The organism is Marinobacter vulgaris (assembly GCF_003344045.1).
In the GTDB taxonomy this organism is placed as follows: domain Bacteria; phylum Pseudomonadota; class Gammaproteobacteria; order Pseudomonadales; family Oleiphilaceae; genus Marinobacter; species Marinobacter vulgaris.
Genome location: NZ_QFWX01000004.1, coordinates 343,718 through 401,388 on the forward strand (window position 1 = coordinate 343,718; position 57,671 = coordinate 401,388).

The window sequence follows — 57,671 nt, forward strand, 5'->3', positions numbered from 1 at the left end:
CACCGGAAATCTGTGCCGGGTACGCAAAGTAGAGGAAGGCACGGCCGGTGAGGGCCGGGTTGAGGAAGTTCTTGCCGGTACCGCCAAACACTTCTTTGCCGATAACCACACCAAAGGTGATGCCCAGCGCCACCTGCCAGAGGGGAATGGTTGGCGGACAGATCAGTGCAAAAAGCACGGAAGTCACAAAGAACCCTTCGTTCACCTCATGCCGGCGAACGGTCGCAAACAGCACTTCCCAGAAGCCACCGACCACGAAGGTGACAAAGTAAATGGGCACGAAGTAGGCCATGCCATAGACGAAGTTGTCCCAGACACTGGCGGCGTTGTTACCGGCCAGGGCGCTGATAAAGGCTGTGCGCAGCCCCCCGTCTCCCATCAGGGCATCCGGGTTTTCAGCCAGATAGCTGTTGGCCTGGAAACCGATATTCCACATACCGAAGAACATGGCGGGGAAGGTGCATAGCCACACCGTGATCATGATCCGCTTGAGATCAATGCCATCCCGCACATGTGAGGTGGTCGACGTTACACTCGCCGGCGAATAGAAAATGGTATCCACCGCCTCGTAAAGCGCATACCAGCGCTCGTACTTGCCACCTTTTTCGAAGTGGTGCTCGATACCATCGAGAAACTGTCGGATTGCCATCGTTTTAGCCCTCGATCTCGATTCGGGTCAGGTTCTCACGGAGAATCGGACCGTACTCGTATTTACCCGGGCACACGAAGGTGCACAATGCCAGATCTTCTTCATCCAGCTCCAGCGCACCCAGTTTTTGTGCCACTTCGGTGTCGCCGACAATCAACGACCGCAACAACTGAGTCGGCAGAATGTCCAGCGGCATGATCTTTTCGTAAACACCCACCGGCACCATCGCCCGCTCACTGCCGTTGGTCGTGGTTGTCATATTGAACCGCTTGCCGCCGACCAGCTTGGACAGATAGATGTTCATAACCGAGAACTTGTTAGCTCCCGGTGACAGCCAGCCCATAAACTCCCGCTTGTTGCCTTCCTCCAGAATCGATATCTGATTGGCAAAGCGACCGAGATAGGCACAGGGCCCGTCACCACGACGACCACCAAAAACCGAACCGGAAATTGTGCGAACCTCGCAGTCTGTCGCAACTTCGCCATCCAGAAGTTCGGTCAGACTGGCACCAATGCGGGTACGGATCAGGCGCGGCTTCAATGCTTTTGGGCCACCGACTGCAACTACCCTGTCGACGGGCAACTCACCGGTTTCGAACAGCCTGGCAATGTCGATTACGTCCTGATAGCCGATGCTCCAAACCACCTTGTCACCGGCAATAGGGTCAAGATAATGGATATGGGTGCCAACATTGCCTGCGGGATGAACGCCATCAAACTGCTGCACCTCTACCTGGTCGTCAGAAGGAACCGGCACATCGGAACCGGGCTTGCCGGTCACAAAGACCTTGCCATTCGTCAGTTTGGTGAGAATCTTCAGGCCCTGCTCAAAAGCAGCTCCGTTTTCACGGATGATGACCGTGGGGTCCGCCGCCAGCGGGTTGGTGTCCATCACCGAGACAAATATGGAATGCGGTGCCGAGTCAATCTCGGGTACCTTGCTGTAGGGTCGGGTCTTGAAGGTCGCCCATAAACCTGACTCAACCAGGTTGTCAACGACTTGCTGGCGCTCAAGGCCGGCGATATCGGAAGCGTTGAAGCGCGCAAACGTTTCAGCGTCGTCACCATCAATTTCGATGACAACCGACTGGAACACGCGGCGCTCACCGCGATTGATTTCCTTGACCACACCGGCTGCCGGTGAGGTGTAACGAACGCCTTCGGTCTTCTTGTCCGTAAACAGCAGCGTACCGCGCTTTACACGATCCCCTTCTTTCACAACCATTGTCGGCTTCATGCCGATGTAGTCAAAACCGATCAATGCCACGTGGCGAACGGGTTTGCCGTCAGTAATGGTCTGCTCAGGGGCGCCGCTGATGGGAAGATCCAGGCCTTTTTTGATCTTGATCATTAGCCTCATCCAATCATCAGAAACTGTTCGATGGATTTATAACGCCCGACGCTTGCGGCCCAGTTAACCGGCTACAGAGCGCGATGGGAAGCGGATGTCAGACGTACCCAAAATCGCGCCAATTATAGAGATTAAGGAATACTATTTCCACCAGAAACCCCAGGGAGTTTGTGTGCAAGCGTACAGACAGAATGATTTATAGACAGCCAAAAAGAAACCCCGACCGCAAAAACGATCGAGGTTTCCCTGTCATGCTTGACTTAGCGACCTTTGATCAGTCCCTGGCCCGCTTCGGGAAGATCGGGTAGGTCACCCCCGCCATCTGATTGACCACACGGACGACCTGGGCGCTGTAGCCCGCCTCATTGTCATACCACACGTATAGAATTAGACGCTTGCCATTGGCGATGGTTGCCTGGGCATCCACGATACCGGCATGACGCGATCCTACGAAGTCGGTAGAGACGACTTCCGGCGAATTAACGAAATCGATCTGCTTCTGCAACTCTGAGTGCAGCGCCATGTCGCGAAGGTACTCGTTGACCCCCTCGACGGTTACCTCTTTCTCAAGGTTGAGGTTCAGAATGGCCATGGACACGTTTGGTGTCGGCACACGAATTGCGTTCCCGGACAGTTTCCCCTTGAGCTCAGGCAGCGCCTTGGCAACGGCCTTGGCGGCCCCTGTTTCGGTAATTACCATGTTCAGAGGCGCACTGCGACCGCGGCGGCTGCCCTTGTGGTAGTTGTCGATCAGGTTCTGGTCGTTGGTGTAGGAATGAACCGTTTCAACATGACCGTCCTCGACACCGTATTCGTCCACAATCGCCTTCAGCACCGGGGTGATGGCGTTGGTGGTGCAGGACGCTGCGGAGAGGATACGATCCTCGTCGGTGATCCAGTCGTTATTGATGCCATGAACGATATTCTTGATGTCGCCCTTGCCTGGCGCGGTCAGCATGACCCGGCTGACGCCTTTAGATTTCAGATGCAGACCGAGCCCGGCCTCATCGCGCCAGATGCCGGTATTATCAATAACAATGGCATTGTTGATGCCGTATTGGGTGTAATCCACCTGATCCGGGCCGGGAGAATAAATCACCTTGATGAAATTGCCATTGGCAATCAGTGCGCAATTTTCTTCATCCACGGTGATGGTGCCGTTGAACGGGCCGTGAACGGAGTCGCGACGCAACAGGCTGGCGCGTTTCTGGAGGTCGTTTTCGGCACCTCCCTGACGGACAACGATGGCCCGCAGGCGAAGGTTGTTACCACCACCGGCCTTTTCAATAAGGATACGGGCCAGCAGGCGACCGATCCGGCCGAAACCATAAAGAACAATGTCTTTGGTGTCGTTTTCCGCGTCTTCTTCCGACTGCGTCTGGTACTGGCCCACAATCGGACCAATTTCCCGCTGCAGGAACTCTTCAAGGGAGCCGCCTTCTTCCTTGAATTTCACGGCGAGCTTGCCAATATCAACGTGGCCGCGCCCCAGATCCATTTTATCCATCGCCTGCAGGATGGGCAGGGTGTTGTGGACTGACAGCTCGCTGTCTTCTACCTGGCGCACAAAACGGTGTGCCCGAATGATACCGATAACCGACTGGTTAATGATGGACCGGCCGTAAACAGACGTAACCACGTTATTTTTACGGTAGAGGCGACCGATCAGCGGAATCATGGCTTCCGCGGTAGACTCTCTTTCCGTCCAGTTAGACAGGTGCTGATTGATCTGTTCGTGACTCACGCTTGAACCTCTGCAGTTGGAACCTGGAAAAATGGGCCCACATTATCCAACGTTATTACTCAGACAGCAAATGCGGCCCGGTGCCTCTTTGTAACTATGCGGTGCCTGCGTCATGACAGCGCAACGTCTGGCCGGTAGAATACCGGCCTCGCAGACACCCCAGCCGAAGACACTTCCCAGGAGAAAGACCCGACCCATGACCAAAGGTGCCCTCTATTCCGACAGACATCCCGCGCTGGTGGCGCCAGCCGCGCCGACCAAGGCCGGGGATCATCGCACCTGGGGGCAATTGCATGGCAGTAGTGACGCTCTGGCCATCTGCGAGAGCGCAAAAGCCCACCATGGCCTGACTTTGGTGGTAACACGCAGTACCGAAGAAGCCATCCGTCTTGAGCAGTCCATGCGCTTTTACCTTGGCCTGCCAACGGATGAAGATCAGCCGGCGATCACTCCTGACGGCCTTGAGCTGCTGTCGCTGCCTGACTGGGAAACCCTGCCCTACGATCTGTTTTCACCCCACCAGGACATCACCTCTCGCCGCATCCGGGCGCTGCACCGCCTGCCAGGCACCAGCCACGGCGTTCTGGTGGTGCCGGCCCGTACCCTGATGCACCGGCTGCCGCCGGTCAGTTACCTGCAGGGAAACACCTTGCTTCTGGAGGTTGGCCAGTCACTGGATATCGACAGTTGGCGCATGCAGCTGGAGTCCGCCGGCTACCGACACGCGGACAATGTTTATGAACACGGCGAATACGCGGTTCGCGGCGCCATTCTCGACATTTTTCCGATGGGAGCCACCCGGCCCTACCGGATTGATCTGTTCGATGATGAAATAGAAACGCTGCGCACCTTTGATCCGGAAACCCAACGTTCCATTGACCGGATCGAGAAAATCGAACTGCTGCCCGCCAATGAATTCCCCTGGCACAAGGAAGCCCGCTCCGGATTTCGCAATCGCTGGTTCGAGCAGTTTCCACACGCCGACAAGGACGCACCGATCTATCAGGACGTCAGCCACGGCATTACACCTCCCGGCATCGAATACTACCTGCCGCTGTTCTTCGAACAGACCGCAACCCTGTTCGACTACCTGCCGGGCGAGACCCTGGTCTTTACGGCGGCGGGCCTCAACGAATCGGCTGAACATTTCGACGCCGAGACCCGCGCCCGTTACGAGGAGCGCCGCCACGACCGAATGCGCCCCATCCTGCCGCCGTCGCAACTGTTCCTTCAGCAGGACGAGCTGTTCGGCCAGCTCAAACGCTTCCCGAGAGTAACGCTCGCCACAAACACCACGGATGCCGCCGGTGGCAGCAACTGCCCTACCGGGGTGCTGCCGGACGTAGCCATGGACGGTCGCGCAGCCGATCCCGCAGGCCGGCTCAAGCGTTTTGTCAGTGAGTTCCACGGCCGGATCCTGATCTGTGCCGAATCGTCCGGACGGCGTGAGGCCCTGATCGAAAACCTGGCGGACCATGGCCTCCCGCTGACCACAATGGACAGCTGGCAGGCCTTCGTGGGCAACCCGGAAGTCACTCTTGGCATTACCGTTGCTCCCATGGAGTACGGCCTACTGTTACCGCAACATCACATTGCCCTGATTACAGAAACCGTGCTTTTCGGCGAACGGGTGCTCCAGCGCCGCCGCCGGGAAAAGCCCACGGAAGCCGACGATGCCGGTTACCGGGACCTCTCGGAGCTGCGCATCGGCGCCCCGGTGGTCCACATTGATCATGGTGTCGGCCGCTATCAGGGCCTGGAAACCATCACCGTTGAGGGCGAGGCCAGCGAATTCCTGATGCTGGAATACGCCGGCGGCTCCAAGCTCTACGTGCCGGTATCCAGCCTGCACCTGATTTCCCGCTACACCGGCGCCGACACCGATCACGCGCCGCTGCACAAGCTGGGAACCGACCGCTGGAGCAATGCCAAACAGAAGGCACTGGAAAAAATCCGCGACACGGCGGCTGAATTGCTCGATGTCTATGCCCGCCGGGAAGCCCGCAAAGGCTTTTCGTTCGAAGACCCTCAGGAGGCCTACCGGGCGTTTGCCGCCGGCTTCCCCTTTGAGGAGACGCCGGATCAGCAGGCAGCCATCGAGGCGGTTTTCGAGGACATGGTCAGCGAGAAGCCCATGGACCGCCTGGTCTGCGGCGACGTCGGCTTCGGCAAGACCGAAGTGGCCATGCGGGCGGCCTTCATGGCCACCTACTCGGACAAACAGGTGGCGGTTCTGGTGCCCACGACCCTGTTGGCGCAGCAGCATTACGAATCCTTCCGCGACCGCTTTTCGGATACCGCAGTCAACGTGGAATTGCTCAGCCGCTTTCGCAGTGGCGGGCAAACCACCAAGGCGCTGGCAGCGATCGAAGCCGGCAAGGCCGACATTGTGATCGGTACCCACAAACTGCTGCAGAGTGACATCCGGTTCAAGAACCTGGGGCTGGTGATCATTGATGAGGAGCATCGCTTTGGCGTTCAGCAGAAGGAGCGCCTGAAAGCCCTGCGGGCCGAAGTCGACATGCTGAACCTGACCGCCACGCCGATTCCACGGACCCTCAATATGGCCATGGGACACCTCCGGGACCTGTCAATCATTGCCACCCCACCGGCCCGGCGCCTGTCGGTAAAGACCTTTGTGCGCCAGCGGGAAGAGGCCATGGTCAAGGAGGCCATCCTGCGGGAGGTGTTGCGGGGCGGCCAGGTGTATTTCCTGCACAACGACGTCGCCACCATTGAAAAAACCGCCGAGGATCTGCGTCGGCTGATTCCCGAAGCCCGGGTAGGCGTCGCGCACGGTCAGATGCGCGAGCGTGATCTGGAGCAGATCATGTCGGACTTCTACCACAAGCGCTTCAACGTCCTGGTCTGCACCACCATTATTGAAACCGGCATCGATATTCCCAGCGCCAACACCATCATCATCGAACGCGCAGACAAGTTCGGCCTTGCCCAGCTTCACCAGCTGCGGGGCCGCGTCGGCCGCTCACACCACCAGGCGTATGCCTACCTTCTGACGCCGCCGCCAAAATCCATTACCGCGGATGCCAAGAAACGCCTGGAAGCGATCTCCGAAGCGCAGGACCTGGGTGCCGGCTTCATGCTGGCCACCCATGATCTGGAGATCCGGGGCGCCGGGGAATTGCTGGGTGAGGAACAAAGCGGGCAGATCGAGAGCATCGGCTTCACCCTCTACATGCAGCTGCTGGATGAGGCCGTGCAGGCCATTCGCGAGGGACGTACCCCCAATGCCGAATTGCCGCTCAGTCATGGTACAGAGATGAATCTTCGCATACCCGCCCTGATTCCGGACGACTATCTGCCGGATGTCCACAACCGCCTGATGCTCTACAAGCGCATTGCCAGCGTCAGCGACAAGGACGGATTAAAAGAACTTCAGGTTGAGATGATCGACCGCTTCGGATTATTACCGGAACCGGCAAAGAACCTGATTCGCCAGTCCGAACTGAGAATCCGTGCCGAGGCCCTGGGTATCGTGAAAGTCGACGCAGGAAAGGAATGGGCAAGGCTTGAATTCGGCAGTTCCACCCCGGTAGACCCGCTGGTTCTGGTTAAGAAAGTGCAATCCGCGCCGAACCAGTATCGCCTGGAAGGAGCCAACAGTTTCCGTTTCCGGCTGAACGACACCTCGACCAGTGGTAAACTCGATGGCATTTCCGACATGCTGGGCCAACTTGCCTCATAACACGCCCGGCCCAGAGGCCCCTGATGAACAACAGGAACATTGGAGCAAAGCCCTTGCGAACGCCCGGTAACCTATTACTTGGAAAGTCCACTTTCATTTTTGCGCTTGCGTTAGCCCTGTCGCCCCTGGTGTCAGCGCAGCAGGCCCAGGAGCAGCCGTCAGAACAGGCTGCAACTGTGCAAGAGCAAACCAGCAACGGTGATACAGCCGGGCAGGACGCTCCCCGCGAAGACTACTACCGTGCAGAACTGGTTATCCTGGAACGCAAGGTCGAGCCGGACAGCATCAATGAGCGCATGGCCAGCCGTCTTCCTGAATCTCCCGACCCGGACATCACCGAAATTCTGCAGGCAGTGGGCGAAGATGGCACAGCGGAAACCACGCTGGATCTGGTTGCGCAGGAAGAGCTGCATCTCAATTCGGCAGCCAACCGGCTGGAGAACAGTGGCCGCTTCCGGATTCTGGCAGCCACCGGCTGGTACCAGTCCTTCCCCCCCGATTTCGAGGGTGAGCCGTTGCGGGTCGCCATTGGAGACTGGCTGGCCGACGCCGGGCACCGTGACGTTGAAGGTCATATTACCATTGACCGGCAACGCTACCTGCACGTGGATGTGCACCTCAATCACTGGCAACCCATGCCCGCGGAAGAAAAGCCGCAGGATCTGGCCGATAGCGGCCTGGACATCGATACGCCTTCCAACGCTTCAGGCGCTGAAGAAAGTGACACTGGCAATGGCCCTGCAACGGCGGACCAACCGGAGCAGGACATGGCTTCGGGCACGGAATGGCCAAAAGCGGAGCTGCTGACCTGGATACGCGAAACGCGCCGCATGCGCAGCGAGGAAGTCCATTTCCTGGACTCCCCCACCATTGGCGTGCTGGTATTCTTCAAGAAAATTGAGGAGTAAGAGCCCCCAGGTCGCTCATTGACACCTCAAGGATCCGCTTGATACCGGACATTCCCTGGTCGATGGCGGCCTCGATTTCAGCCATGGTGATGATGTGGTCCGATTTGCCAGCGGCGTGGTTCACCACCAACGCCAGGCAGACATAGTTCATCCCCAGTTCAGCCGCCAGCGCGGCTTCTGGCATGCCCGTCATTCCCACCAGGTCACACCCGTCCCGTTCCAGGCGCACTACCTCGGCCGCTGTTTCCAGTCTTGGCCCCTGGGTGGCCCCGTAGACACCAAAATCGGAAAATGCCAGGTTCTGGTCCCGTGCGGCCGCGATCAGTAGCTGACGGGCCGTTTCCGTGTATGGCCAGGTGAAGTCGATATGGGTGGTTTCATCCAGTTCGCCCTCAAAAAAGGTACTGGCCCTGCCCCAGGTGTAATCGATGATCTGATCCGGTATCACAATGTGCGCCGGCCCCATCTCCAGGTGGATGCCGCCCACGGCATTGACCCCAACCACGGTGCGAACACCGGCGTCATGAAGCGCCTGCAAATTGGCACGGTAGTTAACCTGATGGGGGGGAATGCGATGGGGGTTGCCATGACGGGACAGGAATACCACTGCCTGATCCCCCAGAAGCCCCTCCACCAACGCCGACGAGGGTTGACCCCAGGGTGTATCAACGGGCCGCTCTGTCTGTATCTGGAGGCCCGACAAAGTCGTGAGTCCAGTGCCACCAATAATACCAACCGGCGGATTATGTCCCGATATACTCATCATGAATTCCCCGTTGCTTCGGCGCTGCTACCCTGTGTTTCACTGGAGCTTGCACTGCCATCCACCGGCGCACGGCTGCTGCCAGGCTCAGCGCTGGAAGCCTCATCACCGTCAGCCTTGCCAGCCTGGTCACTGGCGAGGCGCACGCCCTCAGGCATATGAAGAGTGCGGGTGGGAAAGGCAACCTCGGCACCATAACCCTCGATAATGTCGGCGATTTTAAGCAGCACGTCCTGCTTGACCTCGTGGAAACGCACCCACTCTATGGTTTTGGTGAAGGTATAGATCATGATATCCAGGGAGGAGGCGTTGAAAGTGAGGAAGTTGACGATCAGGGTCTGATTCTGGTCAATATCTTCATGATTCTCCAGCATCGAGCGAATATCAGCGACGACCGTCGCCATCTGCCCCACATCGGCATAGCGGATTCCGATCGTCTCCGAAATTCGCCGGTTGAGCATGCGCGACGGATTCTCAACGGCAACCTGTGTAAAGACCGCATTGGGAACATAGAGCGGACGTTTATCAAATGTGCGGACCGTGGTCAGGCGCCAGCCGATGTGCTCGACAGTCCCTTCAATATTACGATCCGGAGAGCGAATCCAGTCGCCGACTTTAAAAGGCCGATCGAGATGGATAATGAATCCGCCAAAGAAATTGGCCAACAGGTCCTTCGCCGCGAAGCCGACCGCAATACCGCCGACACCACCAAAGGCCAGCACGCCGGAAATACTGTAACCCAGCGACTGGAGAGCAATCAGCACGGCGGTAATGATCACCACGGCCCGGGACAGCTTGCTTACTGCATTAACCGTGGTGTAGTCCATCGGACTTTTCATCTTCAGAGGCGACGTCAGTATTTCCTCACCCTGCTTGATAAACCTCAACACCGTCCAGACCAGCAACCACACGAAACCGATCTGCAGCAGGGTGTCGTTGACGGAAAAAACCTCGGCATCCGAGTACCGGTGAGCCACCTCCGCGGCCCAGTACACGCCCTGCAGCCAGACAAAGGCAACTACCGGCTTTCTCGCCGCGTGCAGCAATGCGTCGTCCCAGGCGTTGTCGGTTTTCTGGAAGTGCCGCTCAATGGCACCCACGATGAAACTGGCAACATAGGCAACCACAGCAGTGCCGAAAACCAGCGCAAACACCACAAGGCCAACCCGCCAGCCCTGTGACAGCAGGTTCCAGTTCTGAATCCAGTTATTCACGATGGCAGGCGTTTCTTCGATCATCGGTCTTCTCGGTCCCGTCAGTTCAATGATGAGCTTTGGCGAATCAACACCGGTATCCCGGGTTTCACCCGGTCGTACAAATCGATCACATCGGTGTTTCGCATGCGGATACAGCCATGGGAACGCGGAACCCCCATAGGCTCGGTATCCGGCGTGCCGTGAATGTATATGAAGCGGCGGAAACTATCGACCCCGGGGCCCCGGTTTTTACCGGACTCAAGACCACACAGCCAGAGGATGCGGGACAGTATCCAGTCCCTTTCGGGAAACGTCTGGGCAAGCTTTGCCGAATACACTTCTCCGGTTGGTCTGCGGGCGATAAAGACGGTGTTCTGGGTCTCACCGCCACCGATCATTGCACGGATATAATGACGCCCCCTGGGTGTACAGCCGCTGCTCTGGCGCTCGCCGGGGCCGTTAAGTGCCGTGGAGACGGGATAGAACATGGGGGATGAGGTGTCTTGCGGGAACAGCGTCAGTGTCTGTGTGACCAGGTCGATTTCAATTCGCGGCACTGCCTCTGGCATTGAGGGGAATTCAGAATCACTTGGCATGCGGCGTTGGGCTCCCGGCTGGCACATCAGTCCGGAAGCCTAACCGAGAGCATGGGACTCAGGCAACTGAGCTTTTATGGGCCGGGGGAACCAGCATGGCATCTTCGGCCTGCATCCCGGCGGCAAGGAATGGCACCAACCGTGCCGCAATTTCCTGAACGGTGGTCTCCACACCCAGCTTGTTCTGAAGAATGTCTCTCAGGGCGTCGCTGCTGGACATGGTGAAGGCGGTGGCACCGAGCATGAACTGAATCCGCCAGTAGCGATCCACCGACGACAGTTGCGGGGTGGCTTCTTTCAACAAACGCATGAAGCGACTGAACGGCTGGCTGTATTCCTGCTCGAGAAACTTGCGGAGGTGCCCCTGGGACTGGGTATAGGCCAGACCAAGCAATCGCATGAATATGGAAATGCCCTTCTCGTTGCGCTGAGGCATGCGCACAGCGCTTTCCGTCAGAGCCCAAAGGGTCTGATTCAGTGTGGGTGGTGCTCCATCACAGCGGGCCTCGAGTTCGTCAAACGCACTTTCCAGCGTTGCTGAAAAAGGCGTGAGAAAGCGAGCAAACACCGCATGAATCAGGGCGTTCTTGGAGCCAAAATGGTAATTGACAGCGGCAAGATTTACTTTAGCCTTACTGGTAATCATCCGAAGCGAGGTTTCAGAAAACCCCCGGTCAGCGAAAAGCTCTTCCGCTGCATCCAGGATTCGGTCAACCGTATCAGACTGAGCCATGTTATTATCAGTGCCTCTAGCAAACGTCTGTTTAAAACATACGTTTGAGCGGGAACCTTGTCAAGTTCTCTGCTCCGGCTCCGAAGCCACCGATTCCCAACCCTCATCAAGCGCCTTCTGATGCGCCTCAAAAAATGCCTGTTGAGCCCGGGAATAGGCTTTCTCAGCCTCCAGAAGATAAACAAGGTAAAGACGGACATGCTGCCGGCGCGTCATGTTCCGGGCCAGCACACGACGCTCAGACAGCGCCAGAAGCTCACTGAAACGGGTCGACCTGAGCGCCGGATTGAACTCGGCCATGCGCGCACACTGCCACAGCAGACCTTCCTTCCCCTCAAGATGTTCAATATGCTTTCGTGCGTCCCGCAGCAGCCGTCGGCGTCGAATGATCAGATCCATATAGGAGGAGCGCGAGGTATAGAGTCGTCTAACCCCGGGGACCCCCATCAGCAGAATAATGACAAACGCACCAAATCCGCCGCCGGCAATCCACGCGGGCACAAAGCCGGTCATCCCGCTCAGGAAGACAATCGCCGTCAACAGCGCACTGAACAGCCAGAGATCCCGACTTCTGCGCGCGGCGGCGAGGGTATAGTTGTCGGGCCAGTCCGGTAGTGCCAGCAGGTCAAAATCCAGCAGCAACACCCGGTCGCACTGCTTCAGCATCAGCCGCAGCTTGCGCTGACGGGATTCTGCCAGGGATTTTTCGATCTGCTGCGACTCCTCACTGGCGTCATCCTGCGTCCCGGGTTCGGCAGCAACCTCTTCATGGCCCGGTCCGGGAACGGATACCGCCTGCCCGGAGCCAGGCAGTGCCGAGTCTGTGGTTATTGCTCCCGCAGGCGCAGCCCGCTCTTCGACCGCCGGAGGCTGCGGATCCGCTGGTCGCCCTTGCCGCAACAAGGGCTCCTCCGGCGCCGTAGCCTGCCGGACTGTCGTCTCGTTCTGTGCCATCGCTGGTTATCCATCGGCTATAAACCGGGCCAACTTCCCCGAACCTTGCCCACTCCCGGTGTCTACTGTTGGCTATCGACCAGCCACCTGAATTCTTGAGCGCAGGCCGATGACGTTACCCTGCCAAACTCGGGTTGGCAGGGCCCCATGCTATCGCTATCCTTGCTGGTTCCAGTGTTGCCGGACCCGGCCACAAAAGTCGTTAGAGGGGCATGAATGTTTACAGGCATTGTTCAGGGTGTTGCCACCATTGACACACTTTCCGCGGAGCCGGGACTGACCAGCTTTGCGATCCGTTTTCCCGACCCGCAGGTTGACGGCGTTACCATTGGGGCGTCTGTCGCCATCGACGGCACCTGCCTGACCGTAACCCGCCAGGAGGGCGGCCTGCTTTACTTCGACGCCATGCAGGAAACCCTGCGGGCCACCACGCTTGGAGAACTTAAGGCCGGTGACCGGATAAACTTCGAAAGGGCCGCCAGGATCGGCGACGAGATTGGCGGGCATCTGCTGTCTGGCCACGTTCACACTACCGCAGACATCGTGGCAATTGACCGCCCCGAGAACAACTGCACCCTGGAGTTCGAAGTCCCGGAACCCTGGACCAGATACCTCTTTCCCAAGGGCTATATCGCCATCAACGGCTGCAGCCTGACCATCGGGGAGGTCTGGGACAACCGCTTTAACGTGTATCTGATTCCAGAAACCCTACGGGCGACCACATTTGGAGATGTGTCGGTTGGCGACCGGGTAAATATTGAAATCGACAGCCACACCCAGACCATCGTGGATACCCTGGCAAGAATGGGCTACGACCGCCCGGCCTCCTGAGTACCGGCTTCAAACACCACGAACCGGGGGTCGGCATCCAGTTGGCGGACCGTTGAAAAGAAGCGTTTCAGGCTGCGGTGGTATCCCAGGTGACGATTGCCCACCATCAGCATCCGCCCGCCCGGAACCAGGTGGCGGGCCACTTGCCGGAACAGACGCAACGCAATGTGATCCCCGACCACACCGCCCTCATGAAATGGCGGATTCAGGATTATCAGCTGGAAGCGGCCCGCCTCTTCGGGAATACCGTCACTGTGATAGAAATCCACTTCGGCCTCGGGGAAAGCATTCAGTGCATTGTTTCTGGCGCTGGCCACAGCCTGGCTGGAGACATCGGAGAATGTCACCGCCAGCTCGGGGTTTTCCGCCAGCGCCGCCAGGCCCAGCACACCATTGCCGCAGGCAAGATCCAGTACCCTGGCAGCGGGCTCCAGACCACCAGCCGTCCGCCTCACCAATGGCAGCAGCAGCCGGGTACCGATGTCCAGCCTATCCCGGGCAAACACCGCAGGCATGGCGTTAACGCTGTGCCCGGATTGCGGAAGCGGGTATCCCTTCCATAGCTCGGTCCAGTTTCTCAGGGTCGGGTCACCCGGTGCAGCGACAATCACCCTCGCCTTCTTGCGTGCCGGACAGACCTCCCGGGTGTGCACCAGATCTGCAAACACACCAGCGCTGCTGTCCGGCAAGTGCTTGATCATGCCCGCGGCAAGAAGCGTACCTTCGGGGGCAAGCACGCTATTTACCCAGCGCAACAGGCACGCCAGATAGTCCACCTGCCGCGGGATGCGCATGACCACCAGATCGAACGGGCCTTCCGGCGGCGCCAACCAGCTCAATGGCGCGGCAACGCTTTCTGCGGCGTGCGCATTCATCACCAGCGCTACGGCAAGCGAGCAACTGTCGGCAAAGGACACCGGGGCAAAAGCCGCAAGCCCGAGGGTCAGGGCGCCGAACTGGTCATCCACAACCAATACCCGGGGCGAGGATTCCGGGGCAAACCGGGCAAACGTCTGCGCCAGCAGTTGTTCGTCCGCCGCATCCCAGGCGCGCAGGTCGCGAGCTCCACCCGGACGCTTCAAGGGCAGAGAAACACCACTCACTTCCAGCACGTCGCTTGTCATTTCGGGCTTCCGCTTTTCAGGTTTGAAACAGCGGTCCATTTTAGGCTGATTATTCTAGAAATTAACCCTACTCTGGTCAGACGATTTCAGGTTGCTCCGTTTTTTTGGAAGACAACCTTCTTTGCCCCTCACCCCAGGGGCTTTTTTCGTCTCGGAGAGACAGTGTTTCTGCTGCCACCAGCGCTACGGTCAATGACGCCGGGCTGACCACACAGTAAAGCGCCTGTCCGCGGAAATCGCTTTAACCGGCCCCACATGACGGCGCATCAGCTCTTCATAGGGAAGAAAGCTGTTGGCTACCAGCCGCAACTCACCCCCCGGCTCCAGATGCTGCGCCACCTGCCGCAAAAACTGCTCCGTCATTGACGTGTCCGTCCGGATACCGGCGTGAAAGGGGGGGTTGCTCAACACCGTCGCGTATTTGCCCGCAACCTGGTCGAGGCCATCCGAGGCCGTAATGGCGCCGGTTACACCTGCGCGCTGATACGTGGAACGGGCGCAGATAACCGCCTGGGACTGAACATCAACGCCATCGACCTGAGCAGCCGCACCCCCTTGGGCCCTCTGGTAGAGTTGCAGCCAGGTTCCGATAACACCGGCGCCACAGGCGAAATCCAGCACCGGCCCCCTGCCCGGAGTTACCTCCGCAAGGGAGGCCAGTAGCATGGCGGTTCCGGCATCCAGCGCACCTGCACTGAAAATGCCGGGCAACCCGGCCACATCGAAACGGATTCCCTCACGTTCAACCGGATGCCACTCCAGCCACTCACGCACATTAAACCCTTCCGATGGCACCAGATTGTCAGCCTGCCAGACCTGGCAATGGCGCGCACTGTCCAGCTTGAAAGCCCCGGGAGCCAGAGCTTTAAGTTGTTTTACGGCCCCCGCTATACCTTCTTTTTTCTCGCCCACCAGAATCAGCCGCGCACCTTTTGCTGCCAGCCAGCGCGCCAGCTCCAGGCGCAACGTCAACTCGGCCCTCGCTTTGGGCAGGAACACCACTATTGTATCCACGCTGGCGGGCACCAATGCAGGATCGTCGTAACCGAACGCCGCTTGCCAGCCCTCCAGGGTATTCAGGCGCTGCCAGAAACCGAAATGCTCGGTAACCACAAGGCCTGACCCGGCAAGGGCTGGCATCAGGGAAAGTTCAGTAGGCCCCAGGACAGCAAGGCGTCCATGCAGAACTTCCTGGTTTTTCAACAACGCTTCATGGGAATTGGGGAATGCAGGCATGTGGTGCTGGTCCGGGCTGGATGTCAGGCGGAATACTCTAACCGCAATGAAGCCCGGAGTCTCGACCCGGGCCACTGAAAAAGTAATAACCGGAAAAGCGGATACTACTTTTTTTGGCGCCCTGACCGGACAGGCCGGAGCACCAGCTCATCCACGCTGTTCTGTTTGATACTTTCGCGGTCGGCTTCCGAGGCAATGGAAAGCCCCATATCCCGCAGAATACCGTCTGCCACGTCATAGACAAAGCCGTGGACGGTCAATGGCTGGGCTCGGCGCCAGGCTTCCTGAACAATGGTGTTCTGACATACATGGCCAACCTGCTCAACCACGTTAAGCTCGCACAACCGGTCGACGCGATCCTGATCCGATGCCAGCCCGTCGAGCACACGCTGATGCTTGTCACGAACATCCTGCACGTGCCGCAGCCAGTTTGATATCAGGCCAAAACCCTCATTGTGCAGGGCGGCCTTCACACCACCGCAGCCATAGTGGCCTACCACCAGAATGTGCTTGACCTTCAGCACGTCAATGGCGAACTGCAGCACCGAGAGACAGTTGAAATCCGTGTGCACCACCACGTTTGCAACGTTGCGGTGCACGAACAGCTCCCCGGGCATCAGATCCACAATCTGGTTCGCCGGCACCCGGCTGTCTGCGCACCCGATCCAGAGATATTCCGGGGCCTGCTGATTGGAAAGCCGGGTAAAAAAGTCCGGGTCCTGACTCTTGATGCTGTCGGCCCACGCCCTGTTTTTATCCAGCAATGTATCGAGCTGCCCCATCATACCTCCTGAGTGCAAATTAACGGTGGCGGAATTGAACGGCAATCACCGCCAGAAAGCAATACTCAAGTGGTCGGAGCGACCGGCTCATCGTACTGTTCATGCATCGTGGTCTGGGCCAGGTCCAGCAGCTCTCGCAGGGCCACCGAAAACATCGCGTATTCCGGTTCCCTGACGCTCTTGAGCTCGGTGAGCATGGACCTCCAGCGATTGATCATGGCCGTGTGCCGCTGCATCCAGTTTTCGACACAGCGATTAACATCCTCCGGTTTTTCAGCCAGCTTGAGCACGCCTGTAGTCAGCGCCCGCTGCTGCCAGTCCAGGTCCTCACGGAAGCTTTCCCGCGCCAGAGCCTGCCAATGGGAAGCTGGCACCAAATCGGCAATGGCATTGGCGAACCAGTTCAGGTCGAGCTTGTCACCAAGGTCATAATACAGATTGGCGACGGTTTTCAGAGGCATACCGGTGGCCTCCCTTGCCTCGATAATACCCAGAGACGAATACAGGTACTTGGTGCCGGAAACCACGGACGCCAGGTCTTCAGGCAATCCTGATCCGACCAGTTCATCATGGCGTTTTTTCCAGTCTGCACGGGCCTGTTCTCCCAGATAATCCGGCAGGTCCGCAGTGATCTTCCAGACACTGTCTGCGAACCTTTCCATATGGCTCTGGATACTGAGTTCGGCGCGACGGTTGCGAAGCAGCCAGCGAACTGCCCGGCGGATCAACCGCATCATGTCGCCCATGAGCTCCAGCTGCAGATTCGCGGGGATGAAGTAATCCAGGTATTCAATCTTGTCCCACCAGGTATCCAGCCGGAACACGTCTCGGGCAATGATCCACGCCAGGGAAATGGAGGCGGCGTCGGCACCGGTAGACTGCTTCAGCCTCTCGACAAAGGTAATCCCCATGTGATTGACCATATCATTGGCAATCTGGGTGGCGATGATTTCCCGGCGCAACTGGTGCTCCCCCAGTTCCTTGGCGAACTTGCGAGTCAGATCCTTGGGAAACACCTTGTACATTTCCCCGGCCAGCAGGGGCTCGTCAGGCAGACTGCTGGCAATGAGGGTCTGTTTCAGATCGCCCTTGACGTAAGAGATGAGCACCGACAGCTCGGGACGCGTCAGCCCCTTCTTGTCCAGTTTCCTCTCCGAGAGCGTTTCGTCGTCCGGCAGGAACTCCAGGCTGCGGTTGAGTTTGCCTTCACTTTCCATCGAGTTCATCAGGCGGCGGTATTCTTCCAGCCGGCTCAAGGCTCCGACACTGGCAATACTGATGGCCTGGGTCTGCCGGTAGTTGTTTTTCAGGACCAGTGCGGCGACGTCATCCGTCATCTCCTCCAGCATGATGTTGCGCTGCTTGTCGGTAAGATCGCCCATGGCGACCGCGTGGTTGAGCAAAATTTTCATGTTCACTTCGTGGTCTGAACAGTCCACCCCACCGGAGTTGTCGATAAAGTCGGTGTTCAGCCGACCACCCTTCAGGGCAAATTCAATGCGACCCAGCTGGGTCATGCCCAGATTGCCGCCTTCGCCAACAACCTTACAGAGCAGCTCGGAGCCGTTAATGCGCAGAGCGTCGTTGGCCTTGTCACCGACATCACCATGGGACTCGTCACGCGCCTTCACATAGGTACCAATGCCGCCGATCCAGAGCAGATCCGCCTGGGCCTTGAGAATATGGGTGATCAGCATGTTGGGGGGCACACGGTCCGATTTTATACCCAGCAGTTTTTTCATCTCCGGGCTGACCGGAATCGACTTGGCACTTCGGCTGAATACGCCACCGCCCTTGGAAATCAGACTGGTGTCGTAATCGGTCCAGGAAGATCGCGGCAGCTCAAAGAGGCGCTTGCGCTCCTTGTAGCTCAGCGCTGCGTCCGGCGCCGGGTCGATGAAGATGTGAACGTGGTTGAACGCCGCCACCAGTTTCGTCTTCTCTGATGACAACAGGCCGTTGCCGAACACATCCCCACCCATGTCGCCGATGCCGATAGCGGTAAATTCGTCCAGAGCGGGATTGATGCCCAGCTCTTTGAAATGCCGTTCAACGGATACCCAGGCACCGCGGGCGGTAATACCCATTTTCTTGTGGTCGTAGCCGTTGCTGCCGCCAGAAGCAAACGCATCCCCCATCCAGAAATCGTACTCGGCGGCAAGGCCGTTCGCTATATCGGAGAAGGTAGCGGTGCCCTTGTCGGCAGCCACGACCAGGTAGTGATCGTCGTCATCGTGACGGATAACGGACTCCGGGGGCTGAATGCCGCCATCCACAAGGTTGTCGGTAATATCCAGCAAGCCACGGATGAAGGTCTTGTAGGCCCTGATCCCCTCTGCCTGGAACGCTTCCCGATCCGACATGTCAGGCAGGCGCTTGGCAACAAAGCCGCCCTTGGCCCCTACCGGCACGATCACAGCGTTCTTGACCTGCTGCGCCTTCACCAGTCCCAGAATCTCGGTGCGGTAGTCCTCAAATCGATCGGACCAGCGCAGGCCACCGCGGGCGACCTTGCCGCCACGCAGGTGGACACCTTCGACCCGTGGCGAGTAGACAAAAATCTCGAACATGGGCAGGGGCAACGGCACGTCCGGAATCTCCGACGGATCGAACTTCACGCTGATGTAGGGCTTAACGCTGCCATCCTGGTCCGGTTGGTAATAGTTGGTGCGCAAGGTGGCCTGCATCAACTCGAGGAAGAGCCGCAGCACCCGGTCCTCACTGAGGTTATCCACACCATCGAGACCGGCATTGAACTCGATTTCAAGTTTCTGCTGCGCGGCCTTGCTCTTGCCCTCGCTCTGGTAGCGCGCGGGGTTGAAACGCACCTCGAAGAACTCGAGCAACAGCCGTGTCAGATCCACGTGGTTGACCAGAGTATTCGATATAAAGGTCTGACTGTTGGAGAAACGGATCTGCCGCATGTAGCGGGCAAAGGTACGAAGCAGGGCAATCTCCCGCCAGCTCATGTAGGAGGACAATAACAGCCGGTTAAAGGCATCGTTTTCCGCATCGCCGTACCAGACCCGACGGAACAGGTCCTCGAAAATGGGACGAATGCGGTGAATGTCCACCACCACGCCACTGTGAGCCTTGAGCGTGAAATCGTGAATCCAGACGGTCCTGCCCCGGCGATCCGTGACTTCAAACGGATGTTCACCGATGACCCGGAACCCCAGGTTGTCGAAGATCGGCATGACATCCGACAGTGGCAATGTCTCGTCCGGATAGAAAAGCTTGAAGTGCAGTATGCTTTCGTCTTCTTCCAGCGCCCGGTAAAAGCTCATGGTGAGATGCTTTTCGCTGGCTGCCTCGGCGATGTGCTCAAGGTCTATGGCTGCACGCCGTGGCGAAAACATGTCCTCGTAACTGGCCGGAAAGCCTGATGAGTAAAGGCGGAACATCTCGTTGCCCTGCTCCTCACCGTAGGCTTCGTTCAGTGCCTCCATCAGGCCATCCCGCCAGGACTGGGCAAGCTCGATCACCTTATGGCGAATCTCGGTGATAGGCAGCTGGCGATTTTCCACCTTGGGCACGCGGACCGTGAACTGCACCCGTGCCAGAACCGATTCAGAGAAATGGGTGACAAACTCGATATCCTCGGCCTCGAGCCTGTCCCAAAGAACCTGCTCCACCTTCAGGCGCAGTTCCGTGTTGTAGATGTCCCGGGGAAAAAAGGCCAGACAGGTCACAAACTGACCGTACACATCTTCCCGCATGAACAGCTCTATGCGACGCCGCTCCTGAATGTAGAGAATGCTCTTGGCAACCGACAGCAGCTCACCGGGCTCGATCTGGAACAACTCGTCACGGGGATAGACCGTGAGTATCTGATCCAGCTCCTTGCCGGCGTAATCGGCCCGCAGAAAACCGGAACGCCTCATCACTGCCTGGAACTTGCGCCGCAGCAGAGGAATCTCGTCCGGGCGCTCGTTGTAGACACGGGAGGTGTAAAGACCCAAGAATCGGCGCTCACCGACCACTTCGCCTTTGCTGTTGAACTTCTTGACCGCAATGTAGTCCGGATAGGCCGGGCGATGCACCCGTGAACGTTGGGCTGACTTGGCGAAGATGAAGATATCGTCGGTGCGGGTCATCTCATGGCGTGTGCGCTGGGGCAACTCGTTCAGCCGGACTTTGTCCGGGCGCTCATTGTTGACCCTCAGGATACCCAGCTCGGAATTCTCGATACGACGGACCACCAGACCGTTCTTGTCCCTGGCAAAATCGTACTCGTCGTAGCCCAGAAAGGTGAAATGATCCTTCACCAGCCATTCCAGGAACGCCTTCGCCTCTTCTTTCTGTTCTTCGTCAATGCCGGCGGTGGTATTATCGAGCTCGCGACTGATTTGATTGACTTTTTCGGTCACTATCGGGAAATCACCGACCGCGATCCGGACCTCATGAAGAATGGCCTGAAACACCTCTTCCAGCGCTCTGAGGTCCTCCGGATTACTGTGACGGTCGATTTCCAGGGCAATGAAGGCTTCGTGATTACCGTCCGCGACCTTTTTCTTGGGCGGATGCAGTTTTTTCAACTTCCCTTCGTCATCTCGCTCCACCTGCAGTACCGAATGCTGGATGGAGTGGGTACCGATCTCGCGCTGGTTGATCGCTATTCGCAGGGAATCGATCAGGAACGGCATGTTCGGGTGCAGGACGAAAATGACCGAGTGGGTCGACTGCCAGCCGTCACTTTCCAGCTCCGGATTAAATACGGACACCGGAGTTTCGTCGGCCGGGCGCTTCTGGAGAAATTTCCAGGCCGCGAGTATGGCCCCGTAGGTATCGGAAAACCTGCGACTCACGAGCTCTTCGAGAGGAATATGCGCATAATGCTGCTTGGCGAATTCACTGATTTTCTTCGCTTCGGTTTTTGCTATTTTTTCGGCGAAAGCTTCGTCCAGCTGCTGAAAAAACTGTTCCTTGCTGGCGATTGTCAGCGCATTCATAGTCGACCTCTATGAGTGTGAAATAAACGTAATCGGCGTACTGTCACATAAGCATAGTCAAAGCCTTGATTTTTGCGCCGCAGATGCGAAAACTGCGGCAACTACTTAGGCAAACCGCCCTGCAGCAGGAGTAGATATTTCCCATGGCATTACAGCATACGTTTGGTGAGCTCAGGTCCCAGTTGGCAAAAAGAATCATCGGCCAGGAAAAACTGGTAGACCGTTTGCTGATCGCCTTGCTCGCCGATGGTCACCTGTTGGTGGAGGGCGCTCCCGGGCTTGCCAAAACAACGGCCATCAAAGCGTTGGCTGATCATCTTGAGGGTGACTTCCACCGCATTCAGTTTACTCCGGATCTGCTCCCCTCGGACGTCACCGGCAGTGAGATCTACCGGGCCGAAACCGGGACCTTCGAATTCCAGCGTGGCCCGATTTTCCACAACCTGGTATTGGCCGATGAGATCAACCGCGCGCCCGCCAAGGTTCAGTCAGCACTGCTGGAAGCCATGGGGGAACGCCAGGTCAGTGTCGGTATGCGCACGTTTCCGCTGGACCGGTTGTTCATGGTCATGGCCACCCAGAATCCCATTGAGCAGGAAGGCACCTACCCGCTTCCCGAAGCCCAGCTGGACCGCTTCCTGATGCATGTGGTCATTGATTACCCTTCCGCTGAAGCAGAGAAAGCCATCCTGCACCTGGCACGAAACGACTACCGGCGCGGGCAGGTCGCGGCGGAAGTGCGGCTGACGGCAGACCAGGTTTTTGAGGCCCGACATGCGGTTTCAGATATTTATATGTCGGAACCTGTAGAGCAGTATCTGCTGGCGCTGGTGCTGGCAACCAGGGATCCCGGCACGCTGGACCCGGAGCTGGCCCGCTGGACCGCCTTTGGCGCCAGTCCCCGTGGCACCATTGCACTGGATCGTTGCAGCCGCGCCATGGCCTGGCTTCAGGGGCGGGACTACGTCAGCCCGGACGACGTCCGCAGCATTGCTTTTGACGTCCTCAGGCACCGGATCCTGTTGACGTTCGAGGCGGAGGCCGAGGGTCTGACGGCTGATGCCATCATCCAGCGACTGATCGACCGCGTTCCGGTAACCGCCTGACCACCGTGACCATGACTGCAACTGAGCCAGCCACACACATTTCCCTTCCAGGGCTGATCCGGCTTCAGGCCGATGCCCGGGCGTTGAAATTGCCAGCCGCGCGCCCGGTCAGGTCCCGCCAGGCCGGACTTCAGCGTTCACCACGTCGCGGGCGCGGTATGGCTTTTGCCGAGGTGCGACAGTATCAGCCGGGCGACGACATACGCAGTATCGACTGGCGGGTTACCGCGCGGCGACAATCGCCCCATACCAAACTTTATGAAGAGGAGCGGGAGCGACCGGTGCTTCTGCTGTGCGATCTTGGCCCTTCCCTGTTTTTTGCCAGCACCGGCGCCTACAAGCAGGTCCGCAGTGCCCAGCTGGTAGGCATCCTGGCGTGGCTGGCGCTCTGGTCAGGAGATCAGGTGGGGGGAATTGTTTTCAATGGCCGGGAATTGACGGTACAGCGACCCGCCCGTCGCAAGAAATCGGTATTGCGACTTCTTGATACGATAGCGCGGCAGCAGAGGGTTGCCCGAGAGGAGCAGGACTTGCCACCGGCCAAGGACACAGTGGCGGATCTGGATACCGCGCTCCAGGAAGCACGCCGGGTCGCCCATACCGGTAGCCGTATTTTCGTGGTCAGTGATTTTCTCAACATTACCCCGGACACATCACGGCTGCTCGGGTCACTGGCACGCCACAATACTGTCAGCGCACTCCGGGTTATTGATCCGTTGGAGTTGAAACTGCCGGACAGCGGTCGCTTCGCCATAGCCGGAGAAGACGGGCCGGTGTGGTTTGACAGCAGCAATCCCCGCTTTCAGCAGGCCTATGCCCAGAGGGTCCGACAGCATACCGCGGCACTGACAGAGTGCTTCCGCACGGCAGGAGTGCAGCCAGCCAGTGTGATGACCGGCGACCAGCCGGCACTCGTTCTTCAGACATTGCTCGGCCCCCGTGGTCACATTGGATAACAGGACCGCTTCGAACCCATGATGGAACAGGATCCACTGAGCCAGCTCAGAGACATACACCTACCGCAACCGGGCGGGTTCTGGCCCCCGGCACCGGGTTGGTGGGTGCTGCTGGTTATTGCCACGGCAGTGGCGGTATGGGTGTTCGCTCTTGTCCGACGAAAACGCCGCAGAAACCGCTGGCTCAGGACGGCAAAGAGGGAGCTGCAGCGGCTAGAAAACAGGGCATCGCAGGACAACGAATGGTTCGCTGCCCTGAACCGGCTGCTGAAGCAATCAGCGCGGATACGCTACCCGGAGCGGACGCCGGAGTCCCTGTCTGGTGAGCCGTGGGTACAATTCCTGCTGGAAACCAGTCCGAAAGACCGGGCGGCTTCCCGTCCGGTGGTCGAGGCCCTGGTCAACAGTGCCTGGCAACCCGCCCCCCGCGGCCGGCCAGAAGATGCCCTCACCTTCGCCCGGGCGTGGCTGCGAGGCCAGAAATGCTGAATCTTGCCTACCCCTGGGTCTTGTTACTGATTCTGCTGCCCCTGCTTTTGCGCCTGCGCAGACGCAGCGCCCAGGCAGTGGAAGCGCCGGTGTTTCCCGTTGGCCACTGGCTGTCCGACTTGCCCGGTGTCAGCCGCACCGGCAGCAGGGTTCCTCGCTGGCAACAGCTGGTGCTGTTGTTGATCTGGATCCTGCTGGTGCTAGCCCTGGCGCGGCCCCAGCATGTCGGAGAGCAGGTACAAATGCCGGTCAGCGGGCGTGACCTGCTGCTGGCAGTAGACATCTCTCCGTCCATGGATGAGCGGGACATGGTAATCCAGGGCCGCAGCATCAACCGCTTGCAGGCGGTCAAGCGGGTACTTGATGACTTTATCCAGCGCCGGGAAGGAGACCGGCTTGCCCTGCTGCTGTTCGGTACCGAGCCCTATATCCAGGCACCCCTGACATTTGATCGTGCAACCGTGCAAACCTTGCTCATAGAGGCCGGCATCGGTATGGCCGGGCGAGCCACTGCCATTGGTGATGCGCTGGGCCTGGCAGTCAAGCGTTTACGGGACCGGCCCCAGGAACAACGGGTCGTCATACTGCTGACGGATGGCGCCAACACCGCGGGCGAAATTGCCCCCGACAAGGCCGCGGAAATTGCCCGAGCGGCAGGCGTGCGCATCTACACCATCGGCATCGGCGCCGAATCCATGGTGGAAAGGGGGCTGCTTGGGTCCCGGCGGGTCAACCCCTCCCGGGATCTGGACGAAGACTTGCTGAAACGGATATCCCAGCAGACTGGCGGCGAGTATTTCCGTGCCCGCAGCCTGGCCGAGCTTGAGCTGATCTATGAAAGCATCAATCAGCTGGAGCCCATCGAACTGGAGGGCAAACACTACCGGCCGGTGACCGAACTTTACCCCTGGCCCGCCGGGCTTGCCGCCCTGACATGGGTCTTGATGCAGGGCCTCAGACTGGCGCGGACGAGACGGCAACCCATAGCCAATGGGCAGGAGGCAGGTCATGGCTGATTTTCACTTCCTCCGCCCACTGTGGCTACTGTTGCTTCTGGCAGCGCTGCTCTTGCCACTGCTTTTACGACGTTTTCACCAGAGTGACAGCGGCTGGAGCAGGATCATTCCCGCCCAATTGCTCCGCCCCCTGATCAGCCAGTCCGGGGCCGACGGCGCTCGTCGCAAATCCCCTGTGGCACCGGCGGTAGCGGCAGTCATCGTGCTGGCAATTGCCCTTGCAGGGCCGTCCTGGCGGCAGGCGCCAACACCTTTGCAACAGCAGAACGACAGCCTGGTGATCGTGTTGGACCTGTCCCTGTCCATGCTGGCGACCGATGTGGAGCCGGACAGGCTGACCGTAGCCAAACGCAAGATCCGCGATATTCTCAGGACCAGGGAAGGTGCCCTGACCGCACTGGTGGTTTATGCCGCCGATGCTCATGTAGTGACACCACTGACCGATGACCGTAACACCATCGAGGGTATGCTGGATGTGCTGGAGCCTGTCATCATGCCCGCTGCAGGAAACCGGGCGGACCTGGGGATTCAGCGGGGCCTTGAATTGCTCGAACAGGGCGCTCCCGGCAGCGGGCGCCTGCTGCTGCTTGCAGACACTGTGGGAGAACGCTATCGCGAACGCATTACGGATCAGCTCGCCGGCAGCCGCTTCGCCCTGAGCACCCTCGCTGTCGGCACAACGGAAGGCGGCCCGATCCCCCTGGCACGCCAGGGCTTCATCAAAGACAACGACGACATCGTCATTGCCCGTGCCGACCCTGATGGCCTGGAAAACCTGGCAAGCAGGAATGGCGGCAAAAGCCATGAGTTGACCATTACCGATGCGGACATAGATGCGCTGGACCTGCGCCCAAGAGATTCAGCGGACTGGCAAGACAGCGATCAGGACCTGACCGTCAACCGCTGGCAGGACGATGGCTACTGGTTGCTCTGGCTGGCAGCGCCTCTGGCGCTTATCGGCTGGCGCCGTGGGGCCATGGTCATCATGCTGTTCACCCTGCTGCCACTGACGCCCCGCCCCGCCATGGCCCTCGACTGGGACAGCCTCTGGTCACGCCAGGATCAGCGGGCGCCGGAGCTGATCGAAAAGGATCCCGGCCGCGCGGCCCAGGTACTGGATGACCCCGCATGGCGCGGCAGCGCCCTCTACCGGGAGGGCAACTACGAGAGTGCTGCCGACGCGTTCTCTCGGGCGCAAACACCAGAGGCGGAATACAACCGCGGCAATGCGCTGGCGCGGGCTGGTGAACTCGAAGAGGCGCTGAAGGCGTATGAAAAGGCGCTGGAAAACAATCCGGATAACGAGGACGCCCGCTTCAACCGTGACCTCGTGAAACAGCTTCTGGAGGAGCAACAACAGAACCAGTCCGGTGATGAAGGCGATGAATCTTCCGGGCAGGACGATGACCAGCAACAGCAGGGCAATCAGCAGAACGACCGGGGTGGCTCGGATAGCCAGAACCCACAGGAGGGCCCGTCGGAACAGCCCAGTGACCAGCAGAATGACCAGCAGCAGAAGGGTGAGCCGGATAACGACAACCGGCAGCAGGAACAATCCCAGGGCCAGGACGAACAGCCCGGTGCCGAGGCCGCTGAAAACGACAGCCAGGAGCCCCGATCACCAGCGGAACTGGATACGTCCCCACTGAGTCAGGGCCAGGAGCAATGGTTAAGGCGCGTGCCGGACAATCCTGGCGGCCTGCTGCGCAGAAAATTCCTGCAACAATACCAGGACAGGGACACACCATCTGACGAGGGCGATACACCATGGTAAGCCGGCTGACCTGTGCGTCTATTCTGATATCGATGCTAATGGCCGTGGCGGGACAGGCCCTGGCAGCAAATGAGCTGGTGGTTGAGCCTGACAGGACCCGCATTCACGAAGGTGAGGTGCTGACCCTGACCGTCACAGGCAAAACGAACATTGAAATCAATCGCCTCAATCCGTTTGATTTTGACATGTCCAGCCTGCCGAAACCGGATATTGAAAAGGTGGAGGACCATTTCGAGATACTGGCCACGAATGAGCAGTATTCCATCCTCAGCCTTAACAGAGACATGGTTGGCGAGATCATATGGACCTATCAACTGGCGCCAAAAACCACCGGAAAACTGACAATTCCTGCGCTCAGGTTCAAAGATGCGAAATCCGAGCCGATTGATATACAAGTGGAAAGCGGTCCACCGACGGCCAATGAACAGGATGGCCCGCGTGACAGTTTTATCGAACTGGCAACAGACAAGGATGAGGTCTACGTGCAGGAACAGCTGGTGCTTACCGTCAAGCTGTTTTTCACTGGCAACCTGATCCGTGGTGAGCTATCCGAGCCCCAGCACCCCCACGCCATCATTGAATCTCTGGGCAAACAGACCGAATACACCCGCTATCGGGACGGGATGCGCTATCGGGTGGTCGAGCGCCGATATGCGCTGTTCCCCCAGAGAGAAGGACAACTCAGCCTGCAGCCCATCCGGTTCGAGGGTCAGGCCCGCAACAACGCAGGCCGGCTGAAATACCTCCGCGACAATGCCAGCCTTTTCGATGTCCCGGTCAAACCGGTACCCGCAGGCTTCAGCGGTGATACCTGGTTGCCAGCACGCAATCTTGAGCTGAGTGAGTCCGGACTGCCGGATAAGCAGGCACTGTCTACCGGCCAGAACCTTACCCGCACCCTGAGGCTGCAGGCTGACGGCTTGCCCGCCGAAGCGCTGCCTCCCTTCCCCGAGGAAGTGCCCGACGGCGTCCGAGTCTATCCGGAGAAGTCAGAACGCACAACAACGCCAGGCAGTGAAGGACTGGCATCACAGCTGACACAGACGGCCGCGCTGGTACCCGTCCAGGCTGGAGAGCTGGTACTGCCGGAAATCCGGATTCCCTGGTGGGATACCGAAAGTGATACCGAGAGGATGGCTGTCCTTCCTGCCCGGACTCTGACAATTGAACCAGGTGCCGGCCAGACCGAGTCAGAGCCTGCCGGCTCACCCGAGGAGCCAGCAGCCGCTGCCTCAGAGGAACGGAAGGCCCCGGAAGATGCAACCGCCGGGAGTACGGGTCCCGGTATCTGGCCACTGGCCGCAATGGCATTCCTGGGAGCCTGGCTGGTAACCCTAGCAGCCTGGTGGTTATCCCGACGCAGGTCTCAGTCCGGGCCAGCGGCCCAAAGCCCCGGAGACTTACGTGAGAAGGCCTTGTTCAGGGAACTGTGTGAAGCGGCACAAATGGGTGACGCGAAGACCACTGACCTGCTTGTGCGCTGGATGGCAGCAAGCCATCCCGAACACATTTTCCGCAGCGTAGTGGATGTGAACCGGTTCCAGCAGGACAAGGAGCTGGCAGCGGAGATCGAGGCGCTGCAACAACGGTTGTTCGGAACGCCGGAACAGACTGCGCCGGTGCCCTGGAACGGAGACCGCCTGGTTACAGCGCTGATCCGGATTCGAGGCGCCGCGGGTTCCTACAACAAGGAAGAAGGATTACCTCCCCTCTACCCTGACGGGCTGAGAACCAGCGGAAGCTGAATCAGCTACTGCACCAGTTGCTTATCGATAACCAGAGTGACGGGGTCGGCTTCACCATCGCTTACCGGTACCGGTTCGTCCAACTGGCCCTGCCAGTCGCCGGCCTGGGGCCGGGCTGTGCCCGCCCTTGAAAGTCTGGCCTGCACGCGAACCTCGTCGGCATCCGACAGCTTGTTGTCAGGTGACATATTGAAACGGTCATCAAGCCGCACATCGGCCGGCAGCTGGCCCGCTGTCAGACGAGCCACCGCCAGTGGGGGACCACCCTGCCCCTCGGTGCTGCGGGCCAATACAAAAAGCGTGGTATCCTCCGGTACCTCGCCACGGAAGGCCTCGGCAATCTCAACGCGTACGGTAACTCCCGGGCCGGACGCAACCTCTGCCTGCTCCGCGGGCGCTTCGCGACCCAAACGCTGATAGGCCTGCTCGATACCCTGACGAATGGAGCCGATTTGCGGGTGGTCCGGCGCCACCTCAACAATCCGCTCCCAATACTGGAGAGCCTCTTCGTAGTTTTCCTGGCCGAACGCATAAATACCCAGCAAACCCAAAGCATTGACTTCGTCGGGATTCAACGCCCTGGCTTTTTCAATGGTTTCGGTCACCTGAGGCGTCAGCTCTCCCTGACTCAGGAAAAACTGCGCTTGCGCCGACAACCCCCAGGCTACCGCCTTTCCGCTATCATCACCCTCAATACTGCCGGCAAGCCGTTCAAAGGCCCAGGCCGCATCGCTGAACTGTTCCAGGCGCATATACGTCCTGCCCAGCATCGCCCAACCTTCCGTATTGTCCGGACTCTCCTCCAGACGCTCCCGCAACTGGGCCGTGAGCGCCTGCATCTGGCCAAGACGGTCGCCATCCGCAGCCATCATTTCCTCCATGGCACGGAACTGCTCGACATCGTCCAGCGCGCCCCACTGCTGATAGAGAAAAACGGCAGCGGCAGGGATTATCACCAGGCTGGCGACCACCACAGCAACAGAACTTTTGCCATTGCTGACTTGCGCAGGAGACTCAAGTACCCCCCGCTCCGCATCCGGGACATCGTCCAACATGCTGCCAGCCAGCTCTTCCCGAAGCTGCCGATAGCTGTCCTCATCCATGGCCCCCGACTCGAACTCCCGATCCAGCTCTTCCATCCGGCTTCGATAGGCCAGCAGGTTCTGGTTACGCAGGTCGAGTTCGGCGCGGCGGCCCGAACGGTGAAAAAACAGGGGTGCGATGATAAAAGCAAGCGCAAGTACAATCATTACGGCCGCAGTGAGCCAGAAAGTCTGTGTCATGGAGCTGTCATGGTCCGGTTAAAACAAAATGAGTGGGTACGTTACTGTGCTGACCAACTGCGGTCCCGTTAATCAGGACGCGCGATCGGAATCATCCCCAGCGAGAATCCTTGATGCCCGGGCACGCTCTTCATTGCTCAGGGTCGGTTCGCTATCGCCGTAACGACGGGCTCGAATGACGATGGTGGCGACTACCAGTAGGCCAATCACCACAGCAATCACCGGGGTGGCCCACAGCAGGATGGTGCGACGGTCGACCTCGGGCTTGTAGCGCACGAACTCCCCGAAGCGACCTACCAAAGCGCCGACAATTTCCTCGTTGCTGGCTCCTTCGGACATCATAAGGTAAACCTCGGCCCGCATATCCTTGGAAATAGGGGCGTTGGAGTCCGCAATGTTCTGGTTCTGGCACTTGGGACAGCGCAGCTCCGATGTCAGGTTCTGAAATCGCTCTTCCTGTTCCCGGGTATCAAAGCTGTAGACATCTTCAGGTTCAGGCTCGGCCATCAATGAAGGCCCGTAGGACATCAGCAACAACGCGATCAGCACAGGACGAAACATCAGATCTTCTCCTTGTACCGGTTGACCAACGGCTCTATATCCTGCTCCCAGACCTTTTCATTGACGACACCGACATGGCGGTGGCGCACGATACCCTCACCATCAATCACGTAGGTTTCCGGCGCACCGTAAACGCCCAGATCGAAGCCGAGCCGGCCACGGGGGTCATAGATGGACACCTGATAAGGGTCCCCCAGCCTGTCCAGCCAGACCAGAGCATCATCACGGTTGTCTTTGTAGTTCAGGCCAACGATGCGAATACCCTTATCTTCGGCCAGCCACACCAGGTCGTCGTGCTCGTCGCGGCAGGCCGGGCACCAGGTGCCCCAGACATTCAGCAGCGACACCTGGCCCTTGAACACATCAGGGGTGAGTTCACGGCCTTCGTCATGAAGATCCGACAACAGGAATTCCGGCACCGGCTTGCCGATCAGTGCCGATTCCAGCTTATTCGGGTCCTTGCCGATACCTGCAAACAGGAACACACCGAGCACGACGGCGATAACAACCGGAATAAACAGAAATACCCGTTTCATGACACCGCTCCGGCCGGATCCGGACGGCTGCTGTTATCATCCTCAGGCCGGGGTGCCGATGTCGGCCGGGCGTCGGTTTCCTTGACGCGAATCCGGTAACGGCGATCCGCAATTGCCAGGAAGCCGCCGGCAGCCATGAACAGGGAACCGAGCCACAACCAGCGCACTAAGGGCTTGTACTGCAGGCGGATGGCCCAGGCATCGTCGGACACCCGCTCGCCGATGGCCACAAATATATCCCGGAACAGGCCGGCGTCGATCCCGGCTTCCGTCATGGTATTACGCTGCACCATGTACTGGCGTTTTTCCGGGAAAAGCGTCGCCACCAAGGAACCACTGCCATCGGATACCTCAAAGCGGCCGTACTCGGCGGTAAAGTTCTTGCCGCGGCGGTTGCCGATTTCCACAAATCTTACCTGATAATCGCCTGCAGAGGCGGTATCACCCGGTGACATCCGCACATCACGCTCGATTCCATAATTGGAGGCTACAGTGGCGCCCGCCATGACAATCGCCAGGCCGAGGTGCCCCAGCACCATGCCATAGTAACTCCTGGTCTGGCGCTTTAACCCGTGTAGGCGGCCTTTCCTGGAACCGGACTTGTCCCAAAGATCCCAGAATGTGGCAACAGTGACCCATACTGACGCGAAGATACCGGCGAAGGCCCAGGGCTTGAAGCTGCCATAACCGGCGATAACGGCAGCGGTTACCACGGTACTGACTGCCAGCGGCCAGAGCAGTTTGCGCCCCAGCCAACCGCCGTCGGTTTTCTTCCAGCGGGAAAATATACCGGCACCAAGCAGCAGGCCCGCTGCTATACCCAGGGGGCTGAACGTCAGATTGAAGAAGGGCTCACCGATCGACAACCGGCCCATATCCAGATAATCCAGTACCAGCGGATATAGGGTACCTACCAACACCAGCAGGGTGGCCGCCACCAGCAGAACGTTGTTGAGCAGCAGGAATACTTCTCGTGACAGGCTGCCGTAACGGGAACGCACATGTACCACCGGGGCCCGGAACGCGTACAGCGTCAGGCTGGAAAGGATGGTGATCGCCAGAAGCACCAGCAGGAAGGTGCCACGATCGGGATCAGAGGCAAAGGCATGCACCGACGTCAGTACGCCGGACCGCACCAGGAAGGTGCCCAGCAGGCTCAGTGCAAAGGTTACAATAGCCAGCAGCACCGTCCAGCTCTTGAAAACCCCTCGTTTCTCGGTGACGGCCAGGCTGTGAATCAACGCCGTTCCCGACAACCAGGGCAGCAAGGAGGCGTTTTCCACCGGGTCCCAGAACCACCAGCCACCCCAGCCAAGTTCGTAATAGGCCCACCAGCTGCCAAGGGCGATGCCCAGCGTCAGAAAAGACCAGGCTACGGTGGTCCAGGGACGTGACCAGCGCGCCCAGGCAGCGTCAAGCTTGCCATTGATCAATGCAGCGATGGCAAACGCGAAAGCCACGGAGAAGCCCACGTAACCCATATAAAGCATGGGCGGGTGCACGATCAGACCGAAATCCTGCAACAACGGGTTCAGGTCCGCCCCGTCAGCGGGGACATTTGGGAGTGTGCGATCGAAGGGGTTTGAGGTGATGATGGTAAACAGCAGGAAACCTACCGTAACCATCCCAAGAACCGCCAATACCTGGGACACCATCACTGCAGGCAGGCGGCGACTGAATACGGCGACCGCGAGGGCCCAGCCAACCAGCATCAACACCCACAGCAGCAGGGACCCCTCATGGCCGCCCCAGACGGCACTGAACTTGTAGTACCAGGGCAGCATGCTGTTGCTGTTATTGGCCACATAGGCCACGGAAAAATCGTCGGTGATGAAGGCATGGGTCAGAAGGCCAAACGCCAGCGCCACAAACACGAACAGCCCGGCGGACAGCGGCCTGGCAAAGGCCTGCAATTGATCACGGCCGGTTACCGAGCCCACCAGAGGGACTACGGAAAGCAGCACTGCCAACAACAGCGCGAGTATCAGTGCAATCTGTCCGAGTTCCGGATACATCAGGATTCTCCTGCTATTTCAACAAGGTGGCCAGCGGGTTCAATAGCTGACGGCAGATTCACTTTCCGCGTCGGACATGGCAGCGCGTTTACCGGCCGCTTTCTCCAGCGCTTCATTCACTTCTGGCGACATGTAATTCTCATCGTGTTTTGCCAGCACCTGATCCGCTACGAAGCGACCATTGCCATCAAGGCGCCCCATGGCAACAACCCCCTGCCCCTCGGCAAACAGGTCCGGGAGAATGCCGGTGTATTCCATCAACACCGAAGAGGTAAAGTCCGTTACCTTGAATTCCACCCTCAGGCTTTCCGGATCCCTTAACACCGAACCCTCTTCCACCATGCCACCGGCTCTTATGCGTACATCCACCGGCGCCTCGCCCTCAGCGATCTGGCTGGGATCATAAAACAGGTTGATGTTCTGGCGCAGCGCGTAGGTGGTCAGACCCACCGCCACCGATACACCGGCAAGCAGGAAAAGCACAATGGTGAGCCGTTTTTTGCGAATTGGATGCATGGTTGATCGTCCAGTCAGTCTTGAGAAGGTTCAATTCGGGTAAAATTGGCGCCCGCTGGGCTATTGTCCGGCATTGCCCTGCTGCCTGTCCGGCGGCGCTGTTGCTCGATAACGAAACGGCGCTGGCGCAGCGACCATAATGAAATGGCACCCATCAACAGAAAAAATACGAAATAACAGGTCCACACGTAAGGCCCGTGCCCTTCCATGGCGATAAACGCGCCCAGCGAATCAAATGCCATCGAATCAGTTCCCCCGCGCCTGAACCAGTTCTTTTACCCAACGGGTGCGGCCTTCCCGCACCAGTATCTCGGTCTGCATACGTAGGCAGGCCAGCCAGCCGAAAATCAGGTAGAGCCCGAGCACCGAGAGCAACAACGGCACCCACATTTCCGCCGGCATGCTGGGCTTTTCTGTCAGCTTGAAAGTGGCTGGCTGATGAAGGGTATTCCACCATTCCACCGAGTATTTGATGATAGGTATATTTACTACGCCCACCAGCACCAGCACGGCGACTGCTCGCGCCGACGATTTTTCATCGGAGATGGCTGCGCCCAGGGCCATGACACCGAAATACAGAAACAACAGGATCAGCATCGAGGTAAGCCGGGCATCCCATATCCACCAGGTGCCCCAGGTGGGCTTACCCCAGACTGCGCCGGTAAACAGGGCAAGGAAAGTCAGAATCGCTCCTACCGGGGCCACCGCCCTGACAAAGACATCCGCCAGTTTCATTCGCCACACCAGTGTTACCAGACCTGCGACCGCCATCATGATATACACGGACTGGGCCAGAAAGGCGGCTGGCACATGGATGAAAATAATACGGTAGCTGTTACCCTGCAGATAATCCTTGGGCGCGAAACCCAGCCCCCAGACAATACCCGCCACCAGCATCGCGGCGCCAACCCAAAGCAGCCAGGGCATCAGTTTTGACGCGATACCGAAAAACCACTTCGGTGAGCCCAGCTTGTGAAAAATTTGCCACATCAGGTTGCAACCTTTTTTCTTCTAACTGTTGGACAGACTGATTCGTAAAGCGGCTGCCGATGCAAAGGGAGCCAATGTCAGGGCCAGCACCAGAAATGCCCCCATGAGTGCCAGCTGGGCTTCCACAGGCGCGCCTTCTGCGGCGGCCGTCACGGTCCCGGTGCCGAAAATCAGCACTGGAATGTACAGCGGAATGATCAGCAGTGACAAGAGCACGCCTGCCGATCGCAGACCAAGGGTCAACGCTGCCCCGATGGAGCCAATCAGGCTGAGCACGGGCGTTCCGATCAGCAGCGTTAGACACAAAACCACAACAGAGTTCCCCTCCATGTGTACCATGATGCCAAGAACCGGCGTCAGCAGCACCAGTGGCAGCCCGGTCAGTACCCAGTGCGCCAGGGATTTGGCCAGCACCAGCAGAAACAGCGGCTGAGGCTGAAGCACCAGTTGCTCCAGCGTGCCATCGTCAAAATCATGCCGGTAAAGGTGATCCAGCGACAGGAGCACCGACAGTAATGCCGCCACCCACAGGATACCGCTACCGGCCTGCTGCAGGAATGACACTTCCGGGCTAACTCCCAGGGGAAAAAGAGTTACTACCATTACGAAAAACAGCAGTGGGTTGAGCAGATCCTGGGGCTGACGGAATGCGGTTTTCAGGTCCCTGACAAAGACCGCCTTCATGGCGGTGACCGTACCGACGGATAAATCAGGGGAGCGCAAGCCAATCACAGGCTCAGTAGCCATGGCCGTCGCCTCCGCCCAGGGTGACTCTTTGCATGGATGGCAGGCGTAGATCATGGTGGGTGGTGACCACGATAGCACCGCCATTTTCCACCCGCTCGACCAATAACCGTTCCAGGGCTCCCACCCCCTGGATATCGATCGCGGTGAAGACTTCATCCAGTATCCACAGAGGCTCATCCGCTATCAGCAGCCTTGCCAGTGCTACCCGCCGCTGCTGGCCGGCGGAAAGATTACGACAGGGAACCGTCTGGAAGCCACCAAGCCCGGTGCCTTCCAGAGCCTGCCAGAGAATCTTGTCCGGCACCGGGCGACGACCGTCCATCAGGGCACGCAGGTTTTCCATGGGCGTAAGCAGGGGTTTGATGCCGGGACGGTGGCCGAGGTAGAGCATATTGCGGAGAAATTCTTCCCGGAATCCGTGACGGTTCTTGCCCCGCCAGAGCAGATCACCACTGTAGCTGTCGTTGAGTCCGGCCAATATCCGCAACAAAGTGGTCTTGCCGGAACCGTTAGGACCCTCGACACGGATCAGAGTACCGGGCAGTATGGAAAACGAGAGCCCCCGGAACAGAACCCGGTCATCACGCTCACATTCAAGATTCACAGCCTGTAGTAACGGCTCAGACATCGGGGCCCCAGGGCTATATAAATTACTGACCCGGCGGGTTCAGACGTTCGGGAAGGCAAACCTTGCCGGCCGGGCGTATTATAACGAAAGCGTCCCGGGAATACTCTTGTCTGACATCAAATCAGTGGCAATGAAATTACCAAACGGTAACCCCGCACCTCCGCCCAAAACAGACACACCACTGCCCTCCCCTTCCAGGCCGGCAGGCGAGCGGGCGTCGGCAACGCCGGATGCCGCTTCCGCGCGGATTCAGCTTGACCAGCTCAAGCTTGCCAACAGGGAGGCCACGCTGGCACGGGTGGCGGACGTGATCAACCGTCAGTCGTCCGCCGGTGCACAGCTGTTGCTGGATATCCGCGGCCAATCCCTGAGCGTTCAGGCGGCCATCGGAGAGACCTCCCTGGAGACCGGAGACTGGGTCAAGGTCATGCGGGCGGGCAACGAGCTGCAGCTGATGGGCAAGCTGGCTCAGGCGCCGGAGGCCGGCATTGCACGCGCCCTGGCCCAGCGGCTGCCATGGCAACAGTCTCTTGACGCCGGCCTTGCCAGGGTACTTTCGACACTGACAGCCGGTGCAAGACCCGAGAGCGGACCCACTGGGGCACCACCCGGTGCTCCCTCGCAGCCACTGCCGGCACCCGTCAGGCAGGCGATTGAGCAGCTGGCAGCGCGGCTGCCCTCCAGTCAATCACTGACACCGGGGGCAGGAACCCAGCCCGGCATGGCCAGTCAGTTGAAGCAGTGGGTCGAGGAAAGCGGGCTGTTTGCAGAGTCAAGACTGGCACGAGCTCCCGATGCCGCCCTGCCCGACCTGAAGTTGGCCATCGGCCGCATCATTACCAGCCTGCTGGCACAACAGGGAAGCCGACCCGAGGCCTTCAACCGTTTTACACCATTACCAAGCCAGGAACTGGTACAGGCGCCACTGCAGTTCCCCAACACGCTTCCCCCGCCTACCACGCAGGCGGCGGCTGAGCCCACGGTCGGACAGATGCTCAGGCTGCTGGCTGGTATGCTCAACCGCATTACCGTCAACCAGCTGCACAGCCAGATACTGTCTGCCCGAACCACTGCGGAAGCACCAACACCGGTATCAACAATGCTGCTGGAACTGCCCTGGCTGAATCCCGCCAACGAACCCCGCATTGCACAACTGCGGATTGAGCAGGATCAGGCAGACAGTGACCGTCAACGGTCCGGCAAGCCCACCGCTACCGAATGGCGGTTGTCCCTGGCCATGGACCTTGACGAGGCAGGCCCGCTGCACTTTGATGTTGCCCTGCGCCAGAACCAGTTATCGGCCCAGGTGTGGGCGGAAAAACAGTCAACACTGCGACAGGTGCGAGAGGATTTGCCACAACTGCGCAAGGGCCTGTCGGACATTGGTCTCGAAGTCGTGGATCTGGAGTGCAGGCGGGGAACGCCCCGGGGTGCCAGCACCCGTCTTGAACACCGGCTTGTGGATACCAGGGTATGAGCAGCAACAACCGCAAAACCGGGTCGCCGGCAGCAGTGGCGCTGAAGTACGATGGCGAACGGGCCCCGGTGATCACCGCCAGCGGCACTCACGAGCTGGCTGAAGAAATCGTTCGCATTGCCCGCGAGCACAACGTGCCGCTGTATGAAAATCCGGAACTGGCCAGCATACTGGCGCGTCTGGAACTGAACGAGGAGATTCCGGAAACACTGTACCGGGTTGTCGCTGAAATTCTGGCCTTTGCCTTCAGCCTGCAGGGGCGCACGCCGGACGATGCCCGGAAGCCCCCTGATGACTGATTCGCAGCTTCAGGCAGCCTGACGTTTGCGCAGCGCAGACACCAGTTCTGCCTCAGGGCGGGAAATTCCGCAGGTATTCATCAGATCATCGATATCGGCTCCGAGATCAACCAGCCTTGAGGCTTCATCGTAGGAGATCCTCAGCGGATCATTCTGGCGCATTTCATCCACCATACCCCGCAACTCATGAAGCTGGCGCTCACAGGTCACGACCCGCTGGCCCACCCCCATGCTGCCGCTGGCGGTTGCATGCAGCTCCCGGCCCAGAATTTCGCAGCGCTCTTTGAGTTGCGCTCGGAGCCTGCGGTTGTCACGACGCAACAAAAGCCCCTGAACAAACAACAGCACCAGTGCAGCGGCGGTCAGAAGCCAGGGGGCCAGGGAAGAAATATTTGCAAACATGACGGACGTCCTCGGTTAATGGTGCCACGGGACGTCCATCCTGCCTGCAAACCGGCGGCGGCCGGAGTTACAGTGCGGAGACTTCAGCCCACTCGTGGTCTGACAGCATCTTGTCGAACTCGACCAGTATGATCAGTTCGCCGTTCTTGTTACATACACCCTCGATGAACTTGGCACTCTCCTCGTTCCCCACATTGGGCGCCGTTTCGATTTCACTGGCTTTCAGGTAGACCACCTCGGCCACGGAATCCACCAGCACACCCATCACCTGGTTGGACGACTCCATCACCACGATACGCGTTGCGTCAGTGACCTCTGCATCCGTCAGCCCGAAGCGACGGCGGGTATCGATAACGGTAACCACGTTGCCCCGCAGATTGATGATGCCCAGGACGTAATCCGGAGCACCCGGAACCGGCGCGATTTCGGTGTAACGCAACACTTCCTGGATCTGCATGACGTCAATGCCATAGGTTTCGTCATCCAGACGGAAGGTAACGTACTGCAATACCTGATCGTCCTGGGCCTGATTTTGCTGTCCACTCGGGGATGCCATAGCCTTATGTCTCCTGTGGGCCGCCCCTGTGGGCAACCTGATCGTCAAAAATTCATCGTCAGCGCCCAATACTATAATCAAGGGCACAAACCGTGCCAGCACGGCTCGGTTTCATTCGGTAACCAATGTTATGGAAAAGCCACCTAGCTCAGATCCAGGTGCTGTTCACGCTCGGCCCGCACCAGCAAATCCGCCATGGTTTTCACATCAACCAGCGCGCACATGTGGTCAATCACCGTGCCCGCCAGCCAGGGCCGCTTACTTCGGGCCGTTCGCCAACGCACCTGGTCCGGTTTCAGAGTAAAGGACTGGGCCACGTCATCGCAGGCCAGACCCCAATCACTGCTGTCCAGCCGGATCACGAACCGGTAGTTCTCCCTGGCATTGGCGGGCGCCCGGCCTGCCATTATCCATTCAGCGGTATCCACCACGCGCAGGTTGTGGTCCCGGTCCGGCCGCATGCCCATATACCAGCGTGGACTGCCGGGAATCGGCTTTACCGGCTCGTCAATACGGTGAATCGCGCCCAGCAGGATCAGTGGCACTGCCAACTGCAGGCCCGCCACCGTAAAAATAAGGCACTCGAAGGGCTTGTCCGACCATTCTGGCCTGCCCGGTGGTTCCGATGCCGGTGGCGACGGAATGTCGGCAGCCTTGCCGGTCTCAGCCGCCGGAAGCGAAACGTCAGGCGTCTTTTCCACGAGCGGTGCAACGGGCTTGCGGGTTTCCGCTTCCGCTTCCGCGCCTGGCCTGGCTTCGGTGACCGCCCTGACCACCGCAAGCGCTGGTCGGGGCGCCACACGGGCGCGCTCGCGAGCAACCGGTTTGGGTGGCTCAGGCTCCTCCCGCCTGGCGGTGTCCGTTGCCGTATGCAGCAACTCATCCAGGTAGCTGGCAATGGCCGACGCCGGGTCCGCCACCTGCGTCAATTTCTTGTCAGGCATGCCGGCGCTCCGTCACAGAGCCCGTCATTTCCTGAAGATCCTTCAATAGATGGCTATACGCCCTGACGCCATGGGTTTGCGCATCCAGTGACGACGGCGTGACACCAGCCTGGCTGGCATCACGAAACTTGGTATCCACCGGAACAGCAAAACGCCAGAGGCAATCCGTATGGGTTTTACGCAGCTGGTTAAGACTTTTTACCGAGGCCTGGGTACGCCGGTCAAACAGGGTCGGCACAATGGTGTAGGAAAGCCGATTCTTCTGGGAACGCATGATCATGGTGAGCGTGTGCAGCATTCGCTCCAGACCCTTGATGGCCAGAAACTCGGTCTGCACCGGAATGATCAGGTGCTGGGCGGCGGCGAGCGCGTTCACCATCAGTACACCCAGAGACGGCGTGTTATCCAGCAGAACATAGTCGAAATCGTCCCATAACTGGGCCAGCGAACGGGAGATGATCAACCCCATTCCTTCAGCACCGACCATTCGCCGCTCCAGGGTGGCCAGCGCGGTGCTCGCCGGTAGCAGGGACAACCCCGGGCATCCGGTTTCGGTAATCAGCTGGGCAGGCAGGCCGTCGGGCACCTTGCCCTGATGCTGGAACAGGTCGAATACGCTGTGGGCGATGGTATCCGGGTCATACCCGAACCAGCTTGTCAGCGAGCCATGGGGGTCCAGATCCACCACCAGCACGCGTTTACCGCTTTCTGCCAGCAGACCGCCCAACGCCACCACCGATGTGGTTTTCCCCACACCGCCTTTCTGATTGGCTACTGCCCAGATTCGCACGCTGCATTCTCCAGAAATATCAGCCCCGGAAACGCCGGAAACTATAGGGAGTTATCGGCCATCATCCGCTTAACTTGAAGACAATTCGGCAACGGATTGCCGCCATTAAAGATGTACCGGAGTTGATACAGATATTATGCCAACTTGCCTGTAGGGACCTTCCGACGTCACAGACAAGTGGCTGACTGCAAAGCGCTTATCGCATGGCGCCACGAATACTGGCATCGCGGGAAATCAGCAGAACGACGCGCCGGTTGCGGCGTCGGCCCTCTTCGGTGTCGTTGCGGGCAACGGGCTGATATTCACCGTAGCCCACGGCCGCCAGCCGCTCGGCTTCAACCCCTTCCATTGTCAGCATCCGCACCACCGCAGCCGCCCGGGCCGCCGACAGCTCCCAGTTGGAGGGAAAGGCACTGGTTCGTATCGGCAGATTGTCCGTAAAACCCTCCACCCGGATGGCATTGTCACGGTTGCGCAGCACGCCGGCGATCTTCTCAACAACTTCGAAGGCATCGTAATGGGGTTCTGCATCCCCGCTACCAAACAGCAGACTGTTGCGCAAGCTGAGCTCCAGCCACTCATCACTGGATTCGAGTGTCACCACACCCTGATTGATCAGTTCGTCAAACTCCAGCGCCAGCTGGTCAGCCATGGCACGAAGCGCCTCCGTTCGCCCCTGCTCGCTCATGGACGGGTTCTGCGGGGCTTCTGTCACCGGGGGTTCGATCACATCTTCGGCGGCCCGGGGGGTTGGACGACGGGGCTGATCACCCACCTCAATGGGCTGGAAGGAACGCTGGGGGGCGTTGAACACACCCGTCAGTGTTTCAGACAGCACCTTGTACTTGCCCTCATTGACCGAGGACACGGAATACATCACCACAAAGAAGGCGAACAGCAGCGTGATAAAGTCGGCGTAGGAAATCAGCCAGCGTTCCTGGTTGTGCAGGTCATCATCCTGGCGCCGGCGACGTCTCACAGAAAGCCCCGCAGTCGCAGCTCGATGGACTTGGGATTTTCGCCCTCAGCGATGGCAATAATGCCGTCGATCATCATGTCCTCGTAACGGGTACGCTCCCGCAGGATGCCCCGCAACTTGTTGGCAACCGGGAAAAACAGCAGGTTTGCCAGCGCCACGCCGTAAATGGTGGCCACAAACGCCGTTGCAATGCCGCTGCCCAGAGACTGGGGGTCCTCAAGGTTGGTCATCACCTGGATCAGACCCATAACCGCGCCAATGATGCCAATGGTTGGTGAGTAGCCACCCATGGCCTCGAATACCCGGGCAGATTCCAGATCCCGCTGCTCACGGGATTCCAGATCCACTTCCATGATGCCGCGAATGGTTTCGGTTTCAGCACCGTCGACCAATAGCTGCAGCCCCTTGCGGGCGAAGCGCTCAGATTCCTTTTCCGCCAGCCCTTCCAGTCCCAGCAACCCCTGCTTACGGGCTTTCACGCTCCAGTCGATGACCTTGCCAATGCCGTCTTCCAGGCTGATATACGGAGGAAAGAACACCCAGCGCGCCTGGGAACACGCCCTTTTCAGCAGCGGCCAGGAGGTCTGGAGGATGGTTGCTGCGACCGTTCCACCGATAACAATCAGCGCGGCCGGCCCGTTGAACAGGGAACTGACCGCGCCGCCCTCCAGCAGATTGCCGCCAAGGATGGCGACGAACGCGAGGATGACGCCCAGGAGGCTGAGAATATCCATCAGCTCACTCCGTCAGCCAGGCGCGGGCCAATGTCCTCAAGGGCAAGCACCTCATTGGTAAGACCGGCTTTGGCCACCGCCATCGGCATACCATAGATCACCGACGTCTTTTCATCCTGGGACCAGATGTCGGAGCCGCTCTGTTTCATCAGCCGGCAACCCTCCTTGCCATCCGCGCCCATGCCGGTAAGAATCACGCCCAGCGTCTTGCCCGGAAAACTGCGCGCCAGCGAGCCGAAGGTAACGTCCACACAGGGCTTGTAGTTGAGGCGATCATCGCCGGGAAGAATGCGCACCCGTCCCTGACCGCCCCGGTTTTCTATCATCATCTGCTTGCCCCCGGGCGCCAGCAGGGCCAGCCCCGGCTTCAACATGTCACCGTCGGCGGCCTGGCGCACCTCAATCTGGCAGAGTTTGTTCAACCGCTCAGCAAACGCCGGGGTAAAACTGGCGGGCATATGCTGCACCAGCACCATCGGTGCCGGAAAGTTCGCCGGCAGCGCCGTCAGCACCCGCTGCAGCGCAACCGGGCCGCCGGTCGATGTGCCGATGGCAACCACACTGTAGTGCTTCGCAGGCCCACGGCGGGAGGAGTGCCGGGTGGGCGCTGGTGGCGCTGGTGGCGCTGGTGCTGGCCGCGGGATTTCACGCCCGCGCTCGGCGCGGGGGCTGACCGCAGGTGCGCGCTTCTCAGCGGCCGCCGGAGTCCTCGGCGTCGCGGCTGGCGCAGGAGCCGATTTTGCGCCCGGCCGGCTACCGGCCACGTCCAGAATGCGGTCGATCAGAATCTTCTGAAGCTGGCTTGAGTCCCTGGCAATTTCCTCGAAATTCTTGGGCAGGAAGTCGACCGCGCCAGCCTCGAGAGCATCCAGGGTCACCCGGGCGCCCTCGTAGGTCAGGGAAGAAAACATCAGCACCGGGATCGGGTGCTGTTTCATGATTTCCCGGACCGCACTGATGCCATCCATCACCGGCATTTCGTAGTCCATGGTGATGACATCAGGCCGCAGCTTTCCGGCCAGCTCTACGCCCTCGCGGCCGTTGGTGGCAACACCCACCACCCTGATTTGACCGGAAGCGGTCAGGATTTCCGTCAGTCGCTTGCGGAAGAAACCTGAATCATCAACGACCAGGACAGAAACCGTCATCCATTTCTCCTAAAACCGGAACTGCGGCAGAACCTGGGCTGACAATGTCAGCCGTAGTTCTGCAGCAGGCTTGGAACGTCAATTATGAGAGCGATTCGGCCGTCACCGGTGATGGTTGCACCCGCCATTCCCGGTGTTCCCTGCAGAGCCCTGCCGAGAGGCTTGATGACCACCTCTTCCTGGCCGACCAACTGGTCCACCACAAATCCGACGCGACGGGTACCCATGGCAACAATCACCACGTGGGCATTCTCCGGCTCCGGCTCCCCTGCGGCGCCCTTCACCAGCCACCGTTTGATGTGGAACAGTGGGAAAACCTTGTCGCGCACCACGATGCACTCGCGGCCATCAACAATATTCGTCTTGCTCAGGTCCAGATGGAAAATTTCCACAACGTTGACCAGCGGCAGGGCAAAGGACTGATCCCCCAGCATGATCATCAGGGTCGGCATGATGGCCAGGGTCAGCGGTACCTTGATAACGATACGGGAGCCCTTGCCCAGCTCGGACTCTACATGCAGCTGACCGTTGAGCTGGCCAATCTTGGTCTTGACCACGTCCATGCCCACGCCACGCCCGGACACGTCGGAAATCTGGTCCTTGGTGGAGAAGCCGGCCGCAAAAATCAGGTTGTAGCATTCGGCGTTTGTCAGGCGGTCAGCCGCATCCTGGTCGTAAATTCCCTTTTCGACCGCCTTGCGCCGTAGCACATCCGGATCCATTCCGGCGCCATCGTCTTCGATAAACAGCAGGATATGGTCTCCCTCCTGTTCCGCCGAAAGAGTTACTGTGCCCTGGCGGGGCTTGCCCGCCTGCTCACGGACATCGGGCGCCTCAATACCGTGGTCGACGGAATTGCGGACCAGGTGAACCAGCGGATCGGAGAGCGCCTCCACGAGGTTCTTGTCCAGATCGGTATCCTCGCCGTGCATCTCAAGATTGATCTCTTTCTTGAGATTCCGCGCCAGATCACGAACCACCCGGGGGAAACGGCCAAATACTTTCTTGATCGGCTGCATCCGTGTTGCCATCACCGCAGACTGCAGGTCCGTGGTGACCACATCCAGATTGGAGACGGCCTTGTGCATATGCTCGTCTTCGCTCTGCGCGCCCAGACGCTGCAAGCGGTTACGAACCAGCACCAACTCACCCACCATGTTCATGATGTCATCAAGGCGCTTGGTGTCGACCCGCACCGACGTCTCGGCTACCGGTGCATTGGCATCCCTGGATGGCATCGCAGGCGCTGCGGAGGTGGCGCCACCCTTGCCTTCTGCCGGCGACTTTTCGTGCCTGTGGTGTTTGGCTGACGATTCCGCAGGCCTGTCCGCTTTGCCGCTTTCGGGCCCGGTCGCCGGTTTGCTGTCGGCGGCTGCAGGGGAGGCATTTGCAGAGTCGGCAGTAGGGCTGCCGCCCTTACCGTGCAGATCATCCAGCAGCTTCTCGAACTCGTCGTCGGAAATCAGCTCGTCGCTGTTGCTGTTGTCTGCGTCTGACGCTCCGCCGGCCTTATTATCGCCAGCCGGAGCGGTCTCGGGCGGGCCGGCAAACTGGCCCTTGCCATGGAGCTGGTCCAGCAGCGCTTCAAATTCATCATCGGAGATTTCGTCATCGCCATCGCTGCTGTCAGCACTGGCGGGTTGACCGTTGCCCGCAGCTCTGGCCGGGGCACTGGCTTTCTCGTCCTGCAGCGCATCCAGCAGTTGCTCAAACTCTTCGTCGGTAATGTCGCCATTATCATCGCCGCTTGCGACGGTCTCATTCGACGATGGTGCCGGCCCGGCAGTCTTGCTCACTGCCGGAGTTTCAGCCGCGGGTTTCGCAAGCGCATCCAGGGCGGCAATGAGTTCGGCGGGAGCGGGTGTCGGCTCCTCATGGTGACGGACCTGTTCGAACATGGCGTTGACATGGTCCAGCGCTTCCAGCACCACGTCCATCAGCTCCGAGTCGACCTTACGCTTGTGGTTGCGAAGGATATCGAACACATTTTCCGCGGAGTGACAGCAGTTGACCAGGGCGTTCAGCTGAAGGAAGCCTGCCCCGCCTTTTACCGTGTGAAAGCCACGGAAAATGGCGTTGAGAAGATCACTGTCATCAGGATGTTGCTCCAGGTCGACTAGTTGCTCCGACAGCTTTTCGATTATCTCGCCTGCTTCCACCAGGAAGTCCTGCAGGATCTCTTCATCGGCATCAAACGCCATGGCTTACCCTCTTTTCCTCAGAAACCGAGACTGGACAGAAGATCATCGACATCGTCCTGACCCGATACAACATCTTCGCGCTCTGCGGCCTTTATCTGTGGCCCCACGCCCTGCTCCGCGCCGACTTTTTCCTTTTCGTCCAGCTCGTGAACGGTGCCGGTCATCTGGTCAACGTGGCTTGCCATCACCACCAGGCTCAACAGGTGCTCTTCCACCTCCTTCACCAGTGCGGTGACCTTCTGGATAACCTGGCCGGTAAGGTCCTGAAAGTCCTGTGCCAGCAGGATTTCAGACAGATTCTCGTACATGGCGCCAGCGTCGCTGTTGAGACTGACAAAGAAGGTATCGATGCGCGCATACAGCTCGCGGAATTCTGCCGGTGCCATCTCACGGCGACGCAACCTCTGCCACTCGTCCCTCAGCTCTGCGGCTTCGTCACGGATGGCGCTGGCCCGGGGCATGGCTTCTTCCACCAGATCCATGGTCCGGTTGGCGGCCTTTCCAGTCATCTGGACAACGTATTCCAGGCGGTCCGAGGCGTCGGTCATTTTTGACAGCGCCTCGGACTGCTCTGCGTTACGCGGATCAATCTGGAAATTGCGGATTGCCTCGTGAAGACTGCGGGTCAACCGGCCGACTTCCCGGTAAAGACTCTGATCTCTTACCTCGCTGAGGTCATTGATCAGGGTCATGGCACGGGCATACTCTCCGGCATTTACCTGCTCAACCAGCTCAGCGGCCTGACTGCGGAGCTTTTCCGTAATCTCCGGATCGAGGCCGTGCTGATTCTTGTCACTTTCGCTCATGGGAGCCCATCCGACCTCTGTTTACTGGATTCGCTCGAAGATTTTCTCAATCTTCTCCTTCAGTACCGCTGCCGTGAACGGCTTGACCACGTAACCATTCACACCGGCCTGGGCGGCTGCCACGATCTGGTCCCGTTTGGCTTCTGCGGTCACCATCAGCACCGGCAGTGTCTTGAGATTTTCATCGGCTCTGACTTCCTTGAGGAGGTCCAGCCCGGACATGCCCGGCATGTTCCAGTCAGTGACCAGAAAGTCGTACTTGCCGCTGCGGAGCATGGGCAACGCCGTATTGCCATCATCGGCTTCGTCGGTATTGGTAAAGCCGAGATCACGAAGCAGGTTTTTAATGATCCGTCGCATGGTGGAGAAGTCATCCACGATCAGGATTTTCATGTTCTTGTCCAATGGGACCTCCAGTTTGAAACGCCCGGAATTCGGTTTTGTTTTCCGGCTCGCAGTCTTGGCAAGCCGGCAGAATAGCCGCTTATTGTGTTGCCTTTGGCACGGTTGTAAAGCACCGGTTACCAAAAGGCTACAGTAAAGAATGCTTTGCAACGCTGAACAGCCACTCCGGTGCGACGGGAGCTTATGCCTTCCAGTCGGAGAGCCGCCCCCGCAACCGAAGCGCCGCCTGGCTGTGGATCTGGCTTACCCGGCTTTCACTGACACCCAGCACGGCACCAATTTCCTTCAGGTTCAGCTCTTCCTGGTAATACAGACTGAGCACCAGTTTTTCGCGTTCCGGCAAGTCGCCGATGGCTGTCGCCAGGTTCTTGCGGAAGCTGTCCGATGCCAGCCCATCCAGCGGGTTATCACTGGTCTCTGCTTCTTCTATCGGCAGCTCTCCGGATTCATTGAGCTCATCGAGGCTAAAAAGTCGGCCACTGTTGGCATCGCTCAGGGAGGAATGGTATTCATCGAGGGGTACGCCAAGCTCTTCGGCCACTTCCCAGTCCAGGGCTTCACGACCCAGACGGTCTTCAACGGCCTTGATGGCTTTGGCAATGCGGCGGGAGTTTCGGTGGACAGAGCGGGGAACCCAGTCCCCCTTGCGGATCTCATCCACCATGGCACCACGGATCCGGATACCGGCGTAGGTTTCGAAGGTGGCGCCCTTGGTGGAGCTGTATCGCTGGGCGGCTTCCAGCAGGCCGATCATACCGGCCTGCATAAGATCATCCAGCTGAACCGATGCGGGCAGCCGGGCCATCAGGTGGAGCGCGATTTTCTTGACCAGCGGGGCCTGCTCCTCAACAAGTCGCGAGGGGCCCTGGGTGCCGGTGCGGTGGTAGATTCCTAGTTCTTTCGCCAATGTCATGTATCCGGCTTTTCAGTGACAGGATCAAAATCAGACTTCGACGAGCCGCTCTACAAAGAATTCCAGGTGTCCCCGGGGAGACTGGGGCAATGGCCAACTGTCAACTTTGTCCGCCAGGCTCTTGATGGCAAGTGATGCCTTGGCACGGGGATAGGCGTCCAGCACAGCGCGTTGACGCTGGACCGCCTTTTTTACCGCCTCGTCATAAGGCACGATGCCCACGTATTGTAGTGCCACATCGAGGAAGCGTTCGGTGACCCGGGTCAGTTTTTCGAACAGGTGACGGCCTTCCTGCTCGTTGCGGACCTGGTTTGCCAGGATGCGGAAACGATTGGTGCCGTAGTCGCGATTCATCAGCTTGATCAGCGCGTAAGCATCTGTGATGGAGGTGGGCTCGTCGCAGACAACCAGCAACAGTTCCTGGGAAGCGCGGAGGAAGCTGACCACGGACTCGGAAATGCCGGCGGCAGTGTCCACGATGAGCACATCGATCTGGTCGCCCAGCTCACTGAAAGCGTTGATCAGGCCGGCATGTTCGAACGACGACAGCTGGGTCATGCGCTGGGTGCCGGAGGACGCCGGCACAATCTTTATTCCACCAGGCCCGTTGACCAGCACGTCCCGAAGGTCGCAGTCGCCGGCGATCACGTCCTGGATGTTCCGGTTGGCGGTAATTCCCAGTAAGACATCAATATTGCCGAGGCCGAGATCGGCATCCAGCAGCACGACACGCCGCCCCTTCTGTGAGAGGGCAATGCCGAGGTTCACCGCAACGTTACTCTTGCCAACGCCACCCTTCCCGCCGGAAATCGCAATCACCTGTACCGGATGTGGTTTGCTCATACTGACTCTGATCTCTTGCCACGTTTAACCGCAGGCTGTGTTGTTGTTAAACAGCGACTGCCTCTTGCTGCTGGAGTTTTTTCAGCCTCTCCACGGCCAGCCTCACCAGCGGAATCGATTCGGCGTGGTGCAGGTCTTGCGGGATTTTCTGTCCATCGGTGTAATAGGCCACCGGCAATCCCGTTTCCATAACAAATCCCAGCGACTCTCCCAGGGTCAGTGCTTCGTCAATTTTCGTCATCACACACCCTGCGAGATTAGCCATCTTATAGCAATGCCAAACGGATTTCATGATGCGTGGCTGACTGGTTGCAGAAACCACCAGATGGGTACGAATCCGGTGGTGGCTGCGTGCCAGTTCGGTGAGCTGCTCCTCATAGCCTTTGTCGGTGCTGGTCAGACCCGCTGTATCAATCAGCACCAGGCGCCTGTCCGACAGATCATCCAGTATATCATCGAGGGAATGGGACTCATCTACCACCCGCACCGGTACATTGAGGATGCGTCCGAATACGAACAATTGCTCGTGGGCGGCCACCCGATAGCGGTCAGTGGTCACCAGTGCCAGGGAATCGGCGCCATGGGCAAGCACATAATGGGCGGCGAGCTTGCCGATGGTGGTGGTTTTGCCGGAGCCGGTGGGTCCTACAAGGGCATAAACGCCGCCCTCTTCCGCCCACTCGGCACGGGCGGTTTTCACCCCGGTGGCCAGCATTTTCAGGGACTGTTTCCAGCCGTCTTCGAGGCGCCCGGCGCGGTGGCGGCGGGACAGTGAACCGGCAAGTTCATGGCCCAGGCCGAATTCCTGCAGCCGCTCAGCCAATCGTTGCTGCACGGCACTGACTGCTGTTTTTTCAGGCTCCGGGCCACGATGGGCACTGACCAGGTCCCTCAGAGAGCTGATTTCAGCTCGCATCTGGGCCAGCTCACCGGAATAGGCCGGGTTTTCAGGCGCGGGCTCTTCAAGCGCTATATCGCGGCCACTGAGGGCATCGGACGCCGAAAGGATGTCACCCGGATAACCGCCATTATGACGACTGTCCGCTGCGGCACGTTTCTCCCGAACCTCGCGGATACGATCGCGGGAGCGGCCAAGCTCATCCTCCAGGCGGCGGTGCTGTTCCGCCTGCAGCTCTGCCAGACGGGAACCATTGGTGGCTTCGTGTGCCCCCTCACCGAGTCGTTGCCGCGCCATGTTTTCGTCGTAATCCAGCGCTGTCACAATTTCGACACCGCCATCCACGCGACGATTGGACAGAATCACCGCATCGGGACCCATCTGGTCGCGCACCTGGCGCAACGCCTCCGCCATGCTCTGGGCAAAAAACCGTTTTACTTTCATGATGCCTTTTCCTCCCCGGTCAGCGCTCTGGGTCGCCTCCCGCCTTGCCGTCCGCGGCTTTTACTGGCCTACGGATGCCACAATGGTGATCTGTTTGTTATCCGGAATTTCCTGGTACGACAACACGTGCAATCGCTCTACCCCGAAACTTGCAAATTTAGCCAGCACCGGCCGCAAGGGTCCGGATACCAGCAGTATCGCCGGTTTGCCCAGCATCTCCTGACGCTGGACACTGTCCTGGAGCGAACGCTGGAGCTTTTCGACCATATTCGGCTCCAGTACCAGCCCGATGTCTTCCTGACCGCCGGATTGTTGACTCTGTTGCATGGACTTTAGCAATAACTGTTCCAGGTCCGGATCCAGGGTAATAACGGGAATTTCGGAGTCGTTACCGCAAATGCTCTGGACGATCATCCGGCGCAGGGATTGGCGGGCAACAGTAGTCAGCAGTTTCGGGTCCTGGCTTTTCGGATGGACATTCACGATGGCCTCGGCGATGGAGCGCATGTCCCGGATCGGCACTTCTTCCTTCAGCAGGTTCTGCAGCACTTTAAGCAGCAGGCTGATGGAGACGGTGGTGGGCACCAGCTCCTCTGCCAGTTTCGGAGACGCTTTTTCCAGCTGGTCCAGCCATTTCTGGACTTCCTCGTGCCCCAGCAGTTCATGGGCGTGTTTCTGGAGAATCTGATTGAGGTGCGTGGCCACCACCGTGCTGGCATCCACCACGGTGTAGCCCAGGGTCTGGGCCTGATCTTTCTTGTCCGGTTCGATCCAGCTGGCATCCAGGCCGAAGGCAGGGTCTTTTCCTTCGATACCTTCGATCTTGCCGAACACCTGGCCCGGGTCGATCGCCAGCTCCCGGTCCGGATGGATTTCGGCCTCGGCAATGGTGACCCCCATCAGGGTAATGCGGTACACGTTGGGCATCAGATCCAGGTTGTCGCGAATGTGGACTGATGGCATCAGGAAACCCAGATCCTGGGAAAGTTTCTTGCGCACGCCCTTAATCCGGCTCAGTAACTGGCCGCCCTGGGATTTGTCCACCAGGGGAATCAGTCGGTAGCCCACTTCCAGGCCAACAATGTCCACCGTGGCCACATCGTCCCATCCCAGTTCACGGGTCTCCCCCGGCGGCGGAAGCTGGGCGCCCAGGTCACCACCATCACCACCGGAGGGTATATCCCGCCCCGCCGGTCTTGCACCACCACCCCTGACCGGGAAGGCGCCGTCTTCCTCGACGGTCTGACGTTCCTCCTGCCAGATGTACCAGGCGATGGCACCGGAGATGGCGCCAAGGCCAAGAAAGGCCACATGGGGCATGCCCGGAATCAGGCCGAGAATGATCAGGATGACCGCGGCAATGGCCAGCGCCTTGGGCGCATTGAACATCTGCTGCAGTATCTGACCACCCATGTCCTGGCTGGAGGTTACCCGGGTCACCATGATGGCCGCCGAGGTGGATAGCAACAGTGACGGAATCTGTGCGACCAGCCCGTCACCAATAGTCAAAAGCGCGTAGTTCTGGGTGGCGGTGCCAAAATCGAGGTTGTGCTGCAGCATGCCGATGGCAATGCCGCCAATCAGATTGATCGCCAGGATCAACAGGCCGGCGACCGCGTCGCCCTTGACGAATTTGGAGGCACCGTCCATGGATCCGTAGAAGTCCGCCTCCTGGGCAATTTCGGAACGGCGGTGCTTGGCCTCTTCCTGGTTGATCAGGCCGGCATTCAGGTCCGCATCGATGGCCATCTGCTTCCCCGGCATGGCGTCCAGCGTAAAGCGGGCGCTGACCTCGGAAACCCGGCCGGCACCTTTGGTCACCACCAGGAAGTTAATGATCATCAGGATGGCAAACACCACCAGGCCAACGGCGTAATTGCCACCGATCAGCACCGCGCCAAAGGATTCGATCACCTTACCGGCGGCGTCCCCGCCCTCGTGACCGTTAAGCAGCACGATCCGCGTGGAAGCAACATTGAGTGCCAGCCTCAGCAGCGTCGCCACCAGCAGAACCGTGGGAAAAGAAGCAAACTCCATCGGGCGCAGGGCATACACGCACACCAGGAGAATGACGATGGAAAGCGTGATATTGAAAGTAAAGAAGACGTCCAGCATGAATGCCGGCATGGGCAATATCATCATGCCCAGCAGCCCCATCAGCATGATGGGGACACCCAGATTACCCCGCGTCAGGGATTTGACATTATTTAGGACTAACGCTCGGTCCATGCCCGAAAACTCTCCGATATGCGGTTAACCGCGGTCATTCACCAGTGGTTTTTTGACGCCAACGCATCGATTGCAGAGGTCTTCGCAAGATCCATACCAGCCCTGACGGCTTTTCTGTGAATCATGCCTGACGGACCTGTCGATATACGGTATCCTTGCGCCATTTGCCGGCCGTTGCGCCGCGCCGACATCCAGAATCCAGTCACAGATAGACCGCTAAAAAGGTGAGCCCATGCCAATCCACGAGGTGAAACACCCGCTGATCCGCCACAAACTCGGCCTCATGCGCCGCGCCGATATCAGCACCAAGAATTTCCGGGAGCTGGCCCAGGAAATCGGCGCCCTGCTGACCTACGAAGCCACCAAGGATTTCTCACTCCAGCACAAAACCATTGAGGGCTGGGCCGGGCCGGTGGACATTGAACAGATCCAGGGCAAGAAAATTACCATCGTACCCATCCTGCGGGCCGGACTGGGCATGCTCGACGGCGTGCTGACCCTGATCCCCGGTGCCCGGGTGAGCGTTGTCGGCCAGATCAGGAATGAAGAAACCCTGGAAGCCAGCACCTATCTCGAGAAACTGGTAGGCGAGCTGGACCAGCGCATGGCAATGATTGTCGACCCCATGCTGGCTACCGGCGGCTCGCTGATTTCCACCATCGATCTGCTGAAAAAGGCAGGCAGCACCGAAATACGCGCGCTGGTGCTGGTGGCCGCACCGGAGGGCGTGGAAAAGGTACTGGACAAACACCCCGACGTATCCATCTACACCGCGTCTATTGATGAGCGACTGAACGAAAAAGGCTATATCCTCCCCGGCCTTGGCGATGCTGGCGACAAGATTTTCGGCACCAAGCAGAAGGACGTGTGATCATGCAGGACCACCTGAACGACCCCGTCTGGAAGCAGGCCATTGCAGGCTCACAGATGTTGCTGGTGGCTTTCGGTGCGCTGGTGCTCATGCCACTGATTACCGGTCTGGATCCCAACGTGGCGCTGTTCACCGCCGGTATTGGCACCCTGATTTTTCACATTGTCACGGGCGGCCAGATACCCATCTTCCTGGCGTCTTCCTTTGCCTTTATAGCCCCCATCATCGCCGCCAAGGGCCGCTTCGGCCTCGAGGAAACCCTGGGTGGCCTGATGGCCGCCGGCATTCTCTACATCCTCCTCAGTGGCGCTATCCGCCTTCGGGGTAACGGGTTCATTACCCGCCTGCTGCCACCGGTGGTTATCGGTCCGGTGATCATGGTAATCGGCCTTGGTCTCGCCCCGGTCGCCGTCCACATGGCCTCGGGCCGCACCGGCGACGGTGCCGAACAGCTGGTTCCCTACGATACCGCGATCTGGATTGCGATGATTTCCCTGACCGTGACCGTCATTACGGCGGTCTGGTCCACCGGCATTTTCCGTCTGATCCCGATCATGTTCGGCATTATTGTCGGTTACATCCTGTCGGCCATTGCCGGCATCGTGGACCTGTCCCCCATTACCGAGGCGCCCTGGCTGGCCATCCCCAATTTCGTGGCACCGGAATTCAGCTGGGCCGCTATCCTGTTCATGATCCCGGTCGCCATTGCGCCGGCGATAGAACACATTGGTGACATCCTGGCTATCGGTACCGTTACCCGAAAAAACTACCTGCAGAAGCCGGGCCTGCACCGGACCCTTCTGGGAGACGGCCTGGCTACCAGCGCTGCGGCTGCCCTTGGTGGCCCACCCAATACCACCTACTCCGAAGTGACCGGCGCTGTCGTGCTGACCAAAAATTTCAACCCGAAGGTGATGATCTGGGCTGCCTGTATTGCCATCGTGCTGGCCTTTGTGGGCAAATTCGGCGCGGCGCTGCAGACCATCCCGGCGCCGGTCATGGGGGGCATCCTGTGCCTGCTGTTCGGCTCGATTGCGGTGGTCGGCCTCAATACCCTGATTCGTCATCAGGTGGACCTGTCCCAGGCCCGCAATCTGGTGATCGTGGCCATCACCCTGGTGTTCGGCATCGGCGGCCTGGCGATCGGCAACCTGGAGGGCATCGCCCTGTGCGCCGTAGTGGCCATTGCCCTGAACCTGATCTTGCCTGGCGGCACTGAGGCATGGGGAAAAAAGATCCATGAGCACGACACGCTCTAAGGACAGCTCCGGCATCAGCTTCACCGCTCTCTACACCGGTGCCGTCTGGCACCGGTACGGGCTCTCGGACGAGGTTCTCGCGACCGATCAGGGGCGCTGGCTCTATCACCTGATGACGCCCTTTGAAGCCGGCAGCAAGGCGCTCATTGGTTGCAACCTCCGCACCTTCCTGCTGCAACGTCACCTGGTCATCGACCACCTGATCGAACAGGCAATCGAGCGGGGCGCTACCCAGGTACTGGAAATTGCCTGCGGCATGTCCCCCCGGGGGATCCGCTTGCGGGACAAGCACCCCATGCTTCATGTGGTAGAAGCCGACCTCCCCGAGATGGCTACCCGCAAGGCAGCCCGCTTGCTGGTAGCAGGCCGTCTGGGCGATAACCATCAGGTAATGCCCGTCGATATTCTGGCAGACTCCGGCGAGCAGTCACTGGAATCGGTGGTTGAAAGGGCTTTCGACAACAACGCCCCGATGATCATAGTCACCGAGGGCCTGACCAGCTATTTCTCCCTGCCCGTCATCTCAGAATTCTGGAAACGCCTGGCCCGGCTGATGCAACGGCGCCCGGGCTCGGTTTATCTGTCTGAAAGCTACCTGATGCCAAGCCAGCCACTGCTGCGAGGCACCTTGAAGGCCCTCGGTGGCTTGCTGGGGTCTGTAACCCGAAGCGATGTCAGCTTTCATTTCCTGAATGACCAAGAAGCTGCTGAGCACTTAACCGTGTGCGGCTTTCCTTCTGTGTCGATTCACAATCCTGCCGATTATTATGACCGCCTTCCGATTCCTGAGAGCCGTAATGATCCTATGGTCAGGGTTATTGAGGCTCGGTCCTGACCCGCTTGTAGTCTGCCTTTTTCGGTGGCGGCGGGTGTGGGGCTGAAAGTGGTCCTGCGGGCAGGCAACCACCCAGTTAAACATCCTGCCGCAAATCTGACGGTATCGGAAAATCCGGAATATGGGGCTTCTGACCCCGCCCCTTGCGGAACTGGCGAAGTTGGAACACATAGGCCAGAACCTGCGCAATGGCCATATACAGGCCATCCGGAATCTCTCCACCAACCTCGGTATTGTGATAGACCGCGCGGGTCAGAGGTGGCGTGCGGAGGATATCCATCTTGTGCTCCCGGGCAATCTCCATGATCTTGAAGGCGGTCTCGTCAGAGCCCTTCGCCACCACAATTGGAGCCGCCATCTTCTTCTGGTCGTACTTCAACGCCACCGCGTAATGGGTCGGGTTGGTGATCACCACATCCGCACCGGGCACATCCTGCATCATGCGGCGCTGGGCCATTTCCCGTTGCAGCTGGCGGATCTTGCCTTTGACCTCGGGTTTGCCTTCGGTGTCCTTATACTCGTCTTTCACTTCCTGCATGGTCATGCGCAGTTTTTTCTGGTGATCAAAGATCTGAAACGGCACGTCGATCGCGGCGATAATGATGGTGGCGCAGGCGAGGATGAAGAAGCTCCAGCCCAGGGTCCAGACCACGTGCTCCATGGCTGACCTGGCAGATTCTTCAGAGATACTGAGCAGGTCGTCGGTGCGCAGGTTGAGAATCAGGATGGCCACAGCCATGACCAGGCCGACTTTGAGGAGAGCTTTGACCAGTTCAATCAATGAGCGCGCCGAGAACATGCGCTTCAGACCCTTGAAAGGGTCCATGCGATTCAGCTTGGGCGCAATGGCCTTGCCACTGACCAGCAGCCCGCCGATTCCAATGGAACCGGCGATGGCGGCAATGAGCAGCAGGATCATGATCGGTGCGAGAGACCAGGCGGCTTCTTTTGCCGACGCTATCAGCTGTACGCTCATGTGCCGGGTATCGAAAATGGCAGAGCGCTCTATCACGAAGCTGTCCCGCATGATGCTTTCCATGGAGGCGCCCATGGAGGCCCCAAACACCAACAGGCCCCCGGCGCCGGCTATCAGAACCGCCATGGTGGCCAGTTCTTTCGAGCGCGCGGTCTGGCCATCCTCCTTGGCTTTTTCAAGCCTTCGGGGGGTGGCCTCTTCGGTTTTTTCCTGACTGTTGTCGTTTTCTTCGGCCATGTTTTGCTGTCTTTGCTTTGGCTTCTGCTTTGGAGTATCGGTTGGTGATTACGGCTGGCCCTGCAGGTTTCGCATGAATTCGAACGTTTCCCTGGTGTACTGCTCGAAGTGCGGCAGAAAATTGGCGTGCAGCACCCATATGGCAAATAATCCAAAAATCAGGCCAATCGGGAAGCCAAGGGCAAAAATATTCATCTGGGGTGCGGCGCGGGTCATGACGCCGAAGGAGATGTTGACGATGAATACGGCGGTGACCGCCGGCAGTGCCAGCAGCAATGCAGACACGAAGATCCAGCTGATGCGGTGAGCCAGTTGCCAGACGCCCGACTGTCCCAGGCCTTCAAGGCCGATGGGCAGGGTGCGGAAGCTTTCTATGAACACTTCAAAGGCTACGAGATGGCCGTTCATGGCCAGGTAAAGCAAGGTGATGGTGATGGTGTAGATCTGTGCCAGCACCGGTACGTTAATACCGTTGGCGGGGTCTACCATGGAGGCGAAGCCGAGGCCCATCTGCATGGCGATCATCTGTCCGGCTACCACGAACAACTGGAACAGTGCGGTAAGGGCAAAGCCCATGCCGACGCCAATCAGAATCTGCTGGAGGGTGATTATCACCGCGTCTGCACTGAAGGCGTCTACCTGGGGTACCGGGGGAATCATCGGTACCACCAGAATGGTAATCAGCAATGCCAGCCCCAGGCGCACCCGCGCAGGAACCAGCTGGGTGCCGATGAACGGGATGACCATCATGAAACTGGCCAGGCGGAACAGTGGCCACAGGTGTTGCCCAATCCACTGGTTAATCAGGTCGACGGATATTTCCGTGGGCATACCCGGTCAGCCGATGAGGTAGGGAATGCTGCTGATCAGCCGTTCCGCGTGATCGAGAAGCTGGGTCAGCATCCAGGGGCCCATGACGATAATGGTGATCAGGGTGATCAGCAATCGGGGCAGAAAGCTGAGGGTCTGTTCGTTGATCTGGGTGGCGGCCTGGAAGGTACTGACCACCAGGCCAATAACCAGGCCGGGGCCGATAATCAGGCTTGATAGCAGCACGATCATCCACAGGGCTTCGCGCAGGATATCGATAACGGTTGAAGGCGTCATGAGTGCGCTCCCCTATATTCCGTAACTGGCGGCAAGGGTGCCCATGATCAGGGCCCAGCCGTCTACCAGCACAAACAGCATGATTTTGAATGGCAACGAGATGATGATCGGCGACAGCATCATCATACCCATGGCCATCAGCACGCTGGCGACCACCATGTCGATGATGAGAAACGGAATGAACAGAATGAAACCGATCTGGAAGGCGGTTTTCAGTTCGCTGGTCACAAAGGCCGGCAACAGCACCCAGAAAGAGACATCCTCGGCGGAATCGTACTGCTCATCGGCAATGCGCATGAACAGTCCCAGGTCGCTTTCCCGGGTCTGGGCCAGCATGAAATCCCGGAACGGCTGGCTGGCCTGTTCCACCGCTTCCAGCGAAGACAGCTCCTCCTGCATGTAGGGCTGGAGTGCCACTTCGTTCACTTCCT

The 57,671-nt window shown here is 58.9% G+C and carries 53 protein-coding genes (2 of these 53 running past the window's edge); 14 read left to right on the forward strand and 39 right to left on the reverse strand.

All coding sequences use genetic code 11. The features are described from left to right. The 3 genes from DIT71_RS10690 to DIT71_RS10700 all read right to left on the reverse strand — a co-directional run. Positions 1–649: the 5' portion of an NADH:ubiquinone reductase (Na(+)-transporting) subunit B gene (locus DIT71_RS10690; RefSeq protein WP_114613191.1), read on the reverse strand. It extends 557 nt beyond the left edge of the window; 649 of the gene's 1,206 nt are visible here — the first part of the coding sequence; it begins with the start codon at positions 647–649; the stop codon falls past the left edge of the window. Between the two features lie 4 nt (positions 650–653). After that, positions 654–2,000, reverse strand: a complete 1,347-nt coding sequence (locus DIT71_RS10695; RefSeq protein WP_114613192.1) for a Na(+)-translocating NADH-quinone reductase subunit A — start codon at positions 1,998–2,000, stop codon at positions 654–656. A gap of 274 nt (positions 2,001–2,274) precedes the next feature. Continuing rightward, positions 2,275–3,744 (reverse strand): glyceraldehyde-3-phosphate dehydrogenase, encoded by a 1,470-nt coding sequence (locus DIT71_RS10700; protein ID WP_114613193.1) that lies wholly within the window; start codon positions 3,742–3,744, stop codon positions 2,275–2,277. A 196-nt stretch (positions 3,745–3,940) separates the two neighbouring features. Between DIT71_RS10700 and mfd the strand changes: the two genes are divergently transcribed. Both mfd and DIT71_RS10710 read left to right on the forward strand, forming a co-directional pair. Next, entirely contained in the window at positions 3,941–7,450 is a 3,510-nt protein-coding gene (gene mfd, locus DIT71_RS10705; protein ID WP_114613194.1) for a transcription-repair coupling factor, read from the forward strand. Between the two features lie 23 nt (positions 7,451–7,473). After that, complete coding sequence (locus tag DIT71_RS10710) at positions 7,474–8,358, forward strand: CsiV family protein (protein WP_114613195.1); 885 nt, start codon at positions 7,474–7,476, stop codon at positions 8,356–8,358. On the opposite strand, the gene DIT71_RS10715 is transcribed toward DIT71_RS10710, so the two are convergent. From DIT71_RS10715 to DIT71_RS10735, 5 genes are all read right to left on the reverse strand, one after another. Beyond that, entirely contained in the window at positions 8,339–9,121 is a 783-nt protein-coding gene (locus DIT71_RS10715) for an S-methyl-5'-thioinosine phosphorylase (protein ID WP_114613196.1), read from the reverse strand. The genes DIT71_RS10710 and DIT71_RS10715 overlap by 20 nt on opposite strands. Next, positions 9,121–10,359, reverse strand: a complete 1,239-nt coding sequence (locus DIT71_RS10720) for a mechanosensitive ion channel family protein (RefSeq protein ID WP_114613197.1) — start codon at positions 10,357–10,359, stop codon at positions 9,121–9,123. The genes DIT71_RS10715 and DIT71_RS10720 overlap by 1 nt, the downstream gene beginning before the upstream one ends. A 17-nt stretch (positions 10,360–10,376) precedes the next feature. Then, positions 10,377–10,886: a L,D-transpeptidase gene (locus DIT71_RS10725; RefSeq protein ID WP_114613334.1), complete on the reverse strand. Its 510-nt coding sequence runs from the start codon at positions 10,884–10,886 to the stop codon at positions 10,377–10,379. A gap of 85 nt (positions 10,887–10,971) precedes the next feature. After that, complete coding sequence (locus DIT71_RS10730; protein ID WP_114613198.1) at positions 10,972–11,646, reverse strand: TetR/AcrR family transcriptional regulator; 675 nt, start codon at positions 11,644–11,646, stop codon at positions 10,972–10,974. A gap of 60 nt (positions 11,647–11,706) precedes the next feature. Beyond that, on the reverse strand, positions 11,707–12,600 hold the full coding sequence (locus DIT71_RS10735; protein ID WP_114613199.1) for a hypothetical protein: 894 nt from the start codon (positions 12,598–12,600) through the stop codon (positions 11,707–11,709). Positions 12,601–12,816: 216 nt separating this feature from the next. Between DIT71_RS10735 and DIT71_RS10740 the strand changes: the two genes are divergently transcribed. Continuing rightward, positions 12,817–13,431: a riboflavin synthase subunit alpha gene (locus tag DIT71_RS10740; RefSeq protein WP_114613200.1), complete on the forward strand. Its 615-nt coding sequence runs from the start codon at positions 12,817–12,819 to the stop codon at positions 13,429–13,431. On the opposite strand, the gene DIT71_RS10745 is transcribed toward DIT71_RS10740, so the two are convergent. The 4 genes from DIT71_RS10745 to DIT71_RS10760 all read right to left on the reverse strand — a co-directional run bounded on the left by DIT71_RS10745 (position 13,410) and on the right by DIT71_RS10760 (position 21,525). Further along, entirely contained in the window at positions 13,410–14,555 is a 1,146-nt protein-coding gene (locus tag DIT71_RS10745; protein WP_114613335.1) for a class I SAM-dependent methyltransferase, read from the reverse strand. The genes DIT71_RS10740 and DIT71_RS10745 overlap by 22 nt on opposite strands. A gap of 189 nt (positions 14,556–14,744) precedes the next feature. Further along, a complete protein-coding gene (locus DIT71_RS10750; protein WP_114613201.1) occupies positions 14,745–15,791 on the reverse strand; it encodes a class I SAM-dependent methyltransferase in 1,047 nt (348 codons plus the stop codon). Positions 15,792–15,895: 104 nt separating this feature from the next. Beyond that, entirely contained in the window at positions 15,896–16,573 is a 678-nt protein-coding gene (can, locus tag DIT71_RS10755) for a carbonate dehydratase (RefSeq protein ID WP_114613202.1), read from the reverse strand. A gap of 65 nt (positions 16,574–16,638) precedes the next feature. Further along, positions 16,639–21,525 carry an NAD-glutamate dehydrogenase gene (locus DIT71_RS10760; protein WP_114613203.1) on the reverse strand — a complete coding sequence of 1,629 codons (4,887 nt, stop codon included), beginning with the start codon at positions 21,523–21,525 and terminating at the stop codon, positions 16,639–16,641. Between the two features lie 143 nt (positions 21,526–21,668). On the opposite strand from DIT71_RS10760, the gene DIT71_RS10765 reads away from it, so the two are divergent. From DIT71_RS10765 to DIT71_RS10790, 6 genes are read left to right on the forward strand one after another with little or no spacing between them, the layout of a single operon-like run. Next, positions 21,669–22,631, forward strand: a complete 963-nt coding sequence (locus tag DIT71_RS10765) for an AAA family ATPase (RefSeq protein WP_114613204.1) — start codon at positions 21,669–21,671, stop codon at positions 22,629–22,631. 11 nt (positions 22,632–22,642) lie between these two features. Then, positions 22,643–23,587, forward strand: a complete 945-nt coding sequence (locus DIT71_RS10770; protein WP_114613205.1) for a DUF58 domain-containing protein — start codon at positions 22,643–22,645, stop codon at positions 23,585–23,587. An 18-nt stretch (positions 23,588–23,605) separates the two neighbouring features. Beyond that, a complete protein-coding gene (locus DIT71_RS10775; RefSeq protein ID WP_114613206.1) occupies positions 23,606–24,076 on the forward strand; it encodes a DUF4381 domain-containing protein in 471 nt (156 codons plus the stop codon). Further along, the gene (locus tag DIT71_RS10780; protein ID WP_114613207.1) at positions 24,070–25,092 is read left to right on the forward strand and encodes a vWA domain-containing protein; all 1,023 of its coding nucleotides are present in this window, start codon (positions 24,070–24,072) and stop codon (positions 25,090–25,092) included. The genes DIT71_RS10775 and DIT71_RS10780 overlap by 7 nt, the downstream gene beginning before the upstream one ends. Continuing rightward, positions 25,085–26,866 carry a vWA domain-containing protein gene (locus tag DIT71_RS10785; protein ID WP_114613208.1) on the forward strand — a complete coding sequence of 594 codons (1,782 nt, stop codon included), beginning with the start codon at positions 25,085–25,087 and terminating at the stop codon, positions 26,864–26,866. Before DIT71_RS10780 ends, DIT71_RS10785 begins: the two co-directional genes overlap by 8 nt. Then, entirely contained in the window at positions 26,860–28,611 is a 1,752-nt protein-coding gene (locus DIT71_RS10790) for a BatD family protein (protein WP_114613209.1), read from the forward strand. The genes DIT71_RS10785 and DIT71_RS10790 overlap by 7 nt, the downstream gene beginning before the upstream one ends. A 5-nt stretch (positions 28,612–28,616) precedes the next feature. On the opposite strand, the gene ccmI is transcribed toward DIT71_RS10790, so the two are convergent. From ccmI to ccmA, 9 genes are all read right to left on the reverse strand, one after another. Beyond that, complete coding sequence (gene ccmI / locus DIT71_RS10795) at positions 28,617–29,894, reverse strand: c-type cytochrome biogenesis protein CcmI (RefSeq protein WP_114613210.1); 1,278 nt, start codon at positions 29,892–29,894, stop codon at positions 28,617–28,619. A gap of 72 nt (positions 29,895–29,966) precedes the next feature. Beyond that, positions 29,967–30,455: a cytochrome c-type biogenesis protein gene (locus DIT71_RS10800; RefSeq protein ID WP_114613211.1), complete on the reverse strand. Its 489-nt coding sequence runs from the start codon at positions 30,453–30,455 to the stop codon at positions 29,967–29,969. Further along, positions 30,455–30,991: a DsbE family thiol:disulfide interchange protein gene (locus DIT71_RS10805; RefSeq protein ID WP_114613212.1), complete on the reverse strand. Its 537-nt coding sequence runs from the start codon at positions 30,989–30,991 to the stop codon at positions 30,455–30,457. Before DIT71_RS10805 ends, DIT71_RS10800 begins: the two co-directional genes overlap by 1 nt. Continuing rightward, positions 30,988–33,006, reverse strand: coding sequence for a heme lyase CcmF/NrfE family subunit (locus DIT71_RS10810; protein ID WP_114613213.1), 2,019 nt, complete (start codon positions 33,004–33,006; stop codon positions 30,988–30,990). The genes DIT71_RS10805 and DIT71_RS10810 overlap by 4 nt, the downstream gene beginning before the upstream one ends. 39 nt (positions 33,007–33,045) lie before the next feature. Then, entirely contained in the window at positions 33,046–33,522 is a 477-nt protein-coding gene (gene ccmE, locus DIT71_RS10815; protein ID WP_114613214.1) for a cytochrome c maturation protein CcmE, read from the reverse strand. A 14-nt stretch (positions 33,523–33,536) separates the two neighbouring features. Continuing rightward, positions 33,537–33,764: a heme exporter protein CcmD gene (ccmD, locus tag DIT71_RS10820; protein ID WP_114613215.1), complete on the reverse strand. Its 228-nt coding sequence runs from the start codon at positions 33,762–33,764 to the stop codon at positions 33,537–33,539. A gap of 4 nt (positions 33,765–33,768) precedes the next feature. Next, the gene (locus DIT71_RS10825) at positions 33,769–34,512 is read right to left on the reverse strand and encodes a heme ABC transporter permease (protein ID WP_114613216.1); all 744 of its coding nucleotides are present in this window, start codon (positions 34,510–34,512) and stop codon (positions 33,769–33,771) included. Positions 34,513–34,533: 21 nt separating this feature from the next. Then, positions 34,534–35,259: a heme exporter protein CcmB gene (gene ccmB / locus DIT71_RS10830; protein ID WP_199490998.1), complete on the reverse strand. Its 726-nt coding sequence runs from the start codon at positions 35,257–35,259 to the stop codon at positions 34,534–34,536. Next, positions 35,249–35,887, reverse strand: a complete 639-nt coding sequence (gene ccmA, locus DIT71_RS10835; RefSeq protein WP_114613217.1) for a cytochrome c biogenesis heme-transporting ATPase CcmA — start codon at positions 35,885–35,887, stop codon at positions 35,249–35,251. The genes ccmB and ccmA overlap by 11 nt, the downstream gene beginning before the upstream one ends. A gap of 130 nt (positions 35,888–36,017) precedes the next feature. Between ccmA and fliK the strand changes: the two genes are divergently transcribed. Then, positions 36,018–37,364, forward strand: a complete 1,347-nt coding sequence (fliK, locus tag DIT71_RS10840; protein ID WP_114613337.1) for a flagellar hook-length control protein FliK — start codon at positions 36,018–36,020, stop codon at positions 37,362–37,364. Next, on the forward strand, positions 37,361–37,663 hold the full coding sequence (locus DIT71_RS10845) for an EscU/YscU/HrcU family type III secretion system export apparatus switch protein (RefSeq protein WP_114613218.1): 303 nt from the start codon (positions 37,361–37,363) through the stop codon (positions 37,661–37,663). The genes fliK and DIT71_RS10845 overlap by 4 nt, the downstream gene beginning before the upstream one ends. Before the next feature lie 9 nt (positions 37,664–37,672). Here the strand turns inward: DIT71_RS10845 and DIT71_RS10850 are convergent, their stop codons facing one another. From DIT71_RS10850 to flhA, 14 genes are all read right to left on the reverse strand, one after another. Then, on the reverse strand, positions 37,673–38,065 hold the full coding sequence (locus DIT71_RS10850; protein ID WP_114613219.1) for a DUF2802 domain-containing protein: 393 nt from the start codon (positions 38,063–38,065) through the stop codon (positions 37,673–37,675). 67 nt (positions 38,066–38,132) lie between these two features. Next, on the reverse strand, positions 38,133–38,621 hold the full coding sequence (locus DIT71_RS10855; RefSeq protein WP_114613220.1) for a chemotaxis protein CheW: 489 nt from the start codon (positions 38,619–38,621) through the stop codon (positions 38,133–38,135). A gap of 143 nt (positions 38,622–38,764) precedes the next feature. Beyond that, a complete protein-coding gene (locus DIT71_RS10860; protein ID WP_114613221.1) occupies positions 38,765–39,565 on the reverse strand; it encodes a chemotaxis protein CheW in 801 nt (266 codons plus the stop codon). Further along, positions 39,558–40,355, reverse strand: a complete 798-nt coding sequence (locus DIT71_RS10865) for a ParA family protein (protein WP_114613222.1) — start codon at positions 40,353–40,355, stop codon at positions 39,558–39,560. Before DIT71_RS10865 ends, DIT71_RS10860 begins: the two co-directional genes overlap by 8 nt. 196 nt (positions 40,356–40,551) lie before the next feature. Continuing rightward, complete coding sequence (motD, locus tag DIT71_RS10870; RefSeq protein ID WP_114613223.1) at positions 40,552–41,334, reverse strand: flagellar motor protein MotD; 783 nt, start codon at positions 41,332–41,334, stop codon at positions 40,552–40,554. Further along, positions 41,331–42,068, reverse strand: coding sequence for a flagellar motor protein (locus DIT71_RS10875; protein ID WP_114613224.1), 738 nt, complete (start codon positions 42,066–42,068; stop codon positions 41,331–41,333). Before DIT71_RS10875 ends, motD begins: the two co-directional genes overlap by 4 nt. Continuing rightward, positions 42,068–43,216, reverse strand: a complete 1,149-nt coding sequence (locus DIT71_RS10880; protein WP_114613225.1) for a protein-glutamate methylesterase/protein-glutamine glutaminase — start codon at positions 43,214–43,216, stop codon at positions 42,068–42,070. The genes DIT71_RS10875 and DIT71_RS10880 overlap by 1 nt, the downstream gene beginning before the upstream one ends. A gap of 47 nt (positions 43,217–43,263) precedes the next feature. After that, a complete protein-coding gene (locus tag DIT71_RS10885; protein WP_114613226.1) occupies positions 43,264–45,417 on the reverse strand; it encodes a chemotaxis protein CheA in 2,154 nt (717 codons plus the stop codon). A gap of 17 nt (positions 45,418–45,434) precedes the next feature. After that, a complete protein-coding gene (locus DIT71_RS10890; protein WP_114613227.1) occupies positions 45,435–46,223 on the reverse strand; it encodes a protein phosphatase CheZ in 789 nt (262 codons plus the stop codon). 21 nt (positions 46,224–46,244) lie between these two features. After that, on the reverse strand, positions 46,245–46,628 hold the full coding sequence (gene cheY, locus DIT71_RS10895) for a chemotaxis response regulator CheY (protein WP_114613228.1): 384 nt from the start codon (positions 46,626–46,628) through the stop codon (positions 46,245–46,247). A 181-nt stretch (positions 46,629–46,809) separates the two neighbouring features. Further along, positions 46,810–47,541, reverse strand: coding sequence for an RNA polymerase sigma factor FliA (locus DIT71_RS10900; RefSeq protein ID WP_114613229.1), 732 nt, complete (start codon positions 47,539–47,541; stop codon positions 46,810–46,812). 30 nt (positions 47,542–47,571) lie between these two features. Then, the gene (locus DIT71_RS10905) at positions 47,572–48,384 is read right to left on the reverse strand and encodes a MinD/ParA family protein (RefSeq protein ID WP_114613230.1); all 813 of its coding nucleotides are present in this window, start codon (positions 48,382–48,384) and stop codon (positions 47,572–47,574) included. A gap of 46 nt (positions 48,385–48,430) precedes the next feature. Further along, positions 48,431–49,726, reverse strand: coding sequence for a flagellar biosynthesis protein FlhF (gene flhF, locus DIT71_RS10910; protein WP_114613231.1), 1,296 nt, complete (start codon positions 49,724–49,726; stop codon positions 48,431–48,433). Positions 49,727–49,786: 60 nt separating this feature from the next. Next, the gene (gene flhA, locus DIT71_RS10915) at positions 49,787–51,955 is read right to left on the reverse strand and encodes a flagellar biosynthesis protein FlhA (RefSeq protein ID WP_114613232.1); all 2,169 of its coding nucleotides are present in this window, start codon (positions 51,953–51,955) and stop codon (positions 49,787–49,789) included. A 232-nt stretch (positions 51,956–52,187) separates the two neighbouring features. Here flhA and upp point away from each other — a divergent pair, with 232 nt between their 5' ends. From upp to DIT71_RS10930, 3 genes are read left to right on the forward strand one after another with little or no spacing between them, the layout of a single operon-like run. Then, positions 52,188–52,826 carry a uracil phosphoribosyltransferase gene (upp, locus tag DIT71_RS10920; protein WP_114613233.1) on the forward strand — a complete coding sequence of 213 codons (639 nt, stop codon included), beginning with the start codon at positions 52,188–52,190 and terminating at the stop codon, positions 52,824–52,826. A 2-nt stretch (positions 52,827–52,828) separates the two neighbouring features. Beyond that, a complete protein-coding gene (locus tag DIT71_RS10925; protein WP_114613234.1) occupies positions 52,829–54,085 on the forward strand; it encodes a uracil-xanthine permease family protein in 1,257 nt (418 codons plus the stop codon). Further along, complete coding sequence (locus DIT71_RS10930; protein WP_114613235.1) at positions 54,066–54,920, forward strand: class I SAM-dependent methyltransferase; 855 nt, start codon at positions 54,066–54,068, stop codon at positions 54,918–54,920. Before DIT71_RS10925 ends, DIT71_RS10930 begins: the two co-directional genes overlap by 20 nt. Before the next feature lie 76 nt (positions 54,921–54,996). Here DIT71_RS10930 and flhB read toward each other — a convergent pair whose 3' ends face one another. The 4 genes in view from flhB to fliP are tightly spaced (at most 48 nt apart) and all read right to left on the reverse strand, a layout consistent with a single transcriptional unit that may run on beyond the window. Beyond that, positions 54,997–56,133: a flagellar biosynthesis protein FlhB gene (gene flhB / locus DIT71_RS10935; RefSeq protein ID WP_114613236.1), complete on the reverse strand. Its 1,137-nt coding sequence runs from the start codon at positions 56,131–56,133 to the stop codon at positions 54,997–54,999. Between the two features lie 48 nt (positions 56,134–56,181). Next, a complete protein-coding gene (gene fliR / locus DIT71_RS10940) occupies positions 56,182–56,964 on the reverse strand; it encodes a flagellar biosynthetic protein FliR (protein WP_114613237.1) in 783 nt (260 codons plus the stop codon). A gap of 6 nt (positions 56,965–56,970) precedes the next feature. Beyond that, the gene (fliQ, locus tag DIT71_RS10945) at positions 56,971–57,240 is read right to left on the reverse strand and encodes a flagellar biosynthesis protein FliQ (RefSeq protein ID WP_114613238.1); all 270 of its coding nucleotides are present in this window, start codon (positions 57,238–57,240) and stop codon (positions 56,971–56,973) included. A 12-nt stretch (positions 57,241–57,252) separates the two neighbouring features. After that, a protein-coding gene (fliP, locus tag DIT71_RS10950) for a flagellar type III secretion system pore protein FliP (protein ID WP_114613239.1) crosses the window boundary here: on the reverse strand, positions 57,253–57,671 show its 3' portion. Its footprint extends 346 nt past the window's final position; 419 of the gene's 765 nt are visible here — the last part of the coding sequence; its start codon lies beyond the right edge, outside the window; the stop codon is at positions 57,253–57,255.

Excerpts from the sequence above, each read along its gene's own strand:
- DIT71_RS10695 (WP_114613192.1), bottom strand. The coding sequence starts at position 2,000 with ATGATCAAGATCAAAAAAGGCCTGGATCTTCCCATCAGCGGCGCCCCT.
- mfd (WP_114613194.1), top strand. The coding sequence starts at position 3,941 with ATGACCAAAGGTGCCCTCTATTCCGACAGACATCCCGCGCTGGTGGCG.
- DIT71_RS10710 (WP_114613195.1), top strand. The coding sequence starts at position 7,474 with ATGAACAACAGGAACATTGGAGCAAAGCCCTTGCGAACGCCCGGTAAC.
- DIT71_RS10715 (WP_114613196.1), bottom strand. The coding sequence starts at position 9,121 with ATGAGTATATCGGGACATAATCCGCCGGTTGGTATTATTGGTGGCACT.
- DIT71_RS10720 (WP_114613197.1), bottom strand. The coding sequence starts at position 10,359 with ATGATCGAAGAAACGCCTGCCATCGTGAATAACTGGATTCAGAACTGG.
- DIT71_RS10725 (WP_114613334.1), bottom strand. The coding sequence starts at position 10,886 with ATGCCAGAGGCAGTGCCGCGAATTGAAATCGACCTGGTCACACAGACA.
- DIT71_RS10730 (WP_114613198.1), bottom strand. The coding sequence starts at position 11,646 with ATGGCTCAGTCTGATACGGTTGACCGAATCCTGGATGCAGCGGAAGAG.
- DIT71_RS10735 (WP_114613199.1), bottom strand. The coding sequence starts at position 12,600 with ATGGCACAGAACGAGACGACAGTCCGGCAGGCTACGGCGCCGGAGGAG.
- DIT71_RS10740 (WP_114613200.1), top strand. The coding sequence starts at position 12,817 with ATGTTTACAGGCATTGTTCAGGGTGTTGCCACCATTGACACACTTTCC.
- DIT71_RS10745 (WP_114613335.1), bottom strand. The coding sequence starts at position 14,555 with ATGACAAGCGACGTGCTGGAAGTGAGTGGTGTTTCTCTGCCCTTGAAG.
- DIT71_RS10750 (WP_114613201.1), bottom strand. The coding sequence starts at position 15,791 with ATGCCTGCATTCCCCAATTCCCATGAAGCGTTGTTGAAAAACCAGGAA.
- can (WP_114613202.1), bottom strand. The coding sequence starts at position 16,573 with ATGGGGCAGCTCGATACATTGCTGGATAAAAACAGGGCGTGGGCCGAC.
- DIT71_RS10760 (WP_114613203.1), bottom strand. The coding sequence starts at position 21,525 with ATGAATGCGCTGACAATCGCCAGCAAGGAACAGTTTTTTCAGCAGCTG.
- DIT71_RS10765 (WP_114613204.1), top strand. The coding sequence starts at position 21,669 with ATGGCATTACAGCATACGTTTGGTGAGCTCAGGTCCCAGTTGGCAAAA.
- DIT71_RS10770 (WP_114613205.1), top strand. The coding sequence starts at position 22,643 with ATGACTGCAACTGAGCCAGCCACACACATTTCCCTTCCAGGGCTGATC.
- DIT71_RS10775 (WP_114613206.1), top strand. The coding sequence starts at position 23,606 with ATGATGGAACAGGATCCACTGAGCCAGCTCAGAGACATACACCTACCG.
- DIT71_RS10780 (WP_114613207.1), top strand. The coding sequence starts at position 24,070 with ATGCTGAATCTTGCCTACCCCTGGGTCTTGTTACTGATTCTGCTGCCC.
- DIT71_RS10785 (WP_114613208.1), top strand. The coding sequence starts at position 25,085 with ATGGCTGATTTTCACTTCCTCCGCCCACTGTGGCTACTGTTGCTTCTG.
- DIT71_RS10790 (WP_114613209.1), top strand. The coding sequence starts at position 26,860 with ATGGTAAGCCGGCTGACCTGTGCGTCTATTCTGATATCGATGCTAATG.
- ccmI (WP_114613210.1), bottom strand. The coding sequence starts at position 29,894 with ATGACACAGACTTTCTGGCTCACTGCGGCCGTAATGATTGTACTTGCG.
- DIT71_RS10800 (WP_114613211.1), bottom strand. The coding sequence starts at position 30,455 with ATGTTTCGTCCTGTGCTGATCGCGTTGTTGCTGATGTCCTACGGGCCT.
- DIT71_RS10805 (WP_114613212.1), bottom strand. The coding sequence starts at position 30,991 with ATGAAACGGGTATTTCTGTTTATTCCGGTTGTTATCGCCGTCGTGCTC.
- DIT71_RS10810 (WP_114613213.1), bottom strand. The coding sequence starts at position 33,006 with ATGTATCCGGAACTCGGACAGATTGCACTGATACTCGCGCTGTTGTTG.
- ccmE (WP_114613214.1), bottom strand. The coding sequence starts at position 33,522 with ATGCATCCAATTCGCAAAAAACGGCTCACCATTGTGCTTTTCCTGCTT.
- ccmD (WP_114613215.1), bottom strand. The coding sequence starts at position 33,764 with ATGGCATTTGATTCGCTGGGCGCGTTTATCGCCATGGAAGGGCACGGG.
- DIT71_RS10825 (WP_114613216.1), bottom strand. The coding sequence starts at position 34,512 with ATGTGGCAAATTTTTCACAAGCTGGGCTCACCGAAGTGGTTTTTCGGT.
- ccmB (WP_199490998.1), bottom strand. The coding sequence starts at position 35,259 with ATGGCTACTGAGCCTGTGATTGGCTTGCGCTCCCCTGATTTATCCGTC.
- ccmA (WP_114613217.1), bottom strand. The coding sequence starts at position 35,887 with ATGTCTGAGCCGTTACTACAGGCTGTGAATCTTGAATGTGAGCGTGAT.
- fliK (WP_114613337.1), top strand. The coding sequence starts at position 36,018 with ATGAAATTACCAAACGGTAACCCCGCACCTCCGCCCAAAACAGACACA.
- DIT71_RS10845 (WP_114613218.1), top strand. The coding sequence starts at position 37,361 with ATGAGCAGCAACAACCGCAAAACCGGGTCGCCGGCAGCAGTGGCGCTG.
- DIT71_RS10850 (WP_114613219.1), bottom strand. The coding sequence starts at position 38,065 with ATGTTTGCAAATATTTCTTCCCTGGCCCCCTGGCTTCTGACCGCCGCT.
- DIT71_RS10855 (WP_114613220.1), bottom strand. The coding sequence starts at position 38,621 with ATGGCATCCCCGAGTGGACAGCAAAATCAGGCCCAGGACGATCAGGTA.
- DIT71_RS10860 (WP_114613221.1), bottom strand. The coding sequence starts at position 39,565 with ATGCCTGACAAGAAATTGACGCAGGTGGCGGACCCGGCGTCGGCCATT.
- DIT71_RS10875 (WP_114613224.1), bottom strand. The coding sequence starts at position 42,068 with ATGGATATTCTCAGCCTCCTGGGCGTCATCCTCGCGTTCGTCGCCATC.
- DIT71_RS10880 (WP_114613225.1), bottom strand. The coding sequence starts at position 43,216 with ATGACGGTTTCTGTCCTGGTCGTTGATGATTCAGGTTTCTTCCGCAAG.
- DIT71_RS10885 (WP_114613226.1), bottom strand. The coding sequence starts at position 45,417 with ATGGCGTTTGATGCCGATGAAGAGATCCTGCAGGACTTCCTGGTGGAA.
- DIT71_RS10890 (WP_114613227.1), bottom strand. The coding sequence starts at position 46,223 with ATGAGCGAAAGTGACAAGAATCAGCACGGCCTCGATCCGGAGATTACG.
- DIT71_RS10900 (WP_114613229.1), bottom strand. The coding sequence starts at position 47,541 with ATGACATTGGCGAAAGAACTAGGAATCTACCACCGCACCGGCACCCAG.
- DIT71_RS10905 (WP_114613230.1), bottom strand. The coding sequence starts at position 48,384 with ATGAGCAAACCACATCCGGTACAGGTGATTGCGATTTCCGGCGGGAAG.
- flhF (WP_114613231.1), bottom strand. The coding sequence starts at position 49,726 with ATGAAAGTAAAACGGTTTTTTGCCCAGAGCATGGCGGAGGCGTTGCGC.
- flhA (WP_114613232.1), bottom strand. The coding sequence starts at position 51,955 with ATGGACCGAGCGTTAGTCCTAAATAATGTCAAATCCCTGACGCGGGGT.
- upp (WP_114613233.1), top strand. The coding sequence starts at position 52,188 with ATGCCAATCCACGAGGTGAAACACCCGCTGATCCGCCACAAACTCGGC.
- DIT71_RS10925 (WP_114613234.1), top strand. The coding sequence starts at position 52,829 with ATGCAGGACCACCTGAACGACCCCGTCTGGAAGCAGGCCATTGCAGGC.
- DIT71_RS10930 (WP_114613235.1), top strand. The coding sequence starts at position 54,066 with ATGAGCACGACACGCTCTAAGGACAGCTCCGGCATCAGCTTCACCGCT.
- flhB (WP_114613236.1), bottom strand. The coding sequence starts at position 56,133 with ATGGCCGAAGAAAACGACAACAGTCAGGAAAAAACCGAAGAGGCCACC.
- fliR (WP_114613237.1), bottom strand. The coding sequence starts at position 56,964 with ATGCCCACGGAAATATCCGTCGACCTGATTAACCAGTGGATTGGGCAA.
- fliQ (WP_114613238.1), bottom strand. The coding sequence starts at position 57,240 with ATGACGCCTTCAACCGTTATCGATATCCTGCGCGAAGCCCTGTGGATG.